58 protein-coding genes and 1 other RNA gene (1 of these 59 cut by a window edge) are annotated in these 55,591 nt (G+C 67.5%); 25 read left to right on the forward strand and 34 right to left on the reverse strand.

The window, feature by feature from the left end; all coding sequences use genetic code 11:
- Positions 1-1,510: 3' terminal RNA ribose 2'-O-methyltransferase Hen1 (locus ACWF4Z_RS09420; RefSeq protein WP_452242499.1), on the reverse strand; the 1,510-nt coding region annotated here is incomplete at its 3' end.
- 315 nt (positions 1,511-1,825) lie between these two features.
- Between ACWF4Z_RS09420 and ACWF4Z_RS09425 the strand changes: the two genes are divergently transcribed.
- Complete coding sequence (locus ACWF4Z_RS09425; RefSeq protein ID WP_452242500.1) at positions 1,826-2,149, forward strand: hypothetical protein; 324 nt, start codon at positions 1,826-1,828, stop codon at positions 2,147-2,149.
- Between the two features lie 30 nt (positions 2,150-2,179).
- On the opposite strand, the gene folE is transcribed toward ACWF4Z_RS09425, so the two are convergent.
- The gene (gene folE / locus ACWF4Z_RS09430; RefSeq protein WP_452242501.1) at positions 2,180-2,803 is read right to left on the reverse strand and encodes a GTP cyclohydrolase I FolE; all 624 of its coding nucleotides are present in this window, start codon (positions 2,801-2,803) and stop codon (positions 2,180-2,182) included.
- A gap of 75 nt (positions 2,804-2,878) precedes the next feature.
- On the opposite strand from folE, the gene ACWF4Z_RS09435 reads away from it, so the two are divergent.
- Together ACWF4Z_RS09435 and ybaK are read left to right on the forward strand one after the other, a co-directional pair.
- Positions 2,879-3,565: a helix-turn-helix transcriptional regulator gene (locus tag ACWF4Z_RS09435; protein ID WP_452242502.1), complete on the forward strand. Its 687-nt coding sequence runs from the start codon at positions 2,879-2,881 to the stop codon at positions 3,563-3,565.
- On the forward strand, positions 3,552-4,040 hold the full coding sequence (gene ybaK, locus ACWF4Z_RS09440) for a Cys-tRNA(Pro) deacylase (protein ID WP_452242503.1): 489 nt from the start codon (positions 3,552-3,554) through the stop codon (positions 4,038-4,040). The genes ACWF4Z_RS09435 and ybaK overlap by 14 nt, the downstream gene beginning before the upstream one ends.
- 16 nt (positions 4,041-4,056) lie before the next feature.
- Here ybaK and ACWF4Z_RS09445 read toward each other — a convergent pair whose 3' ends face one another.
- Positions 4,057-5,136, reverse strand: coding sequence for a 3-deoxy-7-phosphoheptulonate synthase (locus ACWF4Z_RS09445; RefSeq protein ID WP_452242504.1), 1,080 nt, complete (start codon positions 5,134-5,136; stop codon positions 4,057-4,059).
- Between the two features lie 326 nt (positions 5,137-5,462).
- Here ACWF4Z_RS09445 and ACWF4Z_RS09450 point away from each other — a divergent pair, with 326 nt between their 5' ends.
- The 5 genes from ACWF4Z_RS09450 to ACWF4Z_RS09470 all read left to right on the forward strand — a co-directional run bounded on the left by ACWF4Z_RS09450 (position 5,463) and on the right by ACWF4Z_RS09470 (position 7,614).
- Positions 5,463-5,828, forward strand: coding sequence for a hypothetical protein (locus ACWF4Z_RS09450; RefSeq protein ID WP_452242505.1), 366 nt, complete (start codon positions 5,463-5,465; stop codon positions 5,826-5,828).
- Between the two features lie 3 nt (positions 5,829-5,831).
- Positions 5,832-6,386: a histidine phosphatase family protein gene (locus tag ACWF4Z_RS09455; protein ID WP_452242506.1), complete on the forward strand. Its 555-nt coding sequence runs from the start codon at positions 5,832-5,834 to the stop codon at positions 6,384-6,386.
- The gene (gene crcB / locus ACWF4Z_RS09460; protein ID WP_452242507.1) at positions 6,379-6,771 is read left to right on the forward strand and encodes a fluoride efflux transporter CrcB; all 393 of its coding nucleotides are present in this window, start codon (positions 6,379-6,381) and stop codon (positions 6,769-6,771) included. Before ACWF4Z_RS09455 ends, crcB (ACWF4Z_RS09460) begins: the two co-directional genes overlap by 8 nt.
- Positions 6,768-7,133: a fluoride efflux transporter CrcB gene (gene crcB, locus ACWF4Z_RS09465; protein ID WP_452242508.1), complete on the forward strand. Its 366-nt coding sequence runs from the start codon at positions 6,768-6,770 to the stop codon at positions 7,131-7,133. The genes crcB (ACWF4Z_RS09460) and crcB (ACWF4Z_RS09465) overlap by 4 nt, the downstream gene beginning before the upstream one ends.
- A 187-nt stretch (positions 7,134-7,320) precedes the next feature.
- Positions 7,321-7,614, forward strand: coding sequence for a WhiB family transcriptional regulator (locus tag ACWF4Z_RS09470; protein ID WP_452242509.1), 294 nt, complete (start codon positions 7,321-7,323; stop codon positions 7,612-7,614).
- Positions 7,615-7,620: 6 nt separating this feature from the next.
- Here the strand turns inward: ACWF4Z_RS09470 and ACWF4Z_RS09475 are convergent, their stop codons facing one another.
- From ACWF4Z_RS09475 to ACWF4Z_RS09495, 5 genes are all read right to left on the reverse strand, one after another.
- The gene (locus ACWF4Z_RS09475) at positions 7,621-7,980 is read right to left on the reverse strand and encodes a PLD nuclease N-terminal domain-containing protein (RefSeq protein ID WP_452242510.1); all 360 of its coding nucleotides are present in this window, start codon (positions 7,978-7,980) and stop codon (positions 7,621-7,623) included.
- Between the two features lie 15 nt (positions 7,981-7,995).
- A complete protein-coding gene (locus ACWF4Z_RS09480) occupies positions 7,996-8,886 on the reverse strand; it encodes an ABC transporter permease (protein WP_452242511.1) in 891 nt (296 codons plus the stop codon).
- Positions 8,876-9,670, reverse strand: a complete 795-nt coding sequence (locus ACWF4Z_RS09485; RefSeq protein ID WP_452242512.1) for an ABC transporter ATP-binding protein — start codon at positions 9,668-9,670, stop codon at positions 8,876-8,878. The genes ACWF4Z_RS09480 and ACWF4Z_RS09485 overlap by 11 nt, the downstream gene beginning before the upstream one ends.
- A 13-nt stretch (positions 9,671-9,683) precedes the next feature.
- A complete protein-coding gene (locus ACWF4Z_RS09490) occupies positions 9,684-10,751 on the reverse strand; it encodes an ABC transporter substrate-binding protein (protein ID WP_452242513.1) in 1,068 nt (355 codons plus the stop codon).
- 76 nt (positions 10,752-10,827) lie between these two features.
- Positions 10,828-10,926, reverse strand: coding sequence for a putative leader peptide (locus ACWF4Z_RS09495; protein WP_452242514.1), 99 nt, complete (start codon positions 10,924-10,926; stop codon positions 10,828-10,830).
- Between the two features lie 177 nt (positions 10,927-11,103).
- Here ACWF4Z_RS09495 and ACWF4Z_RS09500 point away from each other — a divergent pair, with 177 nt between their 5' ends.
- Entirely contained in the window at positions 11,104-13,719 is a 2,616-nt protein-coding gene (locus ACWF4Z_RS09500) for a family 78 glycoside hydrolase catalytic domain (RefSeq protein ID WP_452242515.1), read from the forward strand.
- Here the strand turns inward: ACWF4Z_RS09500 and trmB are convergent.
- Complete coding sequence (trmB, locus tag ACWF4Z_RS09505; protein ID WP_452242516.1) at positions 13,700-14,410, reverse strand: tRNA (guanosine(46)-N7)-methyltransferase TrmB; 711 nt, start codon at positions 14,408-14,410, stop codon at positions 13,700-13,702. The two genes, ACWF4Z_RS09500 and trmB, sit on opposite strands and share 20 nt — an antisense overlap.
- 50 nt (positions 14,411-14,460) lie before the next feature.
- Complete coding sequence (locus ACWF4Z_RS09510; RefSeq protein WP_452242517.1) at positions 14,461-17,445, reverse strand: bifunctional [glutamine synthetase] adenylyltransferase/[glutamine synthetase]-adenylyl-L-tyrosine phosphorylase; 2,985 nt, start codon at positions 17,443-17,445, stop codon at positions 14,461-14,463.
- A gap of 209 nt (positions 17,446-17,654) precedes the next feature.
- Between ACWF4Z_RS09510 and ACWF4Z_RS09515 the strand changes: the two genes are divergently transcribed.
- Positions 17,655-18,077, forward strand: a complete 423-nt coding sequence (locus ACWF4Z_RS09515; RefSeq protein WP_452242518.1) for a hypothetical protein — start codon at positions 17,655-17,657, stop codon at positions 18,075-18,077.
- Between the two features lie 1,148 nt (positions 18,078-19,225).
- On the opposite strand, the gene glnA is transcribed toward ACWF4Z_RS09515, so the two are convergent.
- Entirely contained in the window at positions 19,226-20,566 is a 1,341-nt protein-coding gene (gene glnA, locus ACWF4Z_RS09520) for a type I glutamate--ammonia ligase (protein ID WP_452242519.1), read from the reverse strand.
- Positions 20,567-20,678: 112 nt separating this feature from the next.
- Between glnA and ACWF4Z_RS09525 the strand changes: the two genes are divergently transcribed.
- On the forward strand, positions 20,679-21,098 hold the full coding sequence (locus ACWF4Z_RS09525; protein ID WP_452242520.1) for a hypothetical protein: 420 nt from the start codon (positions 20,679-20,681) through the stop codon (positions 21,096-21,098).
- Here ACWF4Z_RS09525 and ACWF4Z_RS09530 read toward each other — a convergent pair.
- Together ACWF4Z_RS09530 and ACWF4Z_RS09535 are read right to left on the reverse strand one after the other, a co-directional pair.
- Entirely contained in the window at positions 21,024-21,929 is a 906-nt protein-coding gene (locus tag ACWF4Z_RS09530; protein ID WP_452242521.1) for a hypothetical protein, read from the reverse strand. The two genes, ACWF4Z_RS09525 and ACWF4Z_RS09530, sit on opposite strands and share 75 nt — an antisense overlap.
- The gene (locus tag ACWF4Z_RS09535) at positions 21,926-22,405 is read right to left on the reverse strand and encodes a hypothetical protein (protein WP_452242522.1); all 480 of its coding nucleotides are present in this window, start codon (positions 22,403-22,405) and stop codon (positions 21,926-21,928) included. The genes ACWF4Z_RS09530 and ACWF4Z_RS09535 overlap by 4 nt, the downstream gene beginning before the upstream one ends.
- A 101-nt stretch (positions 22,406-22,506) precedes the next feature.
- Between ACWF4Z_RS09535 and ACWF4Z_RS09540 the strand changes: the two genes are divergently transcribed.
- A complete protein-coding gene (locus tag ACWF4Z_RS09540) occupies positions 22,507-23,142 on the forward strand; it encodes a peptidoglycan recognition protein family protein (RefSeq protein WP_452242523.1) in 636 nt (211 codons plus the stop codon).
- Here the strand turns inward: ACWF4Z_RS09540 and ACWF4Z_RS09545 are convergent.
- Positions 23,091-24,275, reverse strand: a complete 1,185-nt coding sequence (locus ACWF4Z_RS09545) for a DUF418 domain-containing protein (protein ID WP_452242524.1) — start codon at positions 24,273-24,275, stop codon at positions 23,091-23,093. The genes ACWF4Z_RS09540 and ACWF4Z_RS09545 overlap by 52 nt on opposite strands.
- 330 nt (positions 24,276-24,605) lie before the next feature.
- On the opposite strand from ACWF4Z_RS09545, the gene ACWF4Z_RS09550 reads away from it, so the two are divergent.
- Together ACWF4Z_RS09550 and panB are read left to right on the forward strand one after the other, a co-directional pair.
- Positions 24,606-26,378: an NAD+ synthase gene (locus tag ACWF4Z_RS09550; protein WP_452242525.1), complete on the forward strand. Its 1,773-nt coding sequence runs from the start codon at positions 24,606-24,608 to the stop codon at positions 26,376-26,378.
- 194 nt (positions 26,379-26,572) lie between these two features.
- Positions 26,573-28,885 carry a 3-methyl-2-oxobutanoate hydroxymethyltransferase gene (panB, locus tag ACWF4Z_RS09555; protein WP_452242526.1) on the forward strand — a complete coding sequence of 771 codons (2,313 nt, stop codon included), beginning with the start codon at positions 26,573-26,575 and terminating at the stop codon, positions 28,883-28,885.
- Here the strand turns inward: panB and ACWF4Z_RS09560 are convergent.
- Complete coding sequence (locus tag ACWF4Z_RS09560; protein ID WP_452242527.1) at positions 28,882-29,082, reverse strand: sigma factor-like helix-turn-helix DNA-binding protein; 201 nt, start codon at positions 29,080-29,082, stop codon at positions 28,882-28,884. The two genes, panB and ACWF4Z_RS09560, sit on opposite strands and share 4 nt — an antisense overlap.
- A gap of 53 nt (positions 29,083-29,135) precedes the next feature.
- Complete coding sequence (locus ACWF4Z_RS09565; RefSeq protein WP_452242528.1) at positions 29,136-30,035, reverse strand: aldo/keto reductase; 900 nt, start codon at positions 30,033-30,035, stop codon at positions 29,136-29,138.
- Between the two features lie 104 nt (positions 30,036-30,139).
- Between ACWF4Z_RS09565 and ACWF4Z_RS09570 the strand changes: the two genes are divergently transcribed.
- Positions 30,140-30,637 (forward strand): NUDIX hydrolase, encoded by a 498-nt coding sequence (locus ACWF4Z_RS09570; RefSeq protein ID WP_452242529.1) that lies wholly within the window; start codon positions 30,140-30,142, stop codon positions 30,635-30,637.
- Between the two features lie 15 nt (positions 30,638-30,652).
- On the opposite strand, the gene ACWF4Z_RS09575 is transcribed toward ACWF4Z_RS09570, so the two are convergent.
- Positions 30,653-30,829 (reverse strand): hypothetical protein, encoded by a 177-nt coding sequence (locus ACWF4Z_RS09575; RefSeq protein ID WP_452242680.1) that lies wholly within the window; start codon positions 30,827-30,829, stop codon positions 30,653-30,655.
- A 63-nt stretch (positions 30,830-30,892) separates the two neighbouring features.
- Entirely contained in the window at positions 30,893-31,642 is a 750-nt protein-coding gene (locus ACWF4Z_RS09580; RefSeq protein WP_452242530.1) for a helical backbone metal receptor, read from the reverse strand.
- 359 nt (positions 31,643-32,001) lie between these two features.
- Between ACWF4Z_RS09580 and ACWF4Z_RS09585 the strand changes: the two genes are divergently transcribed.
- Positions 32,002-32,547: a histone H1-like repetitive region-containing protein gene (locus ACWF4Z_RS09585; protein WP_452242531.1), complete on the forward strand. Its 546-nt coding sequence runs from the start codon at positions 32,002-32,004 to the stop codon at positions 32,545-32,547.
- 97 nt (positions 32,548-32,644) lie between these two features.
- On the opposite strand, the gene ACWF4Z_RS09590 is transcribed toward ACWF4Z_RS09585, so the two are convergent.
- The gene (locus ACWF4Z_RS09590) at positions 32,645-32,833 is read right to left on the reverse strand and encodes a hypothetical protein (protein WP_452242532.1); all 189 of its coding nucleotides are present in this window, start codon (positions 32,831-32,833) and stop codon (positions 32,645-32,647) included.
- 53 nt (positions 32,834-32,886) lie between these two features.
- Between ACWF4Z_RS09590 and map the strand changes: the two genes are divergently transcribed.
- Positions 32,887-33,735, forward strand: a complete 849-nt coding sequence (map, locus tag ACWF4Z_RS09595; protein WP_452242533.1) for a type I methionyl aminopeptidase — start codon at positions 32,887-32,889, stop codon at positions 33,733-33,735.
- On the forward strand, positions 33,732-34,112 hold the full coding sequence (locus ACWF4Z_RS09600) for a GNAT family N-acetyltransferase (protein ID WP_452242534.1): 381 nt from the start codon (positions 33,732-33,734) through the stop codon (positions 34,110-34,112). Before map ends, ACWF4Z_RS09600 begins: the two co-directional genes overlap by 4 nt.
- A gap of 349 nt (positions 34,113-34,461) precedes the next feature.
- On the opposite strand, the gene ACWF4Z_RS09605 is transcribed toward ACWF4Z_RS09600, so the two are convergent.
- The 5 genes from ACWF4Z_RS09605 to ACWF4Z_RS09625 all read right to left on the reverse strand — a co-directional run bounded on the left by ACWF4Z_RS09605 (position 34,462) and on the right by ACWF4Z_RS09625 (position 43,187).
- Complete coding sequence (locus ACWF4Z_RS09605) at positions 34,462-34,923, reverse strand: GNAT family N-acetyltransferase (RefSeq protein ID WP_452242535.1); 462 nt, start codon at positions 34,921-34,923, stop codon at positions 34,462-34,464.
- Positions 34,920-36,395, reverse strand: a complete 1,476-nt coding sequence (locus ACWF4Z_RS09610; RefSeq protein ID WP_452242536.1) for a S10 family peptidase — start codon at positions 36,393-36,395, stop codon at positions 34,920-34,922. Before ACWF4Z_RS09610 ends, ACWF4Z_RS09605 begins: the two co-directional genes overlap by 4 nt.
- Before the next feature lie 63 nt (positions 36,396-36,458).
- Entirely contained in the window at positions 36,459-37,583 is a 1,125-nt protein-coding gene (locus ACWF4Z_RS09615) for a ThuA domain-containing protein (protein ID WP_452242537.1), read from the reverse strand.
- A gap of 10 nt (positions 37,584-37,593) precedes the next feature.
- Positions 37,594-40,413, reverse strand: coding sequence for a carbohydrate-binding protein (locus ACWF4Z_RS09620; protein WP_452242538.1), 2,820 nt, complete (start codon positions 40,411-40,413; stop codon positions 37,594-37,596).
- An 11-nt stretch (positions 40,414-40,424) separates the two neighbouring features.
- Positions 40,425-43,187 (reverse strand): fascin domain-containing protein, encoded by a 2,763-nt coding sequence (locus tag ACWF4Z_RS09625; RefSeq protein WP_452242539.1) that lies wholly within the window; start codon positions 43,185-43,187, stop codon positions 40,425-40,427.
- Between the two features lie 273 nt (positions 43,188-43,460).
- Here ACWF4Z_RS09625 and ACWF4Z_RS09630 point away from each other — a divergent pair, with 273 nt between their 5' ends.
- Together ACWF4Z_RS09630 and rnpB are read left to right on the forward strand one after the other, a co-directional pair.
- Positions 43,461-43,829, forward strand: coding sequence for a DUF952 domain-containing protein (locus tag ACWF4Z_RS09630; RefSeq protein ID WP_452242540.1), 369 nt, complete (start codon positions 43,461-43,463; stop codon positions 43,827-43,829).
- A gap of 9 nt (positions 43,830-43,838) precedes the next feature.
- Positions 43,839-44,238, forward strand: an RNA gene (gene rnpB / locus ACWF4Z_RS09635) — RNase P RNA component class A.
- Positions 44,239-44,393: 155 nt separating this feature from the next.
- Here rnpB and ACWF4Z_RS09640 read toward each other — a convergent pair.
- Genes ACWF4Z_RS09640 through ACWF4Z_RS09650 form a run of 3 tightly spaced genes read right to left on the reverse strand, consistent with a single transcriptional unit; the run spans position 44,394 to position 46,082 of the window.
- On the reverse strand, positions 44,394-45,257 hold the full coding sequence (locus ACWF4Z_RS09640) for a helix-turn-helix domain-containing protein (RefSeq protein WP_452242541.1): 864 nt from the start codon (positions 45,255-45,257) through the stop codon (positions 44,394-44,396).
- Positions 45,258-45,267: 10 nt separating this feature from the next.
- Entirely contained in the window at positions 45,268-45,837 is a 570-nt protein-coding gene (locus ACWF4Z_RS09645) for a DUF6879 family protein (protein ID WP_452242542.1), read from the reverse strand.
- Entirely contained in the window at positions 45,834-46,082 is a 249-nt protein-coding gene (locus tag ACWF4Z_RS09650) for a hypothetical protein (protein ID WP_452242543.1), read from the reverse strand. Before ACWF4Z_RS09650 ends, ACWF4Z_RS09645 begins: the two co-directional genes overlap by 4 nt.
- A 295-nt stretch (positions 46,083-46,377) precedes the next feature.
- On the opposite strand from ACWF4Z_RS09650, the gene ACWF4Z_RS09655 reads away from it, so the two are divergent.
- From ACWF4Z_RS09655 to ACWF4Z_RS09665, 3 genes are all read left to right on the forward strand, one after another.
- Positions 46,378-46,587: a hypothetical protein gene (locus ACWF4Z_RS09655; RefSeq protein WP_452242544.1), complete on the forward strand. Its 210-nt coding sequence runs from the start codon at positions 46,378-46,380 to the stop codon at positions 46,585-46,587.
- Complete coding sequence (locus ACWF4Z_RS09660) at positions 46,584-46,940, forward strand: hypothetical protein (protein ID WP_452242545.1); 357 nt, start codon at positions 46,584-46,586, stop codon at positions 46,938-46,940. Before ACWF4Z_RS09655 ends, ACWF4Z_RS09660 begins: the two co-directional genes overlap by 4 nt.
- Positions 46,941-47,046: 106 nt before the next feature.
- Positions 47,047-47,343 carry a hypothetical protein gene (locus ACWF4Z_RS09665; protein ID WP_452242546.1) on the forward strand — a complete coding sequence of 99 codons (297 nt, stop codon included), beginning with the start codon at positions 47,047-47,049 and terminating at the stop codon, positions 47,341-47,343.
- A 37-nt stretch (positions 47,344-47,380) separates the two neighbouring features.
- Here the strand turns inward: ACWF4Z_RS09665 and ACWF4Z_RS09670 are convergent, their stop codons facing one another.
- Positions 47,381-48,118: a DUF899 domain-containing protein gene (locus ACWF4Z_RS09670; protein ID WP_452242547.1), complete on the reverse strand. Its 738-nt coding sequence runs from the start codon at positions 48,116-48,118 to the stop codon at positions 47,381-47,383.
- An 81-nt stretch (positions 48,119-48,199) separates the two neighbouring features.
- On the opposite strand from ACWF4Z_RS09670, the gene ACWF4Z_RS09675 reads away from it, so the two are divergent.
- Complete coding sequence (locus ACWF4Z_RS09675) at positions 48,200-49,345, forward strand: alpha/beta hydrolase (protein WP_452242548.1); 1,146 nt, start codon at positions 48,200-48,202, stop codon at positions 49,343-49,345.
- Here ACWF4Z_RS09675 and ACWF4Z_RS09680 read toward each other — a convergent pair.
- Entirely contained in the window at positions 49,342-49,827 is a 486-nt protein-coding gene (locus ACWF4Z_RS09680) for a GNAT family N-acetyltransferase (protein WP_452242549.1), read from the reverse strand. The genes ACWF4Z_RS09675 and ACWF4Z_RS09680 overlap by 4 nt on opposite strands.
- A 52-nt stretch (positions 49,828-49,879) precedes the next feature.
- Here ACWF4Z_RS09680 and ACWF4Z_RS09685 point away from each other — a divergent pair, with 52 nt between their 5' ends.
- Positions 49,880-50,446 carry a TetR/AcrR family transcriptional regulator gene (locus tag ACWF4Z_RS09685; protein ID WP_452242550.1) on the forward strand — a complete coding sequence of 189 codons (567 nt, stop codon included), beginning with the start codon at positions 49,880-49,882 and terminating at the stop codon, positions 50,444-50,446.
- Here ACWF4Z_RS09685 and ACWF4Z_RS09690 read toward each other — a convergent pair.
- The 5 genes from ACWF4Z_RS09690 to ACWF4Z_RS09710 form a co-directional block, all read right to left on the reverse strand.
- Positions 50,435-51,871: an RNB domain-containing ribonuclease gene (locus ACWF4Z_RS09690; protein WP_452242551.1), complete on the reverse strand. Its 1,437-nt coding sequence runs from the start codon at positions 51,869-51,871 to the stop codon at positions 50,435-50,437. The two genes, ACWF4Z_RS09685 and ACWF4Z_RS09690, sit on opposite strands and share 12 nt — an antisense overlap.
- A gap of 33 nt (positions 51,872-51,904) precedes the next feature.
- Entirely contained in the window at positions 51,905-53,032 is a 1,128-nt protein-coding gene (locus ACWF4Z_RS09695) for a bifunctional RNase H/acid phosphatase (protein WP_452242552.1), read from the reverse strand.
- Positions 53,029-53,772 (reverse strand): zinc ribbon domain-containing protein, encoded by a 744-nt coding sequence (locus ACWF4Z_RS09700; RefSeq protein WP_452242678.1) that lies wholly within the window; start codon positions 53,770-53,772, stop codon positions 53,029-53,031. Before ACWF4Z_RS09700 ends, ACWF4Z_RS09695 begins: the two co-directional genes overlap by 4 nt.
- A gap of 43 nt (positions 53,773-53,815) precedes the next feature.
- Entirely contained in the window at positions 53,816-54,949 is a 1,134-nt protein-coding gene (locus tag ACWF4Z_RS09705) for a Nif3-like dinuclear metal center hexameric protein (RefSeq protein ID WP_452242553.1), read from the reverse strand.
- A 293-nt stretch (positions 54,950-55,242) separates the two neighbouring features.
- Positions 55,243-55,591: the 3' end of a glycoside hydrolase family 13 protein gene (locus ACWF4Z_RS09710; protein ID WP_452242554.1), read on the reverse strand. The gene runs 1,286 nt beyond the window's last position; only the last 349 of its 1,635 coding nucleotides appear in the window; the start codon falls outside the window, past its right edge — the gene reads right to left on this strand; it ends in the stop codon at positions 55,243-55,245.

Below are 55,591 nucleotides of genomic sequence, written 5' to 3' on the forward strand. Positions count from 1 at the left end.
AACCCAACCCCGTGGGTGGTTTCGTGCCGCCCCCACGCCCCCCCCCCCCGCGGGCCCCCCCCCGCGCGCGGGGGGGCCCGCCCCCCTCGGCGGGGATGAGAGTGAACAACGCCAGCTGTGTGGGCGCACCGACGCTGACGGCACCTGCCGGAGCGGTGGCGTCCTCGGGGCCTACTGGGCGGAACTCGACGCTGTAGCCGTAGCGGGCGGCGGTTTCGTGGCACCACGTCTGGAATTCGGGGCGGGTCCATTCGAAGCGGTGGTCAGGGTGGCGGTAGGTGCCGGCGGGAAGGGACGGGAAGCGGACGTTGTAGTCGGCGTTCGGGGTGGTGACGATGACGGCTCCGGGGTGGGCGGCGTGGAAGACGGAGTGGGCCAGCGCGGGCAGGCGTGGTGGGTCGACGTGTTCGATGACCTCCATCAGGACGACCGCATCCAGGCCGGCCAGACGCTGGTCGGCGTACGTGACCGACGACTGCAGGAAGCGGAGCCGATCGCGCTGGCGATCCGGGAGGTCGTCGTAGTGCAGCCGCCGCTTCGCCGCGATCAGCGCACGAGCCGAGACATCGGCCGCGATCAGCTCGCCGACCATCGGGTCCTTCAGCAACTCGCCCACCAGCGCACCCTCACCACACCCGAGGTCCGCGATCCGCCGCGCGCCGAGCTCCCGCAGTACGCCAGCGACCGCCGTACGACGAACGACCGCGAGCGGCTCCGGACCGCCCTCCTCGGACAGCGACTCCGCTGCGACCTCCATACCATCCACCTCGGCAAGGCGCTCCAGCGCGGAGTCGGCGAGATAACGCCGATGCGCCAGATAGCGGTGCGAGATCAGATCCTTCTCAGGATGCGCGCCGAGCCACCCCGTGCCGGCGCGAACCAGTTTGTCCACCTCGTCGGAGCCGACCCAATAGTGCTTGGCATCGTCAAGCACCGGAAGCATCACGTAAAGATGATTGAGCGCATCGGCCAGCCGGAGTACGCCGGTCAACCGCAGATCGACGTACCGCGACCAACCCCACGCCGGGATCTCGGGATCGAGCGGCACCGGACGCGCGTCGACGGTCCAGCCGAGCGGTGCGAAGAGACGCTCGGCCAGCTCGGCGCCGCCGCTGCACGGGAGCGCCGGCACGTGGATCTCGAGCGGGATCGCCCGGGCCGCCAGCTCCGGACGGGCGTCACAGCGCCCGTTCATCGCCGTACGGAAGAGCTTGCCGAGCGCGACCGCGAGCAAGCTGGACGCCGCGTACGGACGGTCGTTCACGTACTGCCCGAGCGTGAAACCTTCCTGCGCCTTCCCGCGTCCGGACCGTACCAATCCGATCGGGTCGATCTCGAGCAGGACAGCCGCCGTACACCGCTCGTCGGTCGCCTCGGGGTAGAAGACGTGCGCCGAGCCGCCGGTGACCTCGATCGCCTGCGGTCGCGCCGGGTTCTTGTGCAGCAGGAACCCGAAATCGCTCGCGGGCGCGTCGACTCCGGCCAGGTCGGTGGCAACTGTCAGGAACACTGACGTATTCGACCACGGCACGCGTCCACAACCCCACCGAATTGCCCTGCTTTGTCAGGAGTTCGGGAGCTGGAAAGAGGTCGAGGATTGAGACACGCTGCGTGGGCTCTGGCGCGTGCACCCAATTTGGCTCTAGCTTGTGGTGAGAAGATGAGTCGCTACAGACCGTCCTTCCCCGCTGACAGTCGGTATTGTCCCCGGTTTGTGGCGAGCGCCCACCCACGCCGACTACGGGGAAAGGACCATGGCAGCTCTCCCAAGCCATTCACACGACGTACGGCAGGACAGATCGCGCGCAACGGGCGAGGTCCAGCGGTGAAACCTCAGACGTTCGAACTACTGCGCTACACCGACATCAGCGGAGTCTCCGGCACGGGCATCGTCGCCGAAGGCTGCGTCTTCACCGACGGCTCGGTCGCGTTGCGCTGGCACGGCGCCAACCCGTCCACGGCCGTCTGGCCGGACCTCGATTCCATCCTCGCCGTCCACGGCCACTGCGGCGCCACCGTCGTCCGCTGGCTCGACGTCTCCGAGATGGAACCGGTCCCCGGCACCGACCTGCTCCCGGGCGAGGTCGCGCACATCCTGGCCACCGGCCGGCACACCCATCACCATGCACCGGCGGCAGCTTCCGCCTAGGTGCTGAACCCCTTCGCCTGACCGCCGTAACTACGGGGTGAGGCCGGTCAGCGCGAAGAACTCCTGGCGTGAGCTCGGGCTGTCGCGAAGCACGCCCTGCAGCGACGACGTCACCGTGCGGGAGCCGATCGCACGGACACCGCGCAGCGACATGCACTGGTGCTCGGCCTCGATCACGACGCCGACACCCTTCGGGTCCAGGTGGTCCTGGAGCCAGTCGGCGACCTGCTTGGTCAGCCGCTCCTGTACCTGGAGATCACGCGCGAACAGCTCCACCACCCGAGCCAGCTTCGAGAGCCCGAGGATCCGCTTCCCCGGCAGGTACCCGACGTGGGCGACCCCGGTGAACGGCAGCATGTGGTGCTCACACAGCGACTGCACCGGAATGTCCTTGGCCAGCACGAGCTCGTCGTACCCCTCGTCGTTCGGGAACGTCGTCAGCTCGAACTCGCGGGGCGTGAGCATCTCCGCGTAGGCATGCGCCACCCGGCGCGGGGTGTCGGCCAGGTGCACGCTGTGCGGGTCCCGGCCGAGCGCGACCAGCAGGTCCGCGACCGCGCGCTCAGCCGCCGGTACGTCGATCTCCGCGCGGCCGGGGACGACGTGGAGCGGACTCGTATCGAACACAGACTCGAGATCTGCCGAGATCGCCATCTGCACACTCCCTGAAAGTTCAACGAAGCCACATCATACTGTTAGACCAACTGATGTTGTCGATAGAATCATCCCGTGGACATTCCCTGGCGCGCGCGAGTTCAGGCGGTCGCAGTGCTGGAGGAGCCAACCCGCCGGCGCCTCTACGAGTACGTCGTCGGCCGGTCCGAGCCGGTGAGCCGGGACGACGCCGCTCAGGCCCTGGGGATCCCGCGGACGACGGCTGCGTTCCACCTCGACAAGCTGACCGAGGAAGGGCTGCTCGACACCTGCTACGAGCGCCGATCCGGCCGCACCGGCCCCGGTGCGGGTCGGCCCGCGAAGCTCTACCACCGCTCCGACCGCGAAATTGAGATCACTCTCCCAGAACGCCAGTACGCCGTCGCCGGCCGCTTACTCGCCGCCGCGATCGCGGACGCCGAGGCAGCCGGGACGTCCCCTCGCGAAGCCGCCAACCGGCAGGCCCATGCCTACGGCGAGGCGATCGGCCGCGCCGCCGGCGACGCGTCGCTGGTCGAGATCCTGACCACCCACGGCTTCGAGCCGCGACCCGGCACGGACGGGATTGGTCTGGCCAACTGCCCGTTCCGGCGGATCGCCAGCGAACAGCCCCAACTCGTCTGCGGCATGAACCTGCATCTGGTCGCGGGACTCGTCGACGCTCTCGGAAGCCCTTACGAAGCCCAGCTCGCCTCGTCTCCCGGCCACTGCTGCGTCCGGCTCGTACCGGCGACCCTAAACTCAGCGGGTGGCGAAAGCTAAGCAGAGCCAAGGGACGCCGGCGACGGTCGCGTTGACGAAGGCGAAGGTCGAGTTCAGCACGCACGCGTACGAGCACTACCCGGCGGCGAAGTCGTACGGGCTGGAAGCGGCCGAGGCGCTCGGGTTGGCGCCGGAGCAGGTCTTCAAGACCTTGCTGGTCGAGGTCGACGGCAAGCTGACGGTTGGCGTGCTGCCGGTCGACAAGCAGCTCGACCTGAAGGCGATCGCCGCCGCGTCCGGCGGGAAGAAGGCGGTGATGGCCGACCCCGCCGCCGCTGAACGGACCACCGGCTACGTCGTCGGCGGCATCAGCCCGATCGGCCAGAAGCGCGCGCTGCCGACCGTGGTCGACAGCACGGCCACCGCCCACCCCAAGGTCTACGTCTCCGGCGGCCGCCGCGGCCTGGACATCGGCCTCTCCCCCACCGACCTCATCACCGTCACCAACGCCCGCACCGCAGCGATCGCCCGGTAGCCCTTCGGGTGAACGGCTATCCGCGGCGAGTGATTGCTGCGGCGCGGAGGTTCTCGAGGGTCTCCACTGTCGTGTCCCAGCCCATGCAGGCGTCGGTGATGGACTGCCCGTAGGTGAGCTCGTGGGTCGGGTCGAGTTCCTGGCGGCCCTCGACCAGGAACGACTCCAGCATCACGCCGACGATCGCGGGGTTGCCCGCCGCGACCTGTGCGCCGATCTCTGCGGCGACGACGGGCTGCCGGTGGTGATCCTTGCGGCTGTTGCCGTGGCTGGCGTCGATGACGACCCGCTGCGGGAGGCCAGCCTTCTGCAGCAGCTCCTGCGCGCCGGCGACCGATACCTCGTCGTAGTTCGGGCCGCTGTCGGAGCCGCGCAGGACCAGGTGGCAGTCCGGGTTGCCGCGGGTGTGCAGGATCGCGGGCGCACCGTCGTGGTCGATACCGGTGAAGACATGCGGTACGGCGGCGGCCTTGATCGCATCGACCGCCGTACCGATCGATCCGTCCGGGCGGTTCTTCATGCCGATCGGCATCGACAGGCCGGACGACAACTGCCGGTGCACCTGGCTCTCGACCGTACGTGCGCCGATCGCACCCCACCCGACGGTATCGGCGATGTACTGCGGCGTGATCGGGTCGAGGAACTCGCAACCGACCGGCAGGCCCAGCTCGGTCACCTGCAGGAGGAGCTGCCGGGCGATCCGCAGGCCGCGGTTCACATCGCCGGAGCCGTCCAAACCCGGGTCGTTGATGAGGCCCTTCCAGCCAAGCGTCGACCGCGGCTTCTCGAAGTACACGCGCATCACCACGAGCAGTCCGTCGGACAGTCGCTCGGCGACCGGCCGGAGGCGTTCGGCGTACTCGAGGGCCGCCTTCGCGTCGTGGACCGAGCACGGACCGACGACGACCAGGAGCCGGTCGTCGACGCCGTTGAGTACGTCGGCAACTGCCTGGCGACCGTCGACGACGGTCCGGGCCAGGGTGTCGCTCAGCGGCAGCTCGCCGTGCAGCGCGAGCGGCGTGATCAGCGGGACGGTCTTCTCGATCCGTCGGTCGACGACGGCGGCCTGGCCGGTCTGCTGAGGAAGGGTGTTCATGGTCTGGAGACCTTTCCGCCGGACAGGCCCGCGGATGGTCGCAGACAGCCGGCTGTGGGAACAAAAAAGACAAGGACGGTGTCCTTGTCTTCGAGCCGGCTCTGGTTGGTTGGGCGTCAGCGATCGGCTGAGCTGCCCGGCACCAGGGCCGGCCACTCAAAAAATCGCCAATAGCTGCGCTTCACGAGAACGACGATAGCACTCGGACGGCAGCCGTAGCTCACGGTGGTCGCTCAGCGTGGTCAGTAACCGCAGGTGGTCCGCACTCGTTGAGCGCTGCAAGACAGCGCTGCAGGACGGGTCGAGACAGCAAGGAGTGCGGCACGGTGGTGAGGCCACGGACCTTCGAGTTGGTTCGATACCGGGATCCGAGTGGGGTGTCAGGGACCGGAGTGGTTGCCGAGGGCTGCGAGTTCAGCGACGGGTCGGTGGCGCTGCGCTGGCGCGGCGACAACCCGGCGACCGCGGTCTGGCCGGATCTCGACTCGGTGCTCGCCGTGCACGGACATCAGGGATCCACCGAGGTCCGGTGGATCGAGGTCCAACCTCCACCGATCGACCACCTCTTCGACGACCTGCATCAGGTCCGCCCACCAACCGCCCTCACCGAGCCCGTCCCGCCCGGCCATATCGGTACCACCAGCGCGACCACCGGGGCCAAGGGATGGGCGGGTGCCCGACATCTCAGGTAGAACATGCCCGTGACGCAGATTTACCTGGTCCGGCACGGTGAGCCGGACTACGAGCCGATCGATTCCCGGGGTTGGCCCGGGGCCGCGGCCGACTCCGCCCCTCTCACCGTCCTCGGTACGAAGCAGGCCGAGGAGCTCGCGGACGTGCTCAGTGGCGTCGGAGCGACGTACCTGGTCAGCTCGCCGTTCACGCGGGCGCTGCACAGTGCCGCGATCATCGGCCACCGGCTCGCGCTCGGCGTTCGCGTCGACCACGACCTGCGCGACTGGCTGCCGGATCACACCGGGTCGTGGCGCGGAGCGGCCGACGTACGGGCCGCGCAGGCCGAGTTCGAGGCGTACGACGGCGAGTGGCCGGACGGCATCCAGCGACCGTGGGAGCCACTGTCACAGGTCCGCGAGCGGGCTCGCGCGGCCTTGGCCCGGCACACCGCGAGTACGGACGGGCCGGTGCTGGCGATTACGCACGCGATGGTGATCCGGGCGCTGACCGGCGAGAAGGACACGGCGCACGGCGCGCACGAGTACTACCGCTACGATCCTGCGGACGATGTCTGAGACTGGACTACCCCGCGTACTGAGCGTTGTCGCGCTTGGCGGCGTGATCGGCTCACTGGCCCGCTATGGGCTCGCTGAGGCGTTCCCGCATCAGGCGGATGGATTTCCCTGGGCCACCTTCGCCACGAACGTGCTGGGCTGTTTCGCGATCGGTGTGCTGCTGGCTCGGCTGACGCCGCGATCGCATCCGTTGCTCCGGCCGTTTCTCGGCACCGGCATCCTCGGTGGGTTCACGACCTTCTCGACGTTCGCCGTCGAGACCGAGCGACTGCTGCACGTGCAGATGGTTGTTGCCATTGCCTACTACTTCTGCACGATCGCCGCAGCGTTGCTCGCGGCATTCATCGGCGAATGGGTCGGGCCAAAGATCCGGCACCGCCGATGAACGTTGTCTGGGTCGCACTCGGCGCGGCGGTCGGCGCACCCCTGCGTTTCCTGGTGGACAAGCACTTGGTGGCGCGGTTGTTGCTCGGCACCCGCATCGAGACGCCGTTGCCCTGGGGAACCTTCAGCGTCAACATTCTCGGGAGCTTCGTGCTCGGACTGCTGGCCGGGGTCAGCAATCACACGCTCGTTTTGCTCATCGGGACGGGGTTCTGCGGCGCGTTCACGACGTACAGCACCTTCGCTGCCGAGACGACGGCGCTGGCCAGTTCCGGACATCACCGCAAAGCGGTACTCAACGTCGTGCTGAATCTCGGATTCGGACTGCTCGCGGCCGTTCTCGGCGTCTGGATCAGCACGTGACTCATGTCACACCAGGTGATGACGTGAACACAGCTCCCGCGTGAAAATCCTTCATCACCGCCTGCGACGGTCCGTCCCGATAACGAATGGACCGAAGTTCGAGACAACAAGGGTTGAACTCGCTGTGAGTTGAGCATAGTTTTCACCGAGCGCCCGTCCGCGCTCACGGTGAGTCAAGGAGGTTGCCATGTCGAGAGGGATGCCTCGCCTACCCCGCCCGCTCATGGATCTGTGGGACTGGCAGTCGCAGGCCGCGTGCCGCGACGTCAACCCGGAGCTGTTCTTCTCCCCCGAATCGGAGCGTGGCGTTCGTAAACGCGCGCGCGAGATGGTGGCCAAGTCGCTCTGCGGTACCTGCCCGGTCCAGCCCGAGTGCCGGCAGCACGCGCTGTCTGTCGGTGAGCCGTACGGCGTCTGGGGCGGCACCACGGAATCCGAACGCGACAACGCCATCCTCCCCGAGCACCGAAAGTCGGCGTAGGAGCTCCTACTCAGCCCTTTTGTTGTCGTCGGTGTCGTCGTCCGGGTCTTCGGGCTCGGGCGGCTTCATCGTCGTGCGCGGGTCCCGGTACCGGTCCAGTGACTTGAGGAAGTCCGGATCGTCGTCGGGTGCGACCGGGCGCGACGGTGGCGCCGACGGACGCCGTACGACGGCCTCCGCGCGCCCGTTCTGGGTCCGCGACATCAGCAGCCAGACGATCGGCCCGACGAACGGGACGAAGACGATGAGGACGATCCACACCAGCTTGGGCAGGTATGGCACCTCGTCGTCAGGCGTCTGGATGCAGGAGAACAGTGCGTAGACGCTGAGGACCAAGCTGATCAGGAACGGCAGAAATCGAACCACGTACCCACAGTACGGCTAGCGGGCCGATGCGGTGAGGCCACGCGCCCTCAGGACCGAGTTCTCCAGGGGGCGGAACACCAGCAGCTCGATGCCGACGCCGACCACGAAGATCAGCAGGATGCCGGCGAACACCATCGTGATGTCCGACAAGGACATCCCGTTGTGCAGGTACTGTCCGAGGCCCTCACCGAGCTCGGGTGAGGTCGCGATCAGCTCGGCCGCCATCAGCGACCGCCACGAGAACGCCCAACCCTGCTTGAGTCCGCCGAGGAATCCGGGCAGCGCGGCCGGCAGCAGGATGTACCGGATCCCGCTCAGCCAGCCGGCCCCCAGCGCCTTGCCGACCCGCGGCAGGATCGGCGGGACCTGATCCAGTCCGGAGACCAGACCGTTCGCGATCGACGGCACCGCGCCGAGCAGCACGACCCAGTAGATGGCTCGGTCGTTCAACCCGAACCACAGGATCGCGGCCGGTACCCAGGCCACCGACGGCAGGCTCTGAAGGCCCGACACCAACGGGCCGATCCCCCGCCGTACGACCTGGAAGTTGGCGATCGCCAACCCCAGCGGTACGGCGATGACGAGCGAGATCGCGAAGCCGATCACGGCCCGGTGCACCGAGACCCAGAACAGCTCGACGATCTTGCCGGACGTCACCAGCTGCCAGATCTGGTTCCAGACGTCGACCGGTGCCGGCAGCTTGAACTCGGGCCAGAACGCCGCCGCCCACAGGAGCTGCCACACCACGAGGAGCAGCACGATCGCGCCGATCGGCGGTAGCACCCTGGCGGCGATCCGCCGCGCCCGCGAGCCTTCCGCGGTGACGACCGGGGTGTCGAGAGCATCCAGCCCGGCTTCGACGGAACCTTCGACTGGGCCTTCAGCCAGGGCCTGTTCAGGCGGCATGACTGCTGATCACCTTCCGCAGCGCGGCATTGATCTCGTCCACCGCGTCGGCCTCGGGCAGCTTGTCGACGTCCCACTGCCGCACGACCCGGCCGGGTCGCGACGACAGCAAGACGACGCGCTGCCCGAGCCGAACGGCCTCGCGAACGTCGTGCGTCACGAACAGAATCGCCGTACCGGTCGCACGCCAGATCCGCAGTAGCTCACCCTGCAACACATCCCGGGTGATCGCATCCAACGCGGAGAACGGCTCGTCCATCAGCAACAAGGACGGCTTGTCCGCACCCGAGCCGGTGTTGTCCGTCGTCGAGGCAAGCGCCCGCGCCAACGCCACGCGCTGCCGCATGCCACCGGACAACTCGTGCGGACGCTTGTCACCCAGTCCCGCCAGCCTCACCAACTCGAGCAGCTCGGCAGCCTTCGCCCGCCGCTGCGACTTCGGTACGCCGGCCATCCGCAGCGGCAGCTCGACGTTCCCGGACGCCGTCAGCCATGGCATCAGCGCAGGCTCCTGGAACACCACGGCCGGCCGGGACGAGTTCACCTCGATGCTGCCGCTGGTGGGCTGGTCAAGTCCGGCGACCAGGTTGAGCAGCGTCGTCTTGCCACACCCGGAAGCGCCGAGCAGGCAGACGAACTCGCCGGCCTTGACCTCCAGCTCGACGCCGTCCAGCGCCACGACCGCCTTCCTGCCGGCCCCGAAAGCCTTACCTACTTGGTGAAATCGCACCGGGGTCACCCGGCTGTCGGTCACGGTTCGATCGGGTACGACGGTCGCGGTCATGGCTGCCTCCCTCTTACTTCGTGTCCAGACCGGCCGCGTCGACCGCCGGCTTGCCTGCCTTGCTCAGTACGTCGTTCAACGGGCCGAGGTCCGCGAATCCGGCCACGGTGGGCGCCTGCTTGGCGATGCCGGCGGTCACCTGGTCCTTGGCGAGTTGCGGGAACGTCGCGGCGAGCGGGTCGTCGGTCAGCTGGATGTTCTTGAACGCGCGATCGATCACGGCCGGCGCGAGCGCCTTGCCGGTCGCCGCCTTGAGCTGGTCGTTCACCACGGTCTCGGCCGCGGCCTTGTCGGTGTTCGCGAAGTCGATCGACGCGAGCAAGCCGGTCAGCAGCGCCTTCACCGTCGCCGGGTGCTCCTGCAGGAACTGGGTCCGCACGATCAGCACCGTGGTCGGGAACTTGCCCTCCGGCCACAGCGACGCCTCGTCCAGCAGCACCTTCGCGCCCGCGTCGAGGACGAGCCGCGACGACCACGGCTCCGGCAGCCAGGCGGCGTCGATATCGCCCTTCTTGAAGGAGTCCAGGGTCTGGGCGTTCTCCAGGTTGGTCACCTTGACCTTGCCGGTCAGGTTGTTCTGGGCCAGCCACTTCTTCAGCGAGACGTCCTGGGTGTTGCCGAGCTGCGGGGTGACGACGGTCTTGCCGACCAGGTCCGCGGGCTTGGTGATGGTCGGCTTGACCACCAGCTGCGCGCCACCGGACGTCGCACCGGCGATCAGGCGGACCGCCTCGCCGTTCGACTTCGCGTAGGCGTTGATCGCGGGACCGGAGCCGATGAAGCCTGCGTCCAGCGAGCCGCCGAGCAGCGCTCCGACTTCCTCGGGACCGGCGTTGAACTTGTTCGGCACCAGCTTGGTGCTGCCCAGTTCCTTGGCGAACAGGCCCTTGCCGACACCGATCAGCGCGGCGGCGTGGGTGACGTTCGGGAAATAGCCGAGCCGGAGCTCGGTGGCCGGGCCCTTGTCGGACGATGCGGCCGGGGTCTCGTTGTTGTCGGCCCGCGAGCAGCCTGCGGCGGCGATCGTCAGAACCAAGGCGGCCGCGAGCAGGCGGACAGGACGGATGCTGGGGATGCGCACGGAACTTCTCCTGCGGGTCGGGAAGGAGGTGGGAACGGCCAGTAGCAGTACGGCGGAGGTGCAGGACGGCGGAGTACTACGCCGAAGGCCGACAGCCCGAGGAGTTCACGCGCAGCAGGTCGACGTGACGGCGACGCGTGAGTGCGTCGCCGGGCGCGTTCGCGATGACCTGCATAGGTTCTATGAAAGCGGACAAAGTCGAGCGACATGCTCAGGTTTCACAATGTGGGACGACCCATCGCTTATTGAGACAAGCGATCATTTTCGATCATCGCCTGATCGATCCCGGGGGGGGGGCTGGGCATAGGGTCGGTGGAGAGCTTCGCTGCCCGACGACCTGAGGAGTCGCCCGATGCAGGACGGTTGGACGCCTGGTGGTCCACTGATCGCCCACTCGCTCAAGACCGAGTACGCCGTTCGCCCGCTCGGCACCGACGTGGCCAGACCCCGGCTGAGCTGGATCGCCAAGGGACCCGGGTTCGGCGCGACCCAGACGGCGTACCAGATCTTGGTCGCGTCCAGGCCGGAGCTACTGACGCCGCAGAACGCGGATCTGTGGGACTCGGGCCGCGTTGAGTCGGCGCGCACCTTCGGGGTCGAGTACGACGGTCCGACCGCACCCCGCACGCGCTATCACTGGACCGTGCGGCTCTGGGATGGTCTGGACCGCATCGGCGGGTGGGCCGAGCCGGACTGGTTCGAGACCGGGCTGCTTGACGAAGGTTTCGCGGACGCGCGGTGGATCGGCGGCGCCACCGACAGTGCGCCGCTGCTGCGGCGTGGGTTCGCGGTCGACGGCGTTGTGCGTCGGGCGCGGTTGTATGCGAGCGGTCTCGGGTACGCCGACCTCCGGCTCAACGGCTCGTCCGTGAGTGATGCCGTGCTCGATCCAGGCTTCACCGCCTACGACCGCACGGTCCTCTACGTCACACACGACGTCACCGAGCTGCTGCGGGCCGGCGACAACGTGGTCGGCGGCGAGCTCGGGCGCGGGTTCTTCGGCCTGACCTCCAAGAACGTCTGGCGTTGGCACGAGGCGCCCTGGACCGCCGAGCCGCGCCTGATCGCCCGACTCGTGATCGAGTATGACGACGGCCGCACGACCGAGGTGATCACCGACGATTCGTGGCGCATCACCGGCGGCCCGACCCTCTCGGACTCCCTCTACACCGGCGAGACGTACGACGCCCGCCGCGCGCTGCCCGGTTGGGACACGCCAGGTTTCGACGACTCGGCGTGGTCGGCGGCGGCCGTGGTCGACGCGCCGAAGGGCAAGCTGGTGGCGCAGGCCCACGAGCCGATCCGTGTGATCGAGACCGTCGAGCCCGTCGACGAGAGCGAGGTTCGGCCCGGGGTGTGGATCGCCGACTTCGGGCGGACCACAGCCGGCTGGACCAGGATCTCCGTGACCGCACCCGCCGGGACGACGATCAGCCTGACCCACGGCGAGACGGTTGCCGACGGCCACGTGGTGGCCGAGAACGGGCACGTCGAGGGCGATCGGATCCAGCGGGACGAATACATTGCCGCCGGCAACGGCGTCGAGGTCTGGGAACCGCGGTTCTCGTACAAGGGCTTCCGGTACGTGCAGATCGAGGGTGCCCGCGCCGACGTCGCGATGCGCGTCGTGCACTCGGACGTGTCGTCGGTGACCCGGTTCGCGTCGGGACAGTCGTCGTACGAGAAGTTCGACCAGGCGATGCGGCGGACGATCCTGAGCAATCTGCACGGGATTCCGACCGATACGCCGTTCTACGAGAAGAACGGGTGGACGGGTGATGCGCAGGTCGGTGGGCCGACGATGCTGGCCTCGCTCGAGCTCGCGCGGTTCTTCACCAAGTGGCTCGGTGATATCCGGGACAGTCAGGCCGTGTCCGGGCAGCTCCCGGTGGTGGTGCCGTCCAGCGGCTGGGGATTCACCGAGCTCTCCCCGGCCACCGAATGGCCGACTGTTTATCCCTTTCTTTTAAGGGAAATGTACCGCTGGTACGGCGATGAGCGGGTGCTGCGCGAGCACTGGGAATCGCTGACACGCTATCTCGCGTGGGAGCTGAGCCGGGTCGAGGACGGGCTGTCGGTGAGTGTGCTCGGCGACTGGCTTCCACCGGGGTACAGCGAGGGGCCAGCACCCGAGGATCGGCGGCTCACGGGGACGGCGTACCTGTATCGGGCTCTGGTCGCGGCCGCGGAGATCGGCGAGATCATTGGCGAGTCCAACGAGTATCGCAAGGCGGCGCTCGAGCTTGCGGACGGCTTGAATCGTGCGTTCCTGGATCGCGAGGCCGGCCGGTACCGGTCTGCGGATGATCCGGATTATCGGCAGACGTCGAATGCGGTGCCGCTTGCGTTCGGGCTTGTTCCTGATGACCTGGTCGAGAGCGTGGCCGCCAACCTGGCCGCGGACGTCGAGGCGCGTGGATTCCATCTCAACACCGGCTGCCTGGGTGTCGGCGTACTGCTACCGGTGCTGACCGCGCACGGATACGGTGACGTGGCAACGAAGGTCGCGTTGCAGCGGACGTACCCGAGTTGGGGCCATTGGTTCGAGCTCGGCGCGGACACGATGTGGGAGATGTGGGAGGACGACTCGCGGTCGCGGAACCACTACTTCCAGGGCACAGTCGTGCAGTGGATCTACGAGAACGTCGCCGGGCTGCGAATCGTGGATGCAGGCGGTGAGCGGATCGTGGTCCGGCCGGATGCGCGGGACGAGGTTTTGTCGGCGAGCATCCGGACCGAGACGATCCGCGGGGCTGTGTCCGTGAGCTGGAAGAAGCGGAGCAGGGTGTTCTCGGTGGAGATCCAGGTGCCGGTGGGTGCGACGGCCGAGGTCCATGTCCCGTCCACGGCTGCGTCCGATGTCACCGCCGTACCGGCTCCGTTTGCGGGCGAAGCGTCGTACGAGAACGGCTACACGGTCTACACCGTGGGGGCCGGGCAGTGGAGCTTTACGAGTCGGTCGGCGTGAGTTTGGTGTAGATCAGGTCGCGGACCTCGCGCCCTTCCGCCTGCGCCCGGGACTCGAACTTGGTGACCGGCCGCCACTCGGGGCGCGGGGCCCAGCCGTCGTACTCATTGCGCAACTGCGGCTCGGCTTCGCAGATCTCGAGCATGCGGTCCGCGTAGTCCTGCCAGTCCGTTGCCAGATGCAACGTCCCGCCCGACTGGAGCCGTGACGCCACGAGCTGGACGAACGCCGGTGTGACGAGTCGTCGCTTGTGATGCCGCTTCTTCGGCCAGGGGTCGGGGAAGTAGATCCGTACGCCGGCCAGCGTGCCGGCGGCGACGTGGTCGCGGAGGAAGTCGAGGGCGTCGCCGTGCAGCAGCCGGACGTTGTCGACGTCGTACTTCTCCACCCACAACATCAACTGCCCGAGCCCGGCCGGGTAGACCTCGGCGGCCAGGTGGTTCAGCTCCGGCATCGCCACCGCCAGCTGGGCCGTGGCGTCACCCATCCCGGACCCGATCTCCAGCACCGTCGGCGCTTCCCGCCCGAACCAGGCGGTCAGATCGATCGCGCCCGGCGGCAACTCCTCGAGCCTGCGGCCGAGCTCGGACCAGTGAGTCGCCCAGACGCGCTTCTGCCCAACCGTCATCCGCACGCTCCGCCGGACGTGGCTGAACACACCTTCCTGCCGCACCTGATCCACTGCATCCACCAGCGGAAGTCTATTGGTTGGTCCGGACGAGACGCGAAACGGTGGTTCGCTCAGTCGTCCCAGAAGAGATGCGAAACGGTGTTGTAGGCGTGACGGGTGACGCGAAGGTAGTCGTCGGAGAAGCGGCCGGACTCGCCCGGTGGGTAGCCGCAGATGTGCGCGACGGCGGCCAAGTCGCGCGGGTCGCTCGGCAGCGAGTCGCCGGGGCGGGCGCGAACGAGCATGATCGCGTTGCGGATCCGGGTCGCCATCTCCCAGGCTGTGCGCAGCGTGTCCGCCTCGGTCGGGTCGACCAGACCCGCCTCAACTGCGGCGTTCAGTGCGGCGAGCGTCCGGGTCGTCCGCAGGCTCGGGACGCGGTGGGCCTCGCGGAGTTGGAGGAGTTGCACGGTCCACTCGATGTCGGCGAGCCCGCCGCGGCCCAGCTTCGTGTGGGTGGACGGATCGGCGCCACGCGGCAGCCGTTCGGCGTCGACGCGCGCCTTGATCCGGCGGATCTCCATCACGTCCCGTTCGCTGATCCCGTTCGCCGGGTAGCGCAGCGGGTCGATCAGTTCACGGAACGACTGGCACAGGTCGGCATCACCACAGAGCGGATCGGCGCGCAGCAACGCCTGCGCCTCCCACACCGCCGACCACCGCGCGTAATAGGAGGTGTACGACGCCAACGTCCGGACCAACGGTCCTTGCCGACCCTCGGGGCGCAGATCGGCGTCGATCGCGACCGCCGGGTCGGATCCGGGCAGCGAGAGCAATCGGCGGAACTCGGTCGCGACCTCGGTGGCGAAGTCGGTAGCAGCCTTCTCGTCCGCGCCCGGGACCGGGTCGTGGACGAACATCACGTCCGCGTCGCTGCCGTACCCGAGCTCGTGCCCACCGAACCGGCCCATCGCGACGATCGACATCCGGGTCGGCTCCGGCGCACCCTTCGCGATCGCCCGCCGGGCGACCTCCAGCGCGCTGGTCAGTGTCCCGATCGCGATCGTGGTCAGCGACGTACCGACCGTCTCGACGTCGAGCAGGCCGGACAGGTCGGCCGCGCAGACCCGGAACAGTTCGCGGCGCCGGACCGCCCGGATCGCAGCCACCGCGGCCTCGGGGTCGTCCTGCCGGCGGGCGGCCGCGGACATCTCGGTCAGCAAGGCATCCTGCGTGCGTGGGATGAGTTCGCGTTCGTCGGCGAGCATCGCGGTCGCCTCGGGCGCGCGTTGCAACAGGTCGACGGCGTACCGGCCGCTTGCCAGCAAGTGGGCCAGCCGCTCGGCCGACGCACCCTCGTCGCGGAGCTGACGCAGGTACCACGGCGTCGAGCCCAGGGCGTCCGAGATGGTCCGGAACGCACGGAGTCCGGCGTCCGGGTCCGGTGACTCCGCGAACCACCCGAGCATCGCCGGGAGCAAGGCCTTCTGGATCGACGACCGCCTCGACACCCCCTCGGACAGCGCCTCGATGTGTCGCAGGGCGGAAGCCGGGTCGGCGTACCCGAGCGCGGTCAGCCGCTGCTTCGCGGCCTCCGGCGTCAGTCGCACCTCGACGCCGGGGATCCGGGCGACGGCCGCGAGCAGTGGACGGTAGAACAGCTTCTCGTGCAGACGCCGTACCTCGAGCGCGTGCTTCTTCCAGGCCGCGACCAGGTCCGCGACCGGGTTCTTCGTGAAGCCGAGCGAGCGACCGAGCCGGCGCAGGTCGGCTTCGTCCTCGGGCACCGAGTGGGTTCGACGCAACCGGTACAGCTGGATGCGGTGCTCCATCGACCGCAGGAAGCGATAGGCATCGGCGAGTACGGCGCCATCCGTGCGACCGACGTACCCGTTGGTGGTCAGTTGCTCCAGGGCGACCAACGTCGTACCACTGCGGACCGCCTCATCGCTGCGGCCGTGCACCAACTGCAGGAGTTGTACGGCGAACTCCACATCGCGCAGTCCGCCAGGCCCGAGCTTGAGCTGGCGATCGACGTCTTCGGCCGGGATGTGGTCGACGACCCGCCGGCGCATCGCCTGAACGTCGTCGACGAACCCCTCGCGGTCGGCCGCAGACCACACCAGCTTGCCGATCTTCTCGGTGTACTCCTGACCGAGCTTCGCATCGCCGGCGACCGGGCGGGCCTTGAGGAGAGCCTGGAACTCCCAGGTCTTGGCCCAGCGCTGGTAGTACGCGAGGTGGCTGTCGAGCGTGCGTACGAGCGGACCGGACTTGCCCTCGGGGCGCAGCGCGGCATCGACCGGCCAGAGCGTGCCCTCGCCGGTGTGGGCCGAGCAGATCCGCATCGCGGCCGCGGCGAGGTGGGTCGCGGTCTTGATCGCGGGCGCCTCCGGCTCGCCGTCGAGCGGTTCGGCGACGAAGAGCACGTCCACATCGCTGACGTAGTTGAGCTCGCGGCCACCACACTTGCCCATGGCAATGATCGCGAGGCGGCAGTCGGCCGCGCCGGGATGCGCGGCGAAGTAGTCGTTGCGGGCGATGTGCAGTGCCGTGTCGAGCGCTCCCCCGGCCAGGTCCGCGAGGATGGCGGCGGTTTCGTCGACGAGCAGCCCTTCGGCGAGGTCACGCGCGGCCAACCGCAGCAGCAACCGGCGATACTCCACCCGCAGCGCATCGACCGGATTTTCGGCGTCGACCGCGGTCGCAAGCTTGGCCGCGACGTCCTCGATCGACGGCCGCGCACTGGCCAGCGCCGGGTCGGCCAGGTCGTACCAGTGCCGAGGATGTACGCCGAGATGACGCCCGAGCGCCTCGCTCGCACCCAGAACAAAGGTCAGCCGCCGCCGGAAGCCGTCGTCCATCTCCAGCGTTCGAGCGAACGCCCCCAGGTCGTACTGATGCCGGTGCAGCGCCTCGACCATCCCGCACAACCCCAGCAACGCGAGATCGGGATCCGCGGACTCCGACAGACTGATGATCAGCGGCTCGGTAGCGATCGGCCCGTTCGGCGACAGCAGGTCCAACTGCTCGAGTATCCGCCCCGCACGCTGAGGATCCGCAAACCCGAGCCGAACCAGCCGCCCCTCCCACGACCCCATCCGCGCCTCAGCCACGAGCACAGGCTACCGACTCCTGGTCGGTGCCTGGTCCGCCACTTCACTGCCTGATCTCGGACGGATTGCGGGGTCGTTGCGGTCGACACTCGGTGTTGCCTGGCATATCCGGGCTGTAGTCGGCATGATGGCTGTTCATGGTCATGATGACGGGGTCGCTCGCCGTTCGGGGCATGGTGGTCTGGTTGACGCCCCAGCAAGGTGGGCGAGTGTCCGGGCCGCCCGAGCCGGACTACGACTACGACTACACAGCCACCGCCTTTCTGCCTCCCCGGACCGCCGAGGACGGGCAGATGGGGGTCGCATTGCGCCGGTTTGCGCCGGGCGCATGGCGGACTCCGGCCGAGGGCATTCTGGTGCCGGCACCGGGGCACCGAGCTCAGCAGGTGATCCCCGGCTGCCTCGTGGTGATCACCGAGGGGGTCCGGCCGGTCGGCTTCCTCACGATCGAGGAGGTCCACGCCCTGGCAGCCGACGGCACGCCGGTGATGGATCGCGTCGAGGAGCCGACGGTGATCAGTGTGGCACCGCCGCCTGAGACGGATCCGCCGTACCGGCACTCGACCGCCGCATCCCGCTGGACCTCGCAGCACGCCTCGGACGACACCCCACCACAGCCCGCCGCAGTCTGAACACACTCTCGCAATTCGCCTACCCAGTGTGGTGACCACGATCGGTCACCGCTGCGCGGCGGCTGTCTGCTACTGCCTTCGGCGGGTGCGCGGATCGGTGATGATGCGCTGGCGTGGTTGGCGCAGGAGACGTGGTGGATCTGTATGAGTCCGACTGTGGTTGGGCCGGGCCTTGCCGAGGGACTGTGGTCCGCGGGCTCCCGCGGGGAGCTATGAGCCGTGTGATGTGGATCCGGTTGGCCAGCGTGGGCCCGGGACGCCCTGGCTCAGAGCGATCCGGCACAGCAGCCGGTGCACCGGCAAATCCAGACCCACCGGCCCGCAACAGCCAGGGCGGGAAGATCTCTTCCCGTATCGGGTACAAAATCTAACCCAACCTCCACCCTGCCCGGCCAATCCCGCCACCCGGACAAACCCGACCACATCACGAGACCCCGGCCCGCCGGGTATCGAGTCGTGGATCCGGGTCAGGAATCGGCAGCGAGATTCGCCGACATCCACGACTCGAAAACCCGGCCCGAACCACTCGCCACGACTCGATCCGCCCGGCGACGGCCGCCGCCGTCTTTCCGGAACTTCCTGGTCGCTATCCGCAGATTTACTTCCGGAAAGACCCAGCCCGCCCTCACCACGGTCCCACCCCCCGGTGATCACACACACCCCGCACGAACCCCGAGCGTCAGCCTCACCACGGTCCACTCCCGTGATCACACCCCACGCGTGCGACCACTCGGGTGAGCGGCTCCGGGACAGCTGCGATCCTTCCCTGGTCGCGGTGGTGTGGGTCAAGGGTCGAAGATCGCGCAGCGACGCCGAAGGCGCCCTTGAGGCACGCCGCCGCGACTGGCACGATCACGCAGCCCGGAGACCGCGCCACCACACCCCCGACGCGCACACCAGATCAGCGGCGGGACACCAGTTCGCGCACCCCGCCGAAGGCGGCAACAAAGCAGCCGCCGCGGAGCGGTGACCGATCAGCCCGCCACCGCAGTCCCCAGGCAAACCACTCGAGCGCGGATGCATCGCCCGCGCCGCCACAGTCGCTCGCGCAAAACCAGATGAGCGCGGATACACAACCCGCGCCTCCGCCGAAGGCGGCACGAGTCAGCCGCCGCGCAGCGGTGTCAGCTCGGCCGTCGGGCGAGGTGTTAGAGGACTGGGAGGAGTCTGTTGAGTTCGAAGGGGGTTACTTGGCGGCGGTAGTCCTGCCATTCGGCGCGTTTGTTGCGGAGGAAGAAGTCGAAGACGTGTTCGCCGAGGGTTTCGGCGACCAGTTCGCTGTCTTCCATCACGCTGATGGCTTCGGCGAGGCTGCTGGGTAGGGGTTTGATGCCGAGGGCCTTGCGCTCGCGCGACGTCAGCGACCAGATGTCGTCCTCGACCTCGGCCGGGAGCTCGTACCCCTCCTCGATCCCCTTCAGACCGGCGGCGAGCATCAGCGCGAATGCGAGATACGGATTCGCGGCCGAGTCGAGCGACCGGAACTCCACCCGCGACGACTGACCCTTGTGCGGCTTGTACATCGGCACGCGGACCAGCGCCGACCGGTTGTTGTGACCCCACGAGATGAACGACGGCGCCTCGTCACCCACCGCGAGCCGCTTGTACGAGTTCACCCACTGGTTCGTCACCGCGGTGATCTCCGACGCGTGGCGCAACAACCCCGCGATGAACGCGCGGCCGGTCTTGGACAGCCCGTACTGAGCGCCACCCTCGAAGAACGCATTCCGATCGCCCTCGAACAGCGACATATGCGTATGCATCCCGGACCCCGGCTGATCCGACAGCGGCTTCGGCATGAAGGACGCATAGATGCCCTGGGTCAGCGCCACCTCCTTCACCACGACCCGGAACGTCATGATGTTGTCCGCGGTCGACAGCGCGTCGGCGTACCGCAGATCGATCTCCTGCTGACCGGGGCCGCCCTCGTGGTGACTGAACTCGACCGAGATACCCATCGACTCGAGCATCGTGATCGCCTCGCGGCGGAAGTCGTTCCCAATGCCTTGCGGGGTGTGGTCGAAGTACCCGGACGAGTCGACCGGCTCCGGCGTCGTACCGGGCGCGCCGACGAGCGACTTGAACAGGTAGAACTCGATCTCGGGATGCGTGTAGAAGGTGAAGCCGAGATCCGCCGCCTTGGACAGCGTCCGCTTCAACACGTGCCGCGGGTCGGCGAACGACGCGGACCCGTCGGGCATGTTGATGTCGCAGAACATCCGCGCGGTGCCCATCGTCTCGCCGCGCCACGGCAGGATCTGGAACGTCGACGGGTCCGGCTTGGCCAGCATGTCGGCCTCGGTCACCCGGGCGAACCCCTCGATCGCGGAACCGTCGAAGCCGATCCCCTCGGCGAACGCGCCCTCGAGCTCGGCCGGCGCCACCGCCACCGACTTGAGGAACCCGAGCACGTCGGTGAACCAGAGCCGCACGAAGCGTACGTCGCGCTCCTCCAGCGCGCGCAGCACGAACTCCTGCTGCTTGTCCATCAGTCCACCTCTCACCCTTCAGCTGGTCTCACACAGTGTGCCCCGGCTCTGTTAAGCAGACGTTACGTCCCCCAGCGGACAACTGCGCCCTTAGGGCCTAGCGTGTTCCCTCGTGCGGACGATCTTTGACACCGGGTACCAGGCTGCGCTCTTTGTTGCCGTGATCCTCTGTGTCAGCGATCTACTGCTCAGCACTACGCGGTTCGTCCAGTCGCTGCGGCGCAGGCGTCCGGCCGAGCGGGATGTGCTCGGCCGCCGCTGGTTGCCGATCCCGGAGATCGGGTTCGGCATGTTCGCGTTCTGCTGCCCCGGACTGGTCGCGCTCGGGCTGACGCACCACAACGCCGACAACCTTCCGACCAAACAGATCCTGTTCGCCGCTGTCGTCTTCGGGTACGCCGGAGCCGTGCTGTCCCGCGTGGTCAGGACCCCGGGCCCGGGCGGGCGCCGCTTCCGGCTACGCGCCGGCCTGCTGCTCGGCCTGCCGGCGATCTTCGGCCTGGTCTTCGGCCTGTCCGGCGTTGCGCTCTGACCGGGCACTGAACCACGGCACGATCTTCTCCAGCGGCGCGAACGCCAGCCAGCACACGACTGTCGGCAGGAAGTGGATCAGCAGGATCGCCGTGTTCGCCGCGTGGAACCCGAGGAAGAACAGGGCTCCGAGCAACTGCCACCGTCCCTTGAGCCAGAGGACCACCGGCGAACAGAACTCCCCGATGATCCCGACCCACTGCATCACGTGCAGCACCCACGGGTAGTGCAGCAACCACTCCCCGACCGGGTGCGGCCGCCGTACGATCGCCCAGGTCAGAATCGCGCTCCCCGGCCACTTCAGCGCCCACCCGGCGCCACGCAGCTTCGCGATCGCGGACAAGAAGTACGTCGCGATGACCGAGATCTGTACGCATCGAATGGCCCATCCCGCCGCCTCGGACCGGGTCTGATCGCCGTACGACGCTTTGCCGCGGCGCACCGCCTTCACGGTCGGCAGCACCCACAACGCGATCACCAGCGCGAGATGGTCGTGGTCGACCTTCCCGTCGCTCATCCCGATCAGCACCCACCAGGTGAACGCCGGCGCCACGATCCAGCCGGCGATCCGCGGGAAGTAGTTGGTCGCCCCGACCAGGCAGGCAATGATCAGCACGATGTACAGCGCGGTCGTGTTCGCGACCGACGGCTTCGGCAGGTCGAGGATCCGGGCCAACAGCAACGGCTGGTAGAGGCCCGGATGCTTGCCCTTGTCCAGCGTGTCGCGGACGAACGCGTGCATGTCGAGGATGACGAACAGATACAGAACCGTCCGCAACCACGCGACCCGCGCCAGCGCGATCTTCGGCGTGAACCAGTTCACAGCCCTCATCGACGGACCTCCCACGTCGCGAGCACCTGTGAGACCGGTGGACCCTCGACCCGGCCCTTCACCAGCTGCGTCGTGTCCCGGATGAGCTCGAGCTTCACGTACTTCGGCTTGTCGGGATGCTTCTGCGCCCACCCGTCCGCGACCTGCTGCAACAGCGACGGATCCTTGATGATCTCCCCGGTCCGCGCTTCGATCTCGGCGCGGGCGACACCGGCGCCCTCGATGTTCAGCGGTACGTCGACCGTCGTCCCCGCGTCCGTGACCGCGCTGATCCGGGTGTAGTCGATCTTCGCGTCGTCGGCCACGGATCCGGCGTACTGCGACATCGGCCCGAACGGCCAGGCGTCGTCGGAGGCCCGCACGGATCCGTTGATCAGCAACCCGATCCCGACCAGCGCGACGGCGACCCGTACGCCCTTGCCGATCCGCCCCAACCGGACGTCGCCGGTCCGATCACCATCAGTCACGCTGGTCATTAGACCATCCTCGGTTTCGAGTGACTCTGCTCGGTTTCAAGCACGGGTCGTAGGGAATTTTCTATATCATGACCGCCCCAGAAAATATCCAACGTGCCGCGATGTCGCGCCGCACCCTGCTCCGCGGTGCCGCCGCGGGTGGCGTGCTGCTCGGCGGCATCGCCGTTCCCGTCACAGCAGCGCACGCGGCCCCGGCCCCGCGCTGTTACACGCGCACCGAATGGTCGGCGCGCCCGCCCAAGTCCGCCACCCAGGTGATCGGCGCGCCCGACCACATCGTCATCCACCACACCGCGAGCCCGAACGTCACCGACTACTCGCTCGCGGCGGCGTACAAGGTCCAGCACTGGATCCAGGACCTGCACATGGACACGAACGGCTGGATCGACATAGGCAACCAGCTCACGATCAGCCGCGGCGGGTTCCTGATGGAGGGTCGGAGCAAGTCGCTGTCGTCGATCCGGAACGGGCAGAACGTGCTGGGCGCCCAGACCGCCAACCAGAACAGCCACACGATCGGTATCGAGCACGAGGGCATCTACGTGACCGAGAACGTCCCGAGCACGCTCTTCGATGTGTCCGTGCTGACGTGCGCCTGGCTGTGTACGCAGTACGGTCTCGATCCGCATGCCGCGATCGTCGGGCACCGCGACTACAACACGACCCAGTGCCCGGGTGACGTGTTCTACGCCAGACTGCCGGAGCTGCGGGATCGAGTGGCCGCGGTCCTCGGTTGATAGGTGATCTTCCGGATCAACAACTCGAACGGGCCGCGGTAGTTGGCGCGCCGCATCCGATCGGCCAGCAGCACGGTCGCCAGCCAGGTCGCGACGGCGAGGAGTGCCGTCGTGGTGATGGTGAGCGTGTGCGACAGATCGAGCAGGTACGGCGTGAAGACCACGGCCCACACCACCGATTGCGACAGATAACAGGTCAGCGAGCGCTGGCCGACGGCGGCGATCGCTAGAGTCACCGTGCTCTGGCGATTGCTCAGCCGTCGTGCGATCAGCACGATCAGCGCGGCATACCCGAATCCGCCCAAGACACCCGACGCGTCGTGCAGCGGGCCGAGGTAGCTGAGCGCGTGATCGCTCGGCCGCGCGATCACGCCACCGACCACGAGCGACACCGGCAGCGCGCCGGCGACGGCGATGGTGAGGCCGAGGAGCGCCGTCGTACGGAGCAAGGTGAGGTGTTCGGCCGGGCGTTCGAGGATGCGTCGGCGTCCGGCCCACAGCCCGATCAGGAACGGCGTGACGAAGCCGATCCAGCCGAGTCCGGCGATGAACGGCTGCACGGTGATCCGATCGGCGAACTGGCCGAGGAAGTGCGGCGGCAGGATCGCCGGGTCCGTCGCATCCGATGCCGTCGACATCGAGTCGTCGCTCGGAAGCGCCGTCAGGACGAGCACGAACGCGGCCACGACGAACAGCCAGCGATCCTTCCAGCGCAACGCCCACACGCCGAGGAAGAGGAGTACGCCGTACGCCGCCAGGATGTCGCCGATGTACAGCAGCATCGCGTGCAGGAACCCCAACACCACCAGCACCAGACTCCGCCGCCACAACAACGTCCGGACGCCCCACCACGACTTCCCGGCCTCTCGCTGCCGCCGCACGATCTGCGCCACGCCGTACCCGAACAACACCCCGAACATCGGAAACGCCCGCCCGTCGACGAACGTCGAGATCACCATCCCGACCGCACGATCCAGCCCCGACCCGTCCACCGGAAACCCACCGAACACGCGATCCCCATAAACGAAGTAATGCGAGTTCGCCAGCGCAATGAACAACAACATGAACCCCCGAGCCAAGTCCGGCTCCAACGCCCGCTCCCCCAACCCCGTCGGCCCACCCTGATCACCCATACCCCCAGTCAACCCACCCAACCCGCACCCCACATCCACCAAAAGTCCCCCACAAACAAACCTTCGTCGCTCCTACCGGGAAGAGGAAAGTCGACCCTGGCCGAAGCGCTTGCACAGCTGGCGAGGGAGAACGGCGGCCGGTTGAGGTCGGGTGGGATCAGGTTGGGCGGATGCGGCGGGAGTTTCCGGGGATGGGGGCTGCGCATCTGGTGGTGGATGCGATGGATCCGCTGGATCACAACCTCGAAGTGGTGCTCGAGTACATTCGGCGATCGTAAGACTCGGGACGCGGCCGGGCCCACGAGCCGCGGGAACCAGTAATGTGCTCCCGTGTCTCAGCTTCGGGTGGCTCTTGCTCAGGTCAATGTGACCGTGGGTGACATTGACGGGAACGCGGACAAGATCGTCGCGTGGACCCGGAACGCGGTCGAGCGCGGCGTGCACGTGGTTGCCTTTCCCGAGCTGGGGCTGACCGGCTACCCGGTCGAGGATCTGGCCCTGCGGGCGTCGTTCGTGGATGCGTCGCAAGCGCGGATCGAGGACCTCGCGAAGCGGCTCGCCGACGAAGGTCTCGGCGACATCGTCGTCGTCTGCGGTTACCTCGATCGCGCCGGCGGTACGGCGATGGGCGTCGACCGGCTCGGTCGTCCCAAGGGCTCCCCGACGAACTCCGCCGCGGTGATCTACCAGGGCCGCGTCGTCACCAGCGCGGTCAAGCACCACCTGCCGAACTACGGCGTCTTCGACGAGTTCCGCCACTTCGTCCCGGGCAACACCCTGCAGGTGATCCGCATCCACGGCATCGACGTCGCCCTGGTGATCTGTGAGGACCTCTGGCAGGACGGCGGCCCGGTCGCAGTCACCAAGGCCGCCGGCGCCGGGCTGCTGCTCGTCGTGAACAGTTCGCCGTACGAAGCGAACAAGGACGACGCCCGTGGTGATCTCGTCACCCGCCGCGCTCGCGAGGCCGGCTGCTCGCTCGCCTACGTCAACCTGGTCGGCGGTCAGGACGAGCTCGTCTTCGACGGCGACTCGCTGGTCGCCGATGCCGAAGGCAAGATCTTCGCGCGGGCCCCACAGTTCGAGCAGGGCAGCATGGTCGTCGACCTCGAACTCCCGGCCGCATCCGGTACTCCGCACGGCACGTACGAGGGCATCGAGATCGTCCACACGGTGATCCACGAGGACGAGCTGCCGGCGTACGACGCGATGGACGCCGCCGTGGCACCACGCTTGTCCGACGAGGCCGAGATGTACGGCGCGATCGTCACCGGCCTACGCGACTACGTCCAGAAGAACGGATTCAAGTCCGTCCTGCTCGGGCTCTCCGGCGGCATCGACTCGTCGCTGGTCGCAGCGATCGCCTGTGATGCGGTCGGCGCCGAGCACGTGTTCGGAATCTCCAACCCGAGCGTCTACTCCAGTGACCACTCCAAGGACGACGCCGCCGAGCTGGCTGCGCGGACCGGGCTGAACTACCGGGTCGTGCCGATCCAGCCGATGGTGCAGCCGTTCCTCGACACGCTCGGGCTGACCGGCCTGGCCGAGGAGAACCTGCAGGCCCGGGTTCGCGCGGTGATCTGGATGGGTCTGTCGAACGCCGACGGCCACCTGGTACTTGCCTGCGGCAACAAATCCGAGCTGTCGGTCGGCTACTCGACCATCTACGGCGACGCGGTCGGCGGCTTCGCGCCGCTCAAGGACGTGCCGAAGACCGTCGTCTGGCGGCTGGCGAAGTGGCGGAACGCGGACGCGAAGGAACGCGGCCAGCAGCCGCCGATCCCGGAGAACTCGATCGTCAAGCCGCCGTCGGCCGAGCTGCGCCCCGGACAACAGGACACTGACTCGCTTCCGCCGTACGATCTGCTCGACGACATGCTGGACGACTATGTCGAGCAGGACCGTGGCAGCGCCGAGCTGGTGGCTGCCGGCTTCGACAGTGACCTGGTCAGCAAAGTGATCCAACTGGTGGACAAGGCGGAGTACAAGCGGCGACAGTACCCACCTGGCCCGAAGATCACCCACAAGGCTTTCGGCCGTGATCGGCGCCTGCCGATCACCAACGCATGGCGTGAGGACGCACGAAAGGCAGCCGAGCACTGAGCGACTCCTGGCGGTACCGCCCATCTCAGCCCGACAGCTGGGGCACCGACACACCGTGGGGCTCTCCCGAAGAGCTCGACGGCCGGTCCGATGCGCCTTTGGACCGGTCGAACGACGGTACGAGCGACAGCGTGACCGATCGCTCACCCACGGGCGGTGGCGCCTACCCTCCGCAACGGTGGGACGATGAGGGCATGGTTGACAACTTCCTGTCGGCCGGTACCCCAGGGGACGACGAGGAGCTGCCGTCGCCGTACGGGACCGGACCGAAGAACCGGACAACCGAAGAGCACCGCCGGTCCGACTACGGCGATGACAACTGGCGGGACAGCGGGCTCGGACTCGACCCCTCACCCTCCCTGCCGAACGCACCGCGGTCCTACGAGCGTGGACCCGTGCCGCAGCAACCGTACGTCCCGAAGCCGCCGTACCTGCCCGCAGCACCTCCGCCGCCACCGCAGCAACCCCAGCAGCGGTACGGCGATCAGCCGCAAGGCCGGTCGGAGTACTACGGGGACCGCGAGCAACCTCGTGAACCCGGCCGTGAGCCAACTCGTGAGCCGGGCCGTGAATCCATTCGTGAGTCGGGGCGCGAGCAGTTCCGGGGTGAGCGTGAGCAGTTCCGCAGCGACCAGGAGCAGAACCCGTTCCGGCCGCAGCAACCGCCGCCGCAGGGTCGGCCCAGCCCGTTCGGGCCCGGGAGCAACGGCACACCACCGCGGCCGCAGGCGCAGATCCAGCAGCCTCTCAATCAGCAGCCCCCGCGACCGCCCGCGCCGCCTCAGTCGAGCAACGGCGTGGCCCAGCGACCGGCCGCACCGCAGAGCTCGAACGGCAGCACCAACTGGCCTCCCGCTCAGAGCAACGGCCACTCCAACGGTCTGAGCCATCCGTCGAGCAATGGCCTGAGCAACGGCACCAGCCAGCAGGCGCCGATCCCCCAGCCGCAAACACCGCCGCCCGCGCCACAGCCGGCCCAGAATCAGCCAGCGCAGAATCAGCCGGCCCAGCCCAAGGCGGCGCCGAGCCTGCCGGCCCAGAATCAATCGGCCCAGAATCAATCGGCTCACAACCAGCCGGCGCAGAACAGCCAATCGGCTCAGAACCAATCGGCATTAATTCAAGCGGCGCAGAACCGCGCGTCCCACAACCAGGCGCCACAGAACCAGACAGCACAGAACCAGGCGCCGCAGAATCAGGCACCGCCGAACCAGGTGCCGCCCAGCCACGTGCCGCCGGGCCAGCCGCAGCAACAGCAACCACAGCAGCTGCGTCCTCCCGCGCCGCCCGCTCCCCCGGCATATCCGGTGGAGAACCCGACGATCACGCCGTACATGCCGGAAGCACTCGAGTCCCACCAACGGGAGCCGAAGCAGGACGGCGTCTACCTGTCGGACCCGAGCGCCGAGTACGACAGCGGCGAGTACAACGGCCCGGTAGACGCGCCAGGCAACGCACCAGCGAACGCGCCGGCCAACGTGGCGAACGAGCCCAGGCGCGTCGGAGCGCGGCGCCGTGCGGACGTTCAGCAGGACGCACCGCCGCAGGTCTCGACGACCGAGCACGCCAGCTCGCATCGCGCGGCCCGCAGAGCGCAGGCGACGGCGAGCACCGAGCCGTCCGAGTTCGCCGGCTCGTCGACACCGGCGGAGAATCGGCCGGCCGGCGGTAGTGCAGGTGCCGGCGGTGGTCCCAGTGAAGGCAGCAAGCGGCCGCGGCGGTACCGCGTTCATCACCTGCGCGACATGAAGAACCGTGGCGAGAAGTGGGCGATGCTGACGGCGTACGACCAGTACACCGCCGAGATCTTCGACCAGGCCGGCATCCCGGTCCTGCTCATCGGTGACTCCGCCGCCAACAACGTCTTCGGCTACGACACCACGCTGCGCGTCACGGTCGACGAGCTGATCCCGCTGGCACGGGCCGTCGCCGGTGCTGTCGATCGCGCGCTCGTCGTCGCGGACCTGCCGTTCGGTTCGTACCAGGCCTCACCCGAGCAGGCGTTCCACACCGCCGTACGGTTCATGAAGGAAGCCGGCGTGCATGCGGTGAAGCTGGAGGGCGGGCGCACCGTCGTACCGATGGTGGAGAAGCTGACCCAGTCCGGCATCCCCGTGATGGCGCACATCGGCTTTACGCCGCAGAGCGAGCACAGCATCGGCGGCTATCGGGTGCAGGGTCGTGGCGACCAGGCCGCCGGTCTGATCGACGACGCGGTCGCGCTGGCCGAGGCGGGTGCGTTCTCGGTTGTGCTGGAGATGGTGCCCGGCGACGTTGCGGCCGAGATCACCAAGCGAATCTCGATCCCTACCATCGGCATCGGTGCGGGCCGCGACACCGACGCTCAGGTCCTCGTGTGGCAGGACATGGCCGGGCTGCGGTCAGGCACGATGCCACGCTTCGTCAAGCAGTACGCCGACCTGCGCGGCATCCTCACCTCCGCGGCCACGAGCTACGCGGCCGACGTCGCCACCGGGAGCTTCCCGGCGGACGAGCACACCTTTTAGTCGGGCGGTCGGACCTCTCGACGGGCGTGGTCCGCGAGTTGCTCGGCCGCGGTCGGTGTGTGGTCGATGATCGCCGCGATCTCGTCGTACGGCAGGCCGAAGACGTCGTGCAGAACGAACGCGAGCTGCTCGGCAGGATCGAGCGACGCCAGCGCTAGCAGCAACGCCGTCCCGACAGCGTCGGCCAGCTCGTCCATGGATCGTCCTCTCGTCCATGCACTGACGAACGAGAACGAGCGAATGTGACGATTTAGATCCAGGGCAGGGCGGAGCGTTCGGTCCAGTACTCCTCGGGTTGCTGGACGAACTCGGTGAGCGGCCCGTCGGTGGCGAACGCGAGGTTGCTCTCGAGCTGTTCGGTGGTGATCGCGCCGCTGAGGACGACGTCGGCCCACGGCTGCTGTACGGCGGCGCCGATCGCGAGCGCATCCGGCGCGACACCGTGCTGAGCAGCGAACGCGTTGAACGGCGTCTCGCCGGCCTTCGCGGTCAAGCGACCGTTGGCGACGACCTCCTTCAGCACCACGAACCAGCCCGCGTCGTGCGCCTCGGCCAAGGCCTTGCCGGCCGACTTCTCGAGGACGTTCCACGTCGCCTGCACTGCGGAGAACGGCGCACCCAGCTCGAGCGCCTTGTGCAGCGTCTCGGCCTGATGCGGTCCACTCGTCGACAGCCCGACGCGTACGCCGCTGTCCGCCAGCTCTCGCAGTCGGTCCAGCAACCGCTGGTCGCCGAGCGCCGGGCTCTCCGGCGTCAGGCTGTGGATGAGGTAGAAGTCCGGCGGTCCACCAAGCGCTTGAAGGGTCTCCGGCCACTGCCGCTCGAACGTCGCGAGGCTGTGGTCCTTCACCTCGTTGATGTCCGCGTCCGTGCGCCAATCGGCGACGTAGGTGTAACCCCACTTCGACCCGATGGTCAGCTGCCTGCGACGCTCGGGCGTCAGCCACTCACCGAGGAACGTCTCGGCAAGTCCGTACGAACGCGCGGCATCGAAGTACCGAACACCGGCCTTCCACGCCTGCTCGAGCAGCTCGTGCGTCCGGGCGCGCAGGTCCTCAACCGCCCGGCCCGGCGGGAGATCCTCGTCATGACCGAGGTTGATGTACCCAGGACGCCCGAGCGCCGCCAGACCCAGACCGATGGTTGCCATGCCCTCGATCCTCCCACCACCGGCAAACGGGCACGTGGCAACTAATGTGAGACGCGCCGCATTAGGCGACGGTGACTTGGGTGTGTCCTCTAGCGTTTTGTGGTGTGAGCGAATCTCGATTGCCATCACCAGGCGGCGTCGTCCGGCGGACGACGGCCCGTGTCCTGCCGGTCCGGCCGGACGGCAAGGTCCTGCTCCTGCACGGCTGGGATCCGCTGAAGCCACAGACGCCGTACTGGTTCACCATCGGTGGCGGGGTCGAGGACGGCGAGACGATCCCGGAGGCGGCCAGCCGCGAGCTGCGCGAGGAGGTCGGCATCGAGCTGCCTCCCGATGCACTCGGTGCGCCGGTGGCGACGAGCACGATCGAGTTCGAGTGGGGTGGCTGCCGGATCATCCAGCAGCAGACCTTCTTCGCGGTCGCGGTGGACGGCGTCGACGTGACGTTCGCCAACCAGGAGAAGCTCGAGCTGGAGACGATCAGCGCACATGGCTGGTGGTACGGCGACGACCTCGAGGCGACCGGTCAGGCCGCCCACGCGACGATCCCCGGGCTACTGCGTCAAGCGACTGACACCATCACCCTGCGCCGCGCGTCCTGACCCTCTGCAGGAGGCTCAGCGACTCCGGGCCTCCTTCAGCACCTTCTTCGGGACCTTCTTGTCGACCTTGTAGTGATCGCGATCGATCCGCTCGGCGCAGCCGGCCTTCGACAGCCGCAGCAGGACAACCGGGCACTTCTTGCACCTGGGCTTGTCCTTGCAGCACTTCTTCTTGGCGGTCATCGATGGCACGCAGCGAGTGTAGGTGAGGCATACCTAAGCGTCTAGAGGCGCAAGCAGTCGCCGTGGCGCACGTCACTCCAGCTGTCCGCTGAGAACTTGCCGTGCTTCGACCAGCGACGGTCCGTACCAGGTCAGATGACGCCCGGAGACACACTTCGCCGGCCGCGGGAATGCCTCCGGTCCGTCCGTCGGTGAAAAGGCATAAGGCTCGTCCGGCAACACCACGAGGTCGTACTCGGGTAACGCATCCAGCTCGATCCGCGGATAGCGTTCACCGGAATCGGAGAGCACGTTGTCGATACCGATCCGGCTGAGCAGATCACCCGCGAACGTGTCCCGGCCCAATGCCATCCACGGTCTACGCCAGATTGGTACGACGGCGCTGCGGCGGCTTCCGACGTACGACGGACTCCACACTGCACGCGCCTGCGGCAACCATCCGGGAACGTCTCCGATGATCGCGGACAGCATGCGTTCGAGTGAGTCGAGTGACGCCTCGACAGTTGTCGGCGCGGTCACCCACACCGCGATTCCGCGCGCTCGCAACGCGTCGAGATCGACCGCGCGATTCTCTTCGGCGTTCGCGAGTACGACGTCCGGAGCAAGCGCTGCGATGACGTCGAGATCGGGATTCTTCGTACCGCGCACGCGGGTCACGTCGAGGTCCGCGGGATGCGTGCACCAGTCGGTCGCACCAACGATCAACTGCTGATGTGTTGCCGCGATCGACTCGGTCAACGAAGGCACGAGACTGACCACTCGCGTCACGTCGAACGGCAACGCGACGACGTCTCCGAGGTCGTCGAACAAGCTCTCTCGCACGTCGCTCACCTGTCTTGCTGCACCTGTCGTACGTGTCTTCCAGCACCTGTCGAACGCTTCTTCCAGCACCTGCCGCACTGCCTTCGCGCAGGACGTTGCCGATGACAACACTCGCCGATTTCGTCGTTCGAGGCCCGGATTGTGCGCGTGTCGCCAAGAAATTCTTGAGCACCTCGGGCATGCTCGGTGCGCAGCGGAATCCCTTCTGCACAAGGATTTTCGGCATTTACGCCGACCTTTGCGACTCATACGCCTTAACCTGCGGACGTTTCGGGTGCTTTACGTAGGCACCAAGTGTTGTCATCATCATGACGACGAGGAATCCACCGTGGTTTTCTCGGCCGTACCAAGGAGGCAGAGTGCCAGCCAAGAAGGCAGCCGCAGGGAAGGCGACAGCCAAAAAGGCTTCTCCCGCCAAGAAGACTGTCGCCAAGAAGGCTCCCGCAAAGAAGGTCGCCGCAAAGAAGGTAGCGACCAAGGCGACGTCCGCGCGGAAGGTGAGCGCAGCGAAGAAGACAGTGACGAAGAAGGTGAGTGCGGCCAAGAAGACGGTGGCCAAGAAGACAGTGGCGAAGAAGGCTCCGGCGAAGAAGGCGGTCGCCAAGAAGGCGCCGGCGAAGAAGGTCGCAGCCAAGAAGACCACTGCGAAGAAGGCACCGGCGAAGCGGACTGTCGCCAAGAAGGCGCCCGCGAAGAAGGCACCGGCCAAGAAGACCGTGGCCAAGAAGGCCCCGGCGCGCAAGGTCGCCGCCAAGAAGGCACCGGCGAAGAAGGTCGCGGCCAAGAAGGCCCCGGTTCGCAAGACGGCCGCCAAGAAGGCGCCCGCGACGCGAGCGGTTGCGAAGAAGGCCCCCGCGCGCAAGGCGCCGGCCCGTAAGACCGCAGCCCGGCGGGTCACCCGCTGATCCGGGCGTCCGCGTTCGCGCGACGTCGACCGCTACAAACCCAAGGGGCACCACCGATCCGGTGGTGCCCCTTGGCGCGTTCTCGAGCAGCCGAGCGTCAGTCGTCGTTCCAGTTGGGATCCTTGTCCCAGGCTTCGTTGCGTTCCTGGACTTTCTCCAGGGCCCGGGCGGCTTCTTCCGGGGAGCTGTACGGTCCGAGCCGGTCGCCGGCCTTCTCACCCTGGTACGGCTCGACCTTGCCGGTCTTGACGTTGTAGTACCACTCGTTGCTGTGATCGTCGCTCATCTGGATGACCACCTCCTGGGAGTCTTGTCGCAGCTCCCTAGAATAGTGCCATCATGTCGATCCTTACCCCCGGCAAAATCTCGCCGCGCCGCGAAGTTCCCGCATCCATCCCGCGCCCCGACTATGTCGGCAAACCGGCTCCGACGCCGTTCGACGGTTCGTATGTCACGGCTCCCGAGCTGGTCGAGAAGATGCGCGTGGCGAGCAAACTGGCCGCGGACGCGTTGCAGGCGGTCGGTGCCGCGGCGAAGCCCGGAGTCAGCACCGACGAGCTGGACAGGGTCGGCCACGAATACCTGATCGAACGCGGCGCCTACCCGTCGACGCTCGGCTACCGCGGCTACCCGAAGTCGCTGTGTACGTCGGTCAACGAGGTCATCTGTCACGGCATCCCCGACGACCGTCAGCTCGAGGACGGCGACATCGTCAACGTCGACATCACGGCGTTCCTGGACGGAGTCCACGGCGACACGAACGCGACGTTCCTGGTCGGTGACGTCGACGAGGAGAGCCGGCTGCTGGTCGAGCGCACTCACGAGGCGATGATGCGCGGGATCAAGGCAGTCAAGCCTGGTCGCCAGGTCAGCATCATCGGCCGCGTGATCGAGTCCTACGCCAAGCGCTTCGGGTACGGCGTGGTCCGCGACTTCACCGGTCACGGCATCGCGACGTCGTTCCACTCCGGCCTGATCATCCCGCACTACGACGACGAACGCTTCGACGACGTCATCGAGCCCGGCATGACGTTCACGATCGAGCCGATGCTCACTCTCGGCACGTACGACTACGACCTCTGGGCCGACGGCTGGACCGCCACCACCAAGGACAAGTCCCGCACCGCCCAGTTCGAACACACCCTCGTAGTCACCCCCACCGGCGCCGAAATCCTCACCCTCCCATGAGAGTTACCCGCTACGACGAAACTCATCTAGCGGGCATCGCCGCGATCTGCGCCGCGGAAGACTGGCCGAGCCTCTCGACCGACCCGGCGCGCGCCCACGCGGTCCTCACCGCGCCCGGTGTCACCACGGTCGTCGCCGTAGCAGGCGAGCAGGTCGTCGGATTCGCCTACCTGCAAAGCGACGGTCACATCCAGGCCCACCTGTCGCAGATGGCCGTCCACCGCGACCACCGCCGCAAGAGCATCGGCCGAGCCCTCCTCGAGTACGCCGTACCCCTGACCGGAGCACAACGCGTGGACCTGGTCACCGACACGGCCGAAGACTTCTACGCGTCGTTCGACCACCGCACCTACTCAGGCTTCCGCATCTACCCCTAGCCGGCCACGACGCGGGACATCCGGCCCGTGCCGTGCCGTGTCGTGTCGTGTGGTGTCGTGTCGTGAGTTGAGTCGTGGATCGTGGTCGACGACACGCACGATCACCCGCCGAAATCCACGACTCGAAACCCCGCCCCGAACCATTCACCACGACTCGGCAACCCCGACCCGACAGGCCGACCATCTCATGGGGTATCCCATGAGGTTGTCCGTTCTCCCACTGCGATTTGACCGGAGAACCGGCCATCTCATGGGATACCCCATGAGATGGTGACTGGTCGGAGAGGGGTGGTCGAGGGTCTCGGTTGGTGAGTGGGGCCGATCCGCCGGCCCGGGCAAGGACCGTGCATCAACTGAGCGGTGTGAAGTCCGAGGTTGTGTAGAGGGTGCGGGCTGGGGTGTTGGTGTCCTCGACGCGGAGGGCGACGGTTGTTGTGGCGCAGGTGGAGAGGAGTCGGCGGGCTATTCCTTGGCGGCGGTGGGTGGGGGCTGTGAAGAGTTCGATGATGAAGGGGCAGTCGGGGGTGTCGGGCCAGGGGGCTCGGTCTACTACGAGGATCGCGCCGACCAAGTGATCGCCTGACCAGGCCAGGCGGCTGAGGTTCAGGTCGAGGGTGCCGTAGTGGCCTTCGAAGCTGAGCTCGATGTCTTCGATGGCTTCTTCCAGGGTCGCCGCGGCCACGCCTGGTTCGTACGCCTCGAAGTAGAGGCGCCCAAGGGCCTGGATGTCAGCTGGTGCAGGCGGCCGGAGGACGACGCCGGCTACCGGCGGTCCGGCCAAAGGTGCGGCGGACCGCATCAGCACGGTCACGACGCGGACTGGATGAACGCAGCCAGGTCCGACGATTGCTGGACGCGGGACTCGTCGTGGACGTACATCATGTGGCCGGCCGGGTAGTACTTGGTTTCGATGTTGGCGACGAGTTCCGCAGGGATCTGAAGCCGCGCGAGCGTGCTCTCGGTCGCGAAGTACGGCGTGGCGCCGTCGTAGTGACCGGACGCGACATGGATCTTCAGGTGCGGGTTCACGCGCATCGCCTCGGCGAGCTTCTCGGCAACGCTGATCTGCTGCCCTTCGAACTCCTTGAAGGACCACTCCTTCGCCGCGTCGAAGCTGATGATCTCGTACGGCAGATCGTTCTCGTAGCCGAGCTCCACGCGGACATAGTGATTCAAAGCCGCCGTGTACGGTCCGGTGATCGCGCTGAACGACGGGTCGTTGTCCTGCTTCTCGCCGCCGGCGTCCGCGTCCCAGCCGATGAACCGACCGTCCAGCCGACCGACGACCTGGCGGCGCGAGCGCAGCAGCTCGGCGAAGAAGCGCATGTGCTCGATCCGCAGGTTCACGCGATCGATGTAGTCCTCGCTCAGCCCGGTCAGTTCCGCCAGCCGGGTGACCACCTCGGCGCGGTAGTCCGCCGGGATTCGGTTGCCCTGGGCAAGCGCGTTCGGGTACCGCCCGGCCGCGAACCGCTCGGCGTCGGCGAGCACCTCCGGCAGCGACCGGTCCGGGATCAACCCGTGATAGTGCGCGATCGCGGCGTACGTGGGGAGGAACAGCGTGTACGCGAGATCGTTGCCCGGGGTGAAGTCGAGCGTCCCGAACTCCAGCACGGACGAGATCAGCATGATCCCGTTCAGGTACATCCCGTGCCGTTCCTGCAGATGCGAGGCCAGCCCGGCGGCGCGCATCGTGCCGTACGACTCACCGGCCAGGAACTTCGGCGACATCCAGCGTCCGTTGCGCGACGTCCACAAGCGGATCACCTCGCCGACCGACTCCAGGTCGCGGGTGAACCCGTGGTACTCACCCGGCTTCTCGCCCTCGACCGCCCGTGAGTACCCGGTCGCGACCGGGTCGATGAAGACCAGGTCACTGTGCTGCAGCAAGGTTTCCACGTTGTCGACCAGCCGGTACGGCGGCGCCGCGACCGAACCCGCGTCACCAGACACCACGCGGCGCGGGCCGAGCAGCCCGAGGTGCAGCCAGACGCTCGACGAGCCGGGACCACCGTTGAACGCGAACGTGACCGGCCGGTCGGCCGCGTCGGCGTCGTCCAGCGTGTACGCAGTCAGGAACACCTCGGCCTTCGGCACGTGCCCGTCGAACTTGCCGTCGGTCAGCACCTCCTGCCGCAGCACGATCCGCCCGGTGGTCGCGGTGTACGCCAGCTCGCGCCCGTCGACGTTCAGCGTGTGCTGCGTCGTCACCAACGCGTCCACCGGCGGCGCAGGCTTCTTCTCGGCCGGGATCTCTGCGCTGGTGTTCTCATCCGTCGCCATGCCCAGCACCCTAAACGACCGTGGAGCCGCCCGCCGCGAAGGACGAGCGGCTCCGGGCTCCCGCTAGCTCAGCGAGAAGGTGTCGATGTCGAACAGCGAACCCGAGCCACCACTGAACGTGAGGAACAGCGGCCCAGTTCCGGCGGCCGTCAGCGTGGTCGAGACGGTCTGGAAGTTCTCCCAGCCGCCAGTGACCGGTACGGCGACCGTCCCGAGCACCGGCCCGGTCGCAGACCCCGACCGGATCCGGATCGTGCCGCCGGCTCCACCCGACGAGATCCGTGCGCTGAAGCCGGTCTTGCCGGTCAGGTTCACCTGCGAATAGCCGGCCCAGTCACCGTTGTCGATGTAGCCGAGCGTCGCACCGCCACTGGCACCGTTGTGTCCGGCCACCTGTACGCCCGACTGCGACGTAAACGCCTCGCCCTCCACCTGTGTGACAGGAGGCGTGGACGTGGCTCCTGCGGCGTACTGGATGCCGCCCAGCAGGTGTTGGCGGAACGCCTGCTCGGAGTACGACTCGATGGTGTGCCCGAAGCCGGTGTAGAACGAGCGGCCCGAACCGACCGAGTGGTACCAGGCGATCGGATGATCGCCCATGTTCCCGCCCGTGTACGTCGATTCATCCAGGTTGATCAGCACGTGCACGTTCGGCCGGGGGTTGGTCGAGTAGTTGTACAGCTCGTCGGTGCGGACCCACGTCGTACCCAGGTGGGCGGTCGACTGGTGTGTGCGGTCCTCGACCCGCGCCGTCACTTGCTGGATCGCCGGGTGGCTGTTGAACCACGCGCCCATCAGCTGCCCGTAGAACGGCCATCCGTACTCGGTGTCCGCGGCCGCGTGGACTCCGACGTACCCGCCGCCGCCGTTGATGTACGACTGGAACGCCGTCTGCTGTGCGTCGTTGAGGATGTCACCGGTCGTGCTCAGGAAGACCACGGCCTTGTACGCCCCGAGTTGCGCGGTCGTGAAGACAGTGCTGTCCTCGGTCGCGGTGACGGTGAATCCGTTGGCGGCACCCAGTTCGCGGATCGCCTGGATGCCGGCCGGGATCGAGTCGTGCCGGAAGCCGGCCGTCTTGCTGAACACCAGCACCTGGTACGGCGCTGCGAACGCCTGCGGAGCCGCGAAGCCCACGGCCAGCAGTCCACCCGTGATCAATGCGGTACGGCGCGTGAAGGTAGTCATAGCAAGCCCCTTAGGGAGTGACGGTGAAGGTGTCGACGTCGAACAGGTTTCCGGCGCCACCGGTGAACGTCAGGAACAACGGCCCACTCGCAGCCGCGTTCAAGGTGGTCGAGACCGTCTGGAACGTCTCCCAGCCACCAGTGACCGGTACAGCGACCGATCCGAGCAGCGTGCCGGTCGCGGAGCCCGCACGGATCTGGAGAGTCCCGCCCGAACCGGCCGATGAGACCCGCGCGCTGAACCCGTGCATCCCGGCCGTGCTGACTCCGGAGTACCCGGCCCAGTCGCCGTTCTCGATGTAGCCGAGCGTCGCGCCACCACTCGCGCCGGCATGTGCGGCGGCCTGAACGCCGGACTGCGAGGTGAACGCCTCGCCTTCGGTGGTGACCGCCCCAGCTCCTGTGGTCGCGAGCGTGAACGCGTCCAGGTCGAAGAGGTTGCCGTTGCCGGTGGCCCCCTTGAACACGAGCACCAACGTCGTCGTACCGGCCGGCTTGTTGGTCAGGTTGACCGAGACGTTGGTGAAGGTGTCCCAGCTGCCCGTCGGCGCCACTGCCACGGTCCCCATCAGCGCACCGGTCGCGGACCCGGCCCGGACCTCGATCGTCCCGCCGGGACCGGCCGACGAGACGCGTCCGGTGAACGACGTCGCGTTGCTCACCGCGTACGGCGCCAACGAGATCCAGTCGTTGTTGTCGACGAACCCGACGGTCTTGCCGCCTTCAGCCGTACCGTGATCGGCCAACTGGATACCCGACTGCGCGGTGAAGTGCTCGGCCTGGCGGTGCCGTGGTTGCAACTTGTGGATGCTGTGCGACGTGAGCCCACCATTGTCGGTGTACTCCGCGTCGAAGACGCCGAACACGTTGGCCGACGGATCGTGCTCACCATCGACCGGTACGGCGATCGAGCCGCTGCACCCCGTCTTCGACGTGATCTGGTGCTGGTGATCGTCGTGCCCGAGCAGGTAGGTCACCTTCACCCGCGAGCAGTCGATCGTCCCGTCCTCGGGATCGGTCACCGTCACCTGGAAGGGAACCGTGTCACCGAAGGAGAACAACTGCCCGTCGACCGGCGTCTGCAGATTCACCGTCGGCGCCGTATTGCCGACGCTGATCTGCACATTGGCCGAGCCGGTCAACCCGGTCGGATCGGTCACGGTCAGCGTCGCGGTGAAGGTGCCTGCGGTGTTGTAGGTGTACGTCGGATTCGCCTGCGTCGACGTACCTCCGTCACCGAAGGTCCACCGGTAGGTCAACGCACCACCCTCCGGGTCCGAGCTGCCCGCGGACGAGAACGCCACCGTCAGCGGGCGGCCACCCGAGGTGGGATTGCCACTGGCCTTGGCGATCGGGTTCCGGTTCTGGCTGCCCAGGCACTCGATCCGCCACAACGCCTGATTGTTGGAGCCGGTGCCGTAGTCGAGCACGTAAAGCGCGCCATCAGGCCCGAAGGCCATGTCCATCACCTGAGTGCCGGTCCAGGGGAACGCACCGATGTCGCCGACCCCGCCGCTGCTGGTCACCTCGATCGCCTTGATCCATTTCCGGCCGTACTCACCGGCGAAGAAGCGGCCGTCCAGCGATTGCGGGAACTTCACCGCCGAGTTGAGGTTCGGGTCGAACCGGTAGACGGGTCCACCCATCGGCGACTCGGAGCCGCCGTTGCCGAATTCGGGCGGCGTACCGGCGTCTCCGCCGTACCGGATCCACGCCGGTTTGGCCGGCGCCAGCTTCGTCTGGCCGGTGTTGCGGAACGAGTTGTTGGTGACTCCACCCGCGCAGTCGAACTTGGCGCCCGACGGACCACTCGGGAACTGGAAGTCGTTGTACGTCTCGGTCGCCGTGTTCGTGCCGGTGCAGTACGGCCAGCCGAAGTTGCCCGGCGCAGTGATGCGGTCGAACTCGACCTGACCGTTCGGCCCGCGGTTCGGGTCCGTGACACCGGAGTCCGGGCCGTAGTCGCCGAGGTAGACGATGCCGGTGGCCTTGTCCACGCTCATCCGGAACGGGTTGCGGAAGCCCATCGCGTAGATCTCCGGGCGGGTCTGCGCCGTTCCGGGCGCGAACATGTTGCCGGTCGGGATCGTGTAGGTGCCGTCGGGTTGCGGATGGATCCGGAGCAGCTTGCCGCGCAGGTCGTTGGTGTTGCCGGCGCTGCGCTGGGCGTCGAACTGCGGGTTGCGGCTGGTCCGCTCGTCGATCGGGGTGAAACTGTCGGACTGGAACGGGTTGCTGTCGTCGCCGGTGGTCAGGTAGAGGTTGCCTGCGGCATCGAAATCGAGATCGCCGCCGACATGGCAGCACTGGCCCCGATCGTTGGCGACCCTCAACACGATCTTCTCGCTCGCCAGATCGAGGGTGTTGTCGGTCTTGAGGGTGAACCTGGACAGGTGCAGCTCACCCTTCCACGCATCCCAGTCGGCCTGCGTCCCGTCGGTCGGCGCATCGCCGTCCGGAGTGCTGAGGCGAGGTGAGAAGTACAGGTAGATGAAGCGGTTGGTGGCGAAGTTGGGATCGACCGCGACGCCCTGCAGCCCTTCCTCGTCGTGCGTGTAGACGTTGAGCTTGCCGGCCAGCGTGGTCGTGCCGGCGGCGTCGGTGATCCGGACCGAGCCGTCGCGGGCGGTGTGAACCACCGACCTGTTCGGCAGGACGGCCAGTGACATCGCCTCACCGAGCTCGTTGGCGCCACTGGCCAGTGACACCTGCTGGTAGTCGCCGGGCGGGATGGTCGAGCCCGCTTGGGCGGTTGGTGCGCTGAGCCCTAGGGCAGCTAGCAGTACGGACGTGATCAGCACAGAGATCCGCCGTACACCTTTCTTGGTCATGGCAGACCCCTTCAGTTGGTGATCAGATCGAATGATTCCCAGGGACCGATCGCCGTTCGGTTGGCGATCAGTGGAGCCGCGCCGGCGTTGTCCGCACAGACGAGGTTGTTGTTGACCTGCGCGCGGAAGCTGACCGTGCCGTCGCCGTTGCGAATCAGGGCGAAGGTCTCCCAGGAGCCCACCGCCGAGTTCTTGGCGAGCAGTGGTGCCGCGCCGGCGTTGTCGGCTGCGACGTACAGGTTGTTGGCCCTGGCCTTCAGCGACACGTTGCCGCCGCCGAGGTCGGCCAGGTCGAACTGCTGGGCGGTGCCGATCGTGTCGCTGTTCGCGATCAACGGCGTACCCGTGCCTGCGGTGACGTACTTGCCGTTGGCGCGAGCGCGCAAGCTGATCGTGCCGGTACCGGGACCGGCCTTCGGCAGGCCGATGGTTGCCCTGTCCCACTTTCTGGCCGTGGTTGCCGGCGTACCGGACAACGCCTGGAACGGTTGCAGGGCCGAGCCGGTCTTCTCCACCAGGTAGGACCGTCCGGCCTGCGCCGGGATGGTGAACGTCGCGTTGGTCTGCGGACCGACGACAGTTGCACGGGTTTGACCGTCGAGCACGGTCACGCTCTGCCCGGGCCACGGGCTGCGTACGACGAGTTGCTGGGCCGCACCCGAGGTGATGGCAACGGTGGTCGGGGATCCGTTGCTGATCTGGACGTGCACGCGCGAGTTGTGCTGGATGGCGACCGTTCCTTCGCCGGTCCAGTCGGTCGGCCAGGCCGGCGCGATCCGCAGCACGCCGTCGTAGGACTGCACCAGGGCCTCGGGCACGGTTTGCGCCAGTACGCCGGATTGCTCGATGTAGGGCTCAAACGCCGGCTGGGCGGTGAAGCTCGCGAAACCGGACGGGTAGACCTGGTACTGGCGGATCGCGGCCAGCAACGTGGTCTTGACGTCGCTCGCCAAGCCGAGTCGCGCGGCATGCAGTGGGTCGAAACTCCAGTCGTTGCCGTTCACGTAGCTGCGCGAGGTGAAGGTCCGGCGGCCGAGCGCGGTCAGCGGACCGCTGTCGCCGACCAGGCTGTACGGCCAGACCGCTTCCAGGCCGATGTTCTCGCTGTTGTGGCGTTGCGCGGTCGGTTGGGTGGAGAGACCGATCATGTTGTTGCCTGCGGCATCGGACGACGGACCGAGCAGCTGGGTCTGGGTCGCGGTGTCGGTGCGTGGCAACGGTTGGATCTTCGGGATCGCGGCGTTCAGCTGGTTGACGAGATCGCCGTCGACGCCAAGCGTCTGCGCCGCCTGGACCGCGACCGGAAAGAACGCCTGCATGGCCGCGATGTCGGTAGTGGGGTCGGTGACATTCCACTGGGTCTCGTGCGAGTTCGACGTCGTGTGCAGCTTGCCGTCCGAGCCCGTCGTCGCGTGGGACAGCAGGAACTGGGCGGCGCCGCGGATCAGCGGATAGTTCGCCGACAGGAACGACCGGTTGTCGGTCATCTGATAGTGCTGCCAGACCCACAATCCGATCTCGGCACCGGTTGTCACGGTCAGCGAGTTGTACGACGGAGTGATCGTCGAATCGCAGGACGAATTGTCCGTGCCGCCGTTGTAGGTGCCGTTGCCGTTGAATCGCATGGTCTCCGGGACGCAGAGACCGGTACGGCCGGGCATATGCGCCGAGGTCCAATTGGCGATCTCGTTGAGATTGCTCGAGTAGAGGCGGAAGACCGGATCATTCAGGCTGGGCAGGCCTGCGGCGAGGTTTGCGCCGACCTGCATTCGGAGGTTCCAGAACCAGTAGCCGGACGGATACCAGTCCCGCTTGTCCTGCGAGAACGTGAACAGGTCCGCGACACCGGCTTGCGATCCCGGTAGGACACCACGGCTCTGGGCCGCGCTCGCGTAGAGGAAGATCGTCCGCAGGTTCTCGACGTAGTCTCCGGTGCCGTCGGCCGAGCTGATCTTGATCAGGCCCGCGGAGCTCCAGTAGTTGTGCCACCACTGGAGATGGGCGTCGCGGACTTCGTTGGCCGGCCGGGTCGCGGCGCCGTTCAGGACCGACGTCGTGGTCGCGATCGAGTCGCCGCCGGTCCACGTCGGTGCCGCGACTACGATCCGGAACGAACCATCGGCGTTCGGCTGGAAGGCGACCTGGCCGGTGAGCGAAGTGGGCGTGGAGGCAACGACGTTGCGCCCACCCGCGGTGAGTCCGGCGAGGGAGCCGAAGGTGCGGCCGGAGGCGCCGGCGCCGTTGTTGTCGACCCAGGTCTCGGCCAGCGCCGCGATCGCGGCGGACGCCCGGGCTTGCGGCGAACGGCCGGACCACAGTTTCACCTGCGCGGTCTGGGTGCTGTTGGGGTCGGCACCCGTGACGTCGACGACGAGCTGCTGCGTGTCGGCGCGGATGAAGGCGGTCAGGGTCATCCCACCGCCGGACTGGCGCAGCATCCCGTCGTACAGGTCTAGGGTGCCGCTGAAGTCGGCGGCGGTGGTGAGCCGGGACAGGCCCGGGATCACCAATTGGCCAAGGGATTTGCGGTCGGGGAAGGTGTCGGTGCGGTTGAGCTGGGCGGTGAAGCCGTCGGCAGCCCAGACGGCAGCGCCGAGGGCGCCGTTGCCGAGTGGTAGCGACTCCGTCGCTGCCGTGTTGGGTCGCTGCAGGACGACGTCCGAGCGACGGACGAGGTTCGGAGTGTCGACGACGAACGACCCGTTCTGCCAGGCGGTCGTGCCGGCAGCGGCGCCGGCAGGAGCTCCGCCGGCGGCGAGCAACCCGGCGGTCATCGCGAGACACAACAGGACTCTCGGAAGGATTTTGGGCATGGGCGAGCGCGTGAGGAAGCGCATGAGACCTCAACTGGACGCTAGGGGGCGGACCCATCGGCCGGGAGCGGGAGAACCCTGGGTGCTATCGGATATTTCCTGTCTCGGTCGGTCACGTCAAGACTTCGTTGGGTGACCAGCCAAAGTATTTTGCCAGGTTTTTGCATTCATCAGCCACGATTTTGCGCGCCCTGGCGCCCGCGCCCCGGCCGCTCGCCGTTCTAACCTGTGCGCATGGCGACGATTCTGCATATCGCGTTCGCGGACCAATGGGCGGCCGCCCAGGAGGCCGGCAGCTATCGCTGGTCGACCCGGGGCAAGTCCCTCGACGACGGAGCGACGTTCATCCACGCATCCCGCCCGGAGCAGGTGGCGATGGTGGCGAACTTCGCGTACGCCGACGTCCAGGAGCCGCTGTGTCTGCTCGTGATCGATACCGAGCACCTGGTCTCCGCAGTGTGTGACGAGGACCTGGACGGGATCGGGATCAGCTTCCCGCACATCTACGGCCCACTGAACCTCGATGCGGTCGTCGACGTACGGGCCTATGAACGGGGTGCGGACGGCCAATGGCCCGTGGTCGGCGCCGAAGCCGTATCCTGAGGGACGGAACGGGTCGGTCGGGCGATCGCGTCGTCCGCGTGAGCGGACGCCGAGGAAAGTCCGGACTCCACAGGGCAACGTGGTGGGTAACGCCCACCCGGGGCAACCCGCGGGACAGTGCCACAGAGAACAGACCGCCAGCGGCTTTCGTGAACCCCGTGGTTCATGGAAGTGCGGGTGAGGGTGAAACGGTGGTGTAAGAGACCACCAGCTCCGCAGGTGACTGCGGAGGCTCGGTAAACCCCACGTGGAGCAAGGCCAAGAAGGACGATGGGCAACCATCGTCCGCGCGAGCGTTCGAGGGCTGCCCGCCCGAGCTCGCGGGTAGGCTGCTGGAGGTGCCCGGCAACGGTCACCGTAGATGGATGATCGCACTCGACAGAATCCGGCTTACAGACCGACCCGTTCATTCTGTCAGCGTGCCCGGACGCATTGTGGCTGTGACCTGCAGGAACGCTGTGTTGCCTTGTGTGTCGATGTCATACGTTGTGATGCCTGGCGGGCGGAACACCGGCGGAATTCTTAGCTCGGACGGAACAGCGACGGAACAGCCGGCACGCCGGATCAGCCCGTTGTGACCTGCTGTTGGCCGAGGGTCCGAGTCAGGATCTCCCGGGCCTCGGCGCCGTACACCGCAGCCTCAGCGAGGTGGCCGAAGACCCGCTCGTATGCGCCGATCTCGTCGGCCTGTGTGATCTTCAGGCCGGCGGTGAAGAGCTCGACTAGCACCAGCTTGCCGTCATATAGGTAGAAGCCGTGCTGCGGCCCGACCCTGTACTTCGCATCGAACGGGATGATCCCGACGCGGATCGCCGGCAGCGTCGTCATCGAGATCAGGTGACCTATTTGCCCGGTCATCACGTCGGGCGGGCACACCTGGTAGCGCAGCACTGCCTCGGTCATGACGAAGTGAAACTTCTTCTCGCCGCGGTGCAGGATCCGCTGCCGGTCCATCCGCGCGGCGATGGCCTCGTCGAGCTCGGCCTCGCTCCTCGGGACGCCCCTCTCGGACTCATCCGGGTCACCCTCGGCGAACCGGTAGCGAGCGTACTCGGCGGTCTGCAGCAGGCCGGGCACGAAGCAAGGTTCGAAGTTCCGGGTGAGGGATGTGTTCGCCTCGATCTCTGCGATCGAACGCTGCCGGGAGGGCAGGCCTGTACGGAACATGCGCCGGTGTTCGACGTACTGCTGCTCGAGGGAGCGCAGGGCGCCGACCAGCTCTGGAACGATCGCCTCGCGACCACAGATATGGGCCCACATCGTCAGGTCTGCGTCGGTGGGCGTCTGCTGCCCCGACTCGATCTTGGAGACCTTGGACGGGACCCACGAGGCCGCGCCGGCTAGATCGCGCCCGGTGAGGTGGGCGTCCAGTCTCAGCTCCCGGAGTCGGTTGCCGAGCGCCTCGCGTGCTCGCTGGAAACTGGACACCCACGCTCGCTTACTTGTCGATGTTGCTCTTGCTGAGGAACTCGTCGTCGTACTTTGACAGGTACGTGGCCCGCGGGAGAGCGAACCGCCGGGCGACGTCCCGGAAGTAGGTGTGTTCGAGTGTCACCGCCGGGTCGTGGATGATGTCGGCCCCGAGCAGCACGTCCTGGTCATCGTGCCTAAGGATGCACATCTTGTGCGAATCGAGGAGCCAATAGTCGTACTCCGGCAGGCCCAGCTCGCGCGCACGGTCGCGCGGCATGTAGCGGATGTCTTCTCCGGCTGCGGTGTTGAGGCGAGCCGAGTGCAGCCCGTATCTGACGTAGTCCGACCAGGGCTCCGTGACCACTCGAACTCGCTCGATCCGCCGGCCTTCCAAGGTACGCCGGAGCACGAGGCCCATCCAGTCTTCCATCCACGACTCGTCGTCTGGCTCGCCGGCGACGAACTTCTGGACGTGCTCGGCCTCGGTCGGGTCGGCGTAGTTGTCTCGTACTTCGAGCCGGTACGCCGTGTGCTGGTAGCTGCGGGCGAACTCGACGAACTCCGCGCCGACGTTGACGAAGGTCGGTTCGGTCACGCCGTGGGGCCGGTCTTGCCAGCGTGGTGGGCGAGGATCAGTTCAACGAGGCCGGGGGTGATGATGACGGCGTCCTCACCTTCGGGGAAGTTGACCAGCTGGCCGCGTGCCAGGTCACTGGTCAGCTTGTAGCCCTGGACGATGTACCGGCCGTCGTCGGTCGCGTAGTACGACGGGCTGCCTTCCTTGTTCGTGCTGGGATCGGTGGCGATGTGGTTGAGCTGCTCGGGCTGCGGGTGCTGCATTGGTGACTCTCCTCGGTGAGTGCCGGTTGATCGTCTAGCTATGTTGCTCACACAGAGTGCAAACCTGACTGCGAAAGAGTCAAGAGCCTGGGAGAAATCTCTAGAAACTTCGTTCAGCTTTCAGTAACGGCGCCCTAGCGTTGCGTCTATCCGGCCAGGGCGGTGGGTGAGCCCGTGAGGCGCGTCGGCGATCGGTGCGGTTCCCCTGCCCTGTCGCCCTGGCCGTTCCAGATAGGCGGTCCGTCGCGTACCGGGCGGCGGGCCGCCGCGCGGTAGACGTGGAACGGAGCACGGGGTGGGTCAGGAAACAGCCTGCGAGTCATGCGGGGTCCGGCAGCAGATACTCGCGATCCTGTCGTCGGACCGGCCGCCGGCCGAGAAGGTCCGCGCGGTCGAGCTGGCGGCCAATCCCCCGCCACCGCCTGAACCGATCGAGGTGACGGATCGGGGATGGCCGGTGCTGGGTACGGCGTGGGAGCGGCACGACGACCTGGAGTACCGGTGAGCACCCCGGGGTTGAATGTCCACTCCCTCAGCCTGGCGGACAACTGGCAGTACGGCATCGTCTGGCGTCTCGCGCTCGCGGACGAACCACATCTGCCTGACGAGCCGCCGGCTGGTAGCGGATGGATCCTGGACACCTTGAGGGATGGGGGTGTCCGCACGGTGTCGGTTCCGGCCTGGTCGGACGGGTCGATCGTGCTTCAGCGGACGCGGTGGCGCAGGGAGGCGCCGGGCATGCGGCAGTGGCTGCCGAGGTCGACGGTTTGCGAGGATCGCCGGCCGTGGTGGCTGGGCAGCCGGATCCCGGACCGGTTGTACGCCGAGCTCGGCGAGCTGGCTCCCGCGGCCCGTTGAGGTGGATAACTGGAGGCCTGGTGTGGGCGGTCTGGGGCAGACTGTCGTTGTCGTTGCTCCCGGCCCGTAGGTCACCGGTGGTGTAGCCGCTGCCGCGCATAGCGTCGTGGCACGAGGCCCGCTTGACAGGCCAGGCCCCGGGGTTTCGACGGGGCAAGACGAGCTCGACGACCGCGGCTTCAGCATCGTCGAGCTCCGTCATCACCACGCGTCGTTGCTGATCTCGGCGGGCCTGTCGGTTGTGGCGGTGGCTGAGCGGTTGGGGCATCGCGATTCGACGGAGACGTTGCGGACGTACGGGCATCTGTGGCCGATCGATCATGAGCGGGCGGTGGCTGCGGTGGATGCCGCGTTGTCGAGATTTTCGGCGCCGGACGGAACACAGACGGAACGGGCGGCATAAATCGCGCTGGTCAGAGCGGGAGTGGACGGTGTCCGGCTTATATGACCGGCCCGTTCCCGTCATCGAGCGCGGTGCTGCGGCCGGCAGGCTGCTCCCACGGCTCCTGACGTCCGAGCGCGGTCAGGTCGAGCGCGGTCGGCGTGAACGTCATCGAGTCCGGGCCGCGACCGTACGTCGAGTACGTATGGTGTACGGCGTCGCCGACGCGGAGGAAGCAGCTCAGCCCGTGCAGGTCGAAGGGCTGTTCCTGCTGGATGAATTCGTTGTCGGGCAGCAGATCCCACTCCGCCTTGGTGCGGTAGTTGTACACGAACGGAACGACCGACTCGTCGAGCGTGACCTGGTAGTCGTAGTTGAAGTCGCTCCCGGCCGACGAGTACCAGGGAAACGGCCACCCACGCGCGGTTCGGTAGGCGGCCAGCTTCTCGTACGGCGCCCGGGACACCAGCGCGAACGTCGTGTTACTGCTGTGGAGAAACTCGAGTGATCCGATCTCGTCCACGAAGCCCGTGCAGTTCGGACAAGCCGCATCCCACTCGGGCGGGTACATGATGTGGTAGATCACCAGCTGCGGACGCTCCTCGAACAGGTCCGCCAGTCCCACCGAGCCGGCTGCGCCGGTGAAGACGTACGGCTTGTCGACCAGGACCATCGGCAGCTCGCGGCGGCGGGTGTTGAGCGCGTCGCGCTGCTTGGTGAACGCCTTCTCCTCGGCGAGCAGCGCTTGCCGCGCCTGCAGCCAAACGTCCCGGGACACGACCTCGGGCAGATTCATTCCAGCCTCCTCGATGAGATTCACCCGCGACGTCGGAGCCGACGTCGCCAGTTCGACACGCTCGGGTGACAAACTTGGCGCATGCGGAGGCGAGTACGGACCGGGATCGTGATCCTGCTCCTGATCGTGCTGCTCGGTGGTGCGGGGTATGTCGGGTGGATCATGGTGAAACGGTCCGAGCCGGTCGCCCTACCGGAACCCACCGGGACCTTTCAGGTCGGGCGGCGTACGTTCGAGTGGACCGACGCGCCGCGGCGCGATCCGTATACCGATGGCCCGCGGAAACTCTCGGTCTGGCTCTGGTATCCGGTCGCCAAGGACACCACTGGCCGCAGGGCCGAGTACGCGCCGGGTCTGTGGAGCCAGTTGCATCTGAAGTCACCGCTCTCGTTACTGCAAGGACCGTTCGACACGCTGCAGGATCGCGCGCTGGACGGCGCACCCATCGCGCCGGGCCGGTTCCCCGTCGTCGTACTCATGCCGGGAATGGGCCTGTCTGCGCCGATGTACGCAAGCATCGCGGAGGACCTCGCGAGTCATGGCTACCTGGTCGCCGGTGTCACTCCGACGTACAGCGCGAATCTCACCGTGCTCGACGGACAGGCGATCGCGAGCAAGCCGGACGCCAACCCGCCGAACCTCGGGGACGAGAACGAGAACGCGCGCAGAATCGGCGATCACCTCGTCGGCGTCTGGGCTGCCGACGCCCGCTTCGCGGCGGGCATGGTCGGCAAGCAACTACCGAAGAGCACCGACGGCTCGATCGGTCCGTCGTACGTCGGCCACTCGTTCGGCGGAGCCGCGTCCCTCGAGGCGTGCCGGCTCGACCAGCGCTGCGCGGCCGCGATCGATCTGGACGGCAGCCAGTACGGCGATGTCGTCACGAAAGGCCTGAAGGCGCCCGTCCTCCTGCTCGGGGCCGACGACTCCTGCATCACCAGCGTGTGCGGCCCGGACGCCAAGCAGGACAAGGACCGTGAGCGCGCCATCTCGTTGCTCAAGGCAAGCACCGGTACGGCCTGGTGCGCAACGGTTCCGGGGACACGGCACTTCAACTTCACCGACTACGGCGTCTACTACCTCGCCGCTCCGCTGCGCACGTACCTCCCGCTCGGCAGCGCCGGACCACGGCACGCGATCACGGTCCAGAACGGTTACCTCACGTCCTTCCTGGCCAACGCCCTGCACAAGACGCCGGCTCCGGGCGCACCTGTCTGCGGACGTTAGAGATCGAGCTCGTACGTCTGCCCGAGCACGCTGTCGCCCCACAGCTCGTGCGGCTCCGAGGCGGTCAGCGTGAAGCCACGGGCGAGGTAGATGTGGCGGGCGGCAACCAACGGATCGTTCGTCCACAGCACCATCCGCTTGTAGCCGGCAGCGCGCGCGAACTCCATGCAAGTGTCGACCAGCTCGGCACCCAGGCCGAGACCGCGCGCGGCCGGCGTCACCAGGAGCAGCCGTAGCTTCGCGGTCAGCTCATCGGGACCGCGCACGCAGAATACGCTGCCGGCCCGCTCGCCGTCGACCTCGGCGATCCAGGCCGCTTCGCGCTCGGGATCCGTATCGGTGCCGTACTCCGCAACGATCTGCGCGATCAACACCTCGTACGCCAGACCCCAGCCGTACTCGGCCGCGTAGATCTCGCCGTGCGCCTGCACCACCCAGCCGAGATCGCCCGGCTCCCCCAGTCTTCTGATCAGCTTCGTCATCGACCCTACCCATCCTACTGACACGACTGTTTCAGTGAGCGATACTAGCGTGGTGCCGACCACGAAGCCAGCCCCTTCCGCACGCCAGCAGGAACTGCTCGAGCGCGCGTACGAGTACTCGCTCACCCATGGGCTGGCCGACCTCTCGTTGCGGCCACTCGCCACCGCGATCGGCTCGAGTCCGCGGGTGCTGCTGTTCCTGTTCGACAGCAAGGACGGCCTGATCCGCGCGCTGCTCGCCCGGGCGCGGGTCGAGGAGCTCGCGCTGCTCCACAAGATCGACGACCGGTACGACGAACCCCCCGGGCTGACCGCCGTCGCCCGGGAGCTGTGGACCTGGCTGGCGGCGCCGGAGCGGCGGCAGCTGATGAAACTGTGGGTCGAGGCGTACGGGCGTTCGCTGGTCGCACCCGATGGCCCGTGGGGCGATTACGCGCGCTCGACCGTCGACGACTGGCTGGAGCTGCTCAAGGCGAGTCAGCCGGATCCGGGGGCCGCCAAGGCCGAGGCACGTCGTACGGCCGTCCTCGCGATGCTGCGCGGTGCCTTGATCGACCTGCTCGCAACGGGCGACCTGAAGCGAACGACCGCTGCCGTCGAGGATTACCTAAGGGATTAGCTGGAAGGCGATCGTGCGCTTGGCGATGTCGGCCTCGACGAGCTTCACCCGGACCGCCTGACCGAGCGGCAACGGCGCCGTACCGCTGACGCGACCCTCGACCGCGAGCGCGGACAGCGCCACGATGCCCCGGGTGGTGTCGCGATCGTCGACGTCGGTGATCACACCGTCGAACTCGTCCCCGACCTTCTCCGCGACCAGGCCCGCCTCGACCATGCTGACGATCGAGCGTTCGTAGGCATGCGCACGCCGGTCCGCCTCGTCCATGGCCTTGGGGATCTCGTCCATCGACTCGCGCACCCAGGCCGGCACCTCGGTCCCGGCCGACAGCGCGACGCAGATCTCGCCGGTCCACCGATCGACCAGCCGCCGCAGCGGCGCGGTGACGTGTGCGTACTCCGCCTTCATCGCCGCGTGCTCCGGCTTCTCCGGCAGGCTCCCCGAGAACGCCGTGTACCCGGCGCCGCGGAACAACACCGTGCAGGCCGCCAGCATCGCCGCGTGCGCCGGGACCTTCGGATCCAGTCCGTGGATGAAAGCGGCGTACGACGTCTCGGCCGGCCACGTCAGCCCGAGTGCCTTGGCCGTGTTCTCCAGCTTGTGCCGCAGGTCGTCGTGCGACTCGGGCAGCGTACGCAGGATGCCGATCTTGCCCTTCATCATCAACTCGGCCGCCGAGATCCCGGTCAGCAGGGAGATCTGCGCGTTCCAGCCCTCGACCGGCAGCGGCGCGCGGAACTCCAGACCCCAGCCGTGGTTGGAGGTGACGACCTCCTGGTCGGGGATCGGCAGGTTGACGCCGCCGCGTTGGAGCTCCCGCTGTTCGCGAAATTTGCCGACCTCGCGCAGGAGTTGCAGGGACTCGGAGGCGGTGCCCGCGTCGAGGTCCTTCTGCACACCGGCGTAGTTGAGCTTGGCGCGCGACTTCACCAGCGCGCGTTCGCAGGTCACGCCGGTGCCTTCGCCGGTCGCGTCGACCGTGATCGTCCACAGCAAGGCCGGACAGACCTGGTCGGGCAGCAAAGACGCCGTACCCTCGGACAGCTCGGGCGGATGCAGCGGCGTCCGCTTGTCCGGCGCGTAGAGGGTCTCGCCTCGGCGGCGTGCCTCCACGTCGATCGGGTCACCGGCCTGGACGAAGGCGGCGACGTCGGCGATCGCGTAGTGGACGGTGTAGCCGTCGCCGGTCCGCTCGATGTGCAAGGCCTGGTCGAGATCCATCGAGTCCGGCGGATCGATCGTCACGAACTCGAGGTCGGTCCGATCCAGGTCGGGCAGGCGCGGATTCTTCACCGCCGCAAGGGCCGCCGCGACCACCTCGGGCGGAAACTCCGCCGGTACGTCGAGCTCACGCCGGATGTCCTGCAGGGACGTCCGGAACACCTCGGGCACTTCCTCGGCGAAATGAACCCTCTGCAGCGGCACTGAGCTCTCCGTCCCTGTATACGACCTGTGCGGTCAGACTAGCGAGGGTTGCACGTTGAAGGAGCGCAGTGACGCGAGGCCGTCGGCGTACCAATGGATCTCGGTCAGGGTTGCCGGGCGCAACTCCATCCGGAACACCGAGCTCATCGGGGCCTGGAGCACCGATCGGACCATCAGCTTGATCGGGGTGACGTGGGTGACCACGACCACGGTCTTGCCTGGGTACTTGGCCAGCAGGCCGTCCCGGGCCGACCGCGCGCGCCGCGCAGACGCGTCGAACGACTCGCCACCGGGCGGCGCGACACTCGTCGACTCGAGCCAGGCGTTGAGGGCGTCCGGCCACTTCTGCTGGACCTCGGCGAAGGTATGACCGTCCCAATCGCCGTACGACGATTCGATCCAGCCGTTGTCCACGACCGCGTCGAGCCCGAGGCGTTGGCCGACAACCTCTGCGGTCTGGCGGGTGCGGACCATTGGCGACGTCACGAGCGCGTCCACGCCGCCGATGCGGGCCAGGTACTCGGCGGCCGCGACGGCCTGCGCGCGACCGGTCTCGCTGAGCGCGGGGTCGTCACCGCCGGCTCCGGAGAATCGCTTCTCGGCCGTGTGCGGCGTCTCACCGTGCCGCAGGAAGATCAGCTGGGTCGGGGGCTCGGCCTGCCCGCCCCAACCCTGTAAGGCCTTCTGCAGATCCGACGGCTGCTTGGGCTCGGCCGCAGCCGACGTCCGCGGCTCCGGCTTGAGCGGGATCGGCACCCCGTCGAGCGCGTTGTTCGCGAGCGCGTCGGCGGCCGAGTTCTGCGCGCGCGGCACCCAGGTCCACTCGGTCCCGAACGGCGCGAGTCCTTGCGCCTTGATCGCCAGCGGCTGCAGATCGGGGTGCTTGATCTTCCACCGGCCGGCCATCTGCTCGATCACCAGCTTGGAGTCCATCCGCACCTCGATCGAGGCGTCCGGCGCATACTCCGCGGCCAACTGCAGCCCGGCGATCAGGCCGGAGTACTCGGCGACGTTGTTGGTCGCGATGCCGAGCGTCTTCCCGTCCTGCGCGATCACCTCACCCGTGGCCGGGTCCCGGACGAGAGCGCCGTACGCCGCTGGTCCGGGGTTGCCGCGTGAGCCGCCGTCGGCCTCGACGATGACGTGGGCGGGACCACTCATGCGGCGCTCTCCGGCGTCCTGACGAGGATGCGGCCGCACTCCTCACAGCGCAGCACGGCGTCGGGTGGCGAGGACTTGATCCGGTTCAGATCGGACGGCGAAAGCTCCATCCGGCAGCCCATACAGCGCTTGCCGACCAGCGGCGCGGCGCCGATGCCGCCGTTGTGCTCCCGCAGCCGCTGGTACTGCGTGACGAGGGCTTCCGGCAGCTCGGCGGCGATCGCGGCGCGCTTGTCGCCGTACTCGGCGCGCTGCTCGTCCAGCTCCTTCAGCGCGGCGTCCCGCGTGCCTTCCAGCTCGGACTGCCGGTCTGCGAACGACTCGGCGCGGGAGCGCAGCTCCGCCTGCACCACCTCGGCGGCCTCCAGCTTCTCCATCACCTCGAGCTCGGCGTCCTCGAGGTCGCCGATCCGCCGATCGAGCGAACCGATCTCGTGCTGAAGGTTCTCCAGATCGCGCGGCGAGCTGACCTGACCGGAATCGATTCGCTGCTGGTTGCGCGCCTTGCGCTGGCGGACCTGGTCGACATCGGAATCGGCCTTCTTCTGCTCCCGCTGCAGGTCGCTGACCTCGGTGTCGACGGTGACCAGCTCGCGATCGACGACCGACTTCTCCGCGGCCAGGTCGGTCAGAGCCTGGTGCTCGGGCAGGGCTTTGCGCTTGTGCGCGACCTGATCCAGCTGCAGGTCGAGATCCTGCAGATCCAGCAGCCGGCGTTGGACGGCGGGCTCGGCGTTCAGAGTCGGCTCCTTAGAACTGGTTTCAGTTGTTGTCGTCGTGCACTCAGAGCCGCAGGGTCCAGGCGTCGGTGCAGAGCGTCGAGATGTGAGTGTCCACGGTACTGCCTTGGATTGCCAGCCCGTCGCTCAGGAGTCGTTCGGCGTCCGGCAGCCACGGCCATTCGCTGGCCCAGTGCGCGACATCGACCAGCGCCGGGCCCTCGTCGTACGCCCTGGCCTCGGTCGCCGGGTGATGCCTGAGGTCTGCGGTGAGGCAGGCATCGACCCCAGCGGCGCGCACGCGCTCGAACTCCGAGTCACCCGCTCCCCCGACCACCGCGACCGTCTCGATCATCCGCTCCGGATCCCCAGCGACGCGTACGCCGTGCTCGGTCCGCGGCAGGCTCTCCGCGACCAGCCGCGCGAACTCCCGCAGTGGCAGCGGCTCTTCCAGTACGCCGACTCGGCCGCCACCACGTTCGCTCGGCAGCTCCGCCAGCTCATAGACGTCGTACGCCGGTTCCTCGTAGGAGTGAGCCGCGATCAGCGCCTCGACGACCGCGCGGCGCTTGCGTCTTGGCAGGATCATCTCTAGGCGGCTCTCCTGCACGACCTCGATCTCGCCGACCTTTCCGATGGTCGGGTTCGCACCTTCGAGCGGCCGGAACGTCATCTCGCCCGCGGCGCTCCAGGCGGCTCGGTCGTAGTCGCCGATCTGCCCGGCGCCGGCTCGCGCTAGTGCGTCGAGCATCGGTTGGGTCTCCTCGACCGGCACGAACACGACCAGCTTGTCCATCGGATCGGACGGCATCGCCTTGAGCGGGCGCGTGTCCCGCAGCCCGATCGCGGCGGCGAGCGCGTCGCTCACGCCGGGGTTCGCGTTGTCGGCGTTGGTGTGGCAGACATGCAGTGCGGTGTTGCTGCGGATCAGGTCGTGCACAACCCGGCCTTTGGGCGTGGTCGCGGCGACGCTGTTCACTCCGCGCAGCAACAGCGGGTGGTGCGTGACCAGCAGATCGAAGTCGCCTTCGATCGCCTCGTCGACCACTGGCCGCATCGGGTCCACGGCGAACAGAATCCGTCGTACCGGCTGCTCCGGATCACCGGTCACCAGACCGACCGCATCCCAGGACTCTGCCCACGCGGGGTTGTACAGCTGGTCCAGGACGGCGATCACGTCAGCAAGCGTCGGAGTCACAGACCCCATCCTGGCATCAGTACAGATTGCGACAGGACACTGCAGGTTGTGACAGGGGCAGCCGCCCGGTGCCCCTGTCACAACCATCTACCGCCGGCGGGCGTGGCAGGGCGACCGCCCCGCCGCCTTCCGCCACCGCCCACGCCGGCGGGTCGTCCCGGTCACAAGGGAGGGCCGTCGGCCTCGGGGCCGACGGAGACCGGAACGGGTCTGTGGACCTGACCGGAGTCAGGTTCGTCGAATCAGCTCGGGATCCTGGGACCAGCTGACGGTCGCCGGATCAGATCGTCGGATCAGATCAGCCAGGCGGTGGTGTCGCCGGGGAGTTTGTCGCCTTCGAGCGGGCCGCTCGACAGGACCACCGCGGCGTCGGGGAGCTCGACCGGCGCGGCACCGAAGTTCGTGATGGACTGCCAGCCGCCGGGACGGATGAAGTGCAGGACCCACTCGACGTCGTCGATCCAGCTCAGCGAGTTGCTGGCCTGCAGTCCGCGCCGCACCGCCAGCGCCTTGCGATACAGGCTCAGCGTCGAGCCCGGGTCGCCCTCCTGCGCCTCGACCGAGTACGCGCCGAACCACTTCGGCTGCACCAGGTGCGAACCACCCGACCCGAAGCCGAACGACAGTCCGTCGACAGCCCAC

Source organism: Kribbella sp. NPDC055071, assembly GCF_053608045.1.

What these genes read in the sequence shown, in the direction of transcription:
- ACWF4Z_RS09500 (WP_452242515.1), top strand. Translation starts at nt 11,104, where the DNA reads ATGCAGGACGGTTGGACGCCTGGTGGTCCACTGATCGCCCACTCGCTC.
- ACWF4Z_RS09485 (WP_452242512.1), bottom strand. Translation starts at nt 9,670, where the DNA reads ATGACCGCGACCGTCGTACCCGATCGAACCGTGACCGACAGCCGGGTG.
- ACWF4Z_RS09590 (WP_452242532.1), bottom strand. Translation starts at nt 32,833, where the DNA reads ATGAGCGACGATCACAGCAACGAGTGGTACTACAACGTCAAGACCGGC.
- ACWF4Z_RS09445 (WP_452242504.1), bottom strand. Translation starts at nt 5,136, where the DNA reads ATGAACACCCTTCCTCAGCAGACCGGCCAGGCCGCCGTCGTCGACCGA.
- ACWF4Z_RS09625 (WP_452242539.1), bottom strand. Translation starts at nt 43,187, where the DNA reads ATGACCGCCGGGTTGCTCGCCGCCGGCGGAGCTCCTGCCGGCGCCGCT.
- crcB (WP_452242508.1), top strand. Translation starts at nt 6,768, where the DNA reads ATGAACGTTGTCTGGGTCGCACTCGGCGCGGCGGTCGGCGCACCCCTG.
- ACWF4Z_RS09600 (WP_452242534.1), top strand. Translation starts at nt 33,732, where the DNA reads ATGAGAGTTACCCGCTACGACGAAACTCATCTAGCGGGCATCGCCGCG.
- ACWF4Z_RS09630 (WP_452242540.1), top strand. Translation starts at nt 43,461, where the DNA reads ATGGCGACGATTCTGCATATCGCGTTCGCGGACCAATGGGCGGCCGCC.
- ACWF4Z_RS09530 (WP_452242521.1), bottom strand. Translation starts at nt 21,929, where the DNA reads ATGAGGGCTGTGAACTGGTTCACGCCGAAGATCGCGCTGGCGCGGGTC.
- ACWF4Z_RS09455 (WP_452242506.1), top strand. Translation starts at nt 5,832, where the DNA reads ATGCCCGTGACGCAGATTTACCTGGTCCGGCACGGTGAGCCGGACTAC.
- ACWF4Z_RS09670 (WP_452242547.1), bottom strand. Translation starts at nt 48,118, where the DNA reads ATGAATCTGCCCGAGGTCGTGTCCCGGGACGTTTGGCTGCAGGCGCGG.
- ACWF4Z_RS09680 (WP_452242549.1), bottom strand. Translation starts at nt 49,827, where the DNA reads ATGACGAAGCTGATCAGAAGACTGGGGGAGCCGGGCGATCTCGGCTGG.
- ACWF4Z_RS09480 (WP_452242511.1), bottom strand. Translation starts at nt 8,886, where the DNA reads ATGCCGCCTGAACAGGCCCTGGCTGAAGGCCCAGTCGAAGGTTCCGTC.
- panB (WP_452242526.1), top strand. Translation starts at nt 26,573, where the DNA reads ATGGTTGACAACTTCCTGTCGGCCGGTACCCCAGGGGACGACGAGGAG.
- ACWF4Z_RS09675 (WP_452242548.1), top strand. Translation starts at nt 48,200, where the DNA reads ATGCGGAGGCGAGTACGGACCGGGATCGTGATCCTGCTCCTGATCGTG.
- ACWF4Z_RS09620 (WP_452242538.1), bottom strand. Translation starts at nt 40,413, where the DNA reads ATGACCAAGAAAGGTGTACGGCGGATCTCTGTGCTGATCACGTCCGTA.
- ACWF4Z_RS09650 (WP_452242543.1), bottom strand. Translation starts at nt 46,082, where the DNA reads ATGCAGCACCCGCAGCCCGAGCAGCTCAACCACATCGCCACCGATCCC.
- ACWF4Z_RS09540 (WP_452242523.1), top strand. Translation starts at nt 22,507, where the DNA reads ATGTCGCGCCGCACCCTGCTCCGCGGTGCCGCCGCGGGTGGCGTGCTG.
- crcB (WP_452242507.1), top strand. Translation starts at nt 6,379, where the DNA reads ATGTCTGAGACTGGACTACCCCGCGTACTGAGCGTTGTCGCGCTTGGC.
- ACWF4Z_RS09560 (WP_452242527.1), bottom strand. Translation starts at nt 29,082, where the DNA reads ATGGACGAGCTGGCCGACGCTGTCGGGACGGCGTTGCTGCTAGCGCTG.
- glnA (WP_452242519.1), bottom strand. Translation starts at nt 20,566, where the DNA reads ATGGACAAGCAGCAGGAGTTCGTGCTGCGCGCGCTGGAGGAGCGCGAC.
- ACWF4Z_RS09495 (WP_452242514.1), bottom strand. Translation starts at nt 10,926, where the DNA reads ATGCAGGTCATCGCGAACGCGCCCGGCGACGCACTCACGCGTCGCCGT.
- ACWF4Z_RS09610 (WP_452242536.1), bottom strand. Translation starts at nt 36,395, where the DNA reads ATGGCGACGGATGAGAACACCAGCGCAGAGATCCCGGCCGAGAAGAAG.
- ACWF4Z_RS09565 (WP_452242528.1), bottom strand. Translation starts at nt 30,035, where the DNA reads ATGGCAACCATCGGTCTGGGTCTGGCGGCGCTCGGGCGTCCTGGGTAC.
- folE (WP_452242501.1), bottom strand. Translation starts at nt 2,803, where the DNA reads ATGGCGATCTCGGCAGATCTCGAGTCTGTGTTCGATACGAGTCCGCTC.
- map (WP_452242533.1), top strand. Translation starts at nt 32,887, where the DNA reads ATGTCGATCCTTACCCCCGGCAAAATCTCGCCGCGCCGCGAAGTTCCC.
- ACWF4Z_RS09615 (WP_452242537.1), bottom strand. Translation starts at nt 37,583, where the DNA reads ATGACTACCTTCACGCGCCGTACCGCATTGATCACGGGTGGACTGCTG.
- ACWF4Z_RS09470 (WP_452242509.1), top strand. Translation starts at nt 7,321, where the DNA reads ATGTCGAGAGGGATGCCTCGCCTACCCCGCCCGCTCATGGATCTGTGG.
- ACWF4Z_RS09695 (WP_452242552.1), bottom strand. Translation starts at nt 53,032, where the DNA reads ATGAGTGGTCCCGCCCACGTCATCGTCGAGGCCGACGGCGGCTCACGC.
- ACWF4Z_RS09545 (WP_452242524.1), bottom strand. Translation starts at nt 24,275, where the DNA reads ATGGGTGATCAGGGTGGGCCGACGGGGTTGGGGGAGCGGGCGTTGGAG.
- ACWF4Z_RS09535 (WP_452242522.1), bottom strand. Translation starts at nt 22,405, where the DNA reads ATGACCAGCGTGACTGATGGTGATCGGACCGGCGACGTCCGGTTGGGG.